General features: G+C 64.0%; 53 protein-coding genes, 1 tRNA gene and 1 pseudogene (2 of these 55 cut by a window edge). 35 read left to right on the top strand and 20 right to left on the bottom strand.

Annotated elements, in window-relative coordinates:
- The 4 genes from CHX26_RS10885 to CHX26_RS10900 form a co-directional block, all read right to left on the bottom strand.
- Nucleotides 1-702: the 5' portion of an AAA family ATPase gene (locus tag CHX26_RS10885; protein ID WP_104942383.1), read on the bottom strand. The gene continues 159 nt to the left of window position 1, outside the view; 702 of the gene's 861 nt are visible here — the first part of the coding sequence; it begins with the start codon at nt 700-702; its stop codon lies off the left edge, out of view.
- Between the two features lie 81 nt (nt 703-783).
- Nucleotides 784-1,836, bottom strand: a complete 1,053-nt coding sequence (locus tag CHX26_RS10890) for a serine hydrolase (protein ID WP_172449796.1) — start codon at nt 1,834-1,836, stop codon at nt 784-786.
- 242 nt (nt 1,837-2,078) lie between these two features.
- Complete coding sequence (gene parE, locus CHX26_RS10895; RefSeq protein WP_104942385.1) at nt 2,079-4,079, bottom strand: DNA topoisomerase IV subunit B; 2,001 nt, start codon at nt 4,077-4,079, stop codon at nt 2,079-2,081.
- Between the two features lie 82 nt (nt 4,080-4,161).
- Nucleotides 4,162-5,364, bottom strand: a complete 1,203-nt coding sequence (locus CHX26_RS10900; RefSeq protein WP_233997127.1) for a penicillin-binding protein activator — start codon at nt 5,362-5,364, stop codon at nt 4,162-4,164.
- Nucleotides 5,365-5,411: 47 nt separating this feature from the next.
- On the opposite strand from CHX26_RS10900, the gene rsmI reads away from it, so the two are divergent.
- The 4 genes from rsmI to CHX26_RS10920 are packed head-to-tail and all read left to right on the top strand — an operon-like array spanning nt 5,412 to nt 8,281.
- Complete coding sequence (gene rsmI, locus CHX26_RS10905) at nt 5,412-6,263, top strand: 16S rRNA (cytidine(1402)-2'-O)-methyltransferase (RefSeq protein ID WP_104942386.1); 852 nt, start codon at nt 5,412-5,414, stop codon at nt 6,261-6,263.
- Nucleotides 6,260-6,634 carry a YraN family protein gene (locus CHX26_RS10910; RefSeq protein ID WP_104942387.1) on the top strand — a complete coding sequence of 125 codons (375 nt, stop codon included), beginning with the start codon at nt 6,260-6,262 and terminating at the stop codon, nt 6,632-6,634. The genes rsmI and CHX26_RS10910 overlap by 4 nt, the downstream gene beginning before the upstream one ends.
- A 31-nt stretch (nt 6,635-6,665) precedes the next feature.
- On the top strand, nt 6,666-7,634 hold the full coding sequence (gene gshB / locus CHX26_RS10915) for a glutathione synthase (protein WP_104942388.1): 969 nt from the start codon (nt 6,666-6,668) through the stop codon (nt 7,632-7,634).
- 29 nt (nt 7,635-7,663) lie between these two features.
- Nucleotides 7,664-8,281, top strand: coding sequence for a DedA family protein (locus CHX26_RS10920; RefSeq protein WP_104942389.1), 618 nt, complete (start codon nt 7,664-7,666; stop codon nt 8,279-8,281).
- On the opposite strand, the gene CHX26_RS10925 is transcribed toward CHX26_RS10920, so the two are convergent.
- Entirely contained in the window at nt 8,278-9,168 is an 891-nt protein-coding gene (locus CHX26_RS10925; RefSeq protein WP_104942390.1) for a tyrosine recombinase XerC, read from the bottom strand. The two genes, CHX26_RS10920 and CHX26_RS10925, sit on opposite strands and share 4 nt — an antisense overlap.
- Complete coding sequence (gene hemW, locus CHX26_RS10930; protein WP_104942391.1) at nt 9,165-10,316, bottom strand: radical SAM family heme chaperone HemW; 1,152 nt, start codon at nt 10,314-10,316, stop codon at nt 9,165-9,167. Before hemW ends, CHX26_RS10925 begins: the two co-directional genes overlap by 4 nt.
- Nucleotides 10,317-10,386: 70 nt before the next feature.
- Between hemW and CHX26_RS10935 the strand changes: the two genes are divergently transcribed.
- Nucleotides 10,387-10,932 carry a CAP domain-containing protein gene (locus tag CHX26_RS10935; protein ID WP_104942392.1) on the top strand — a complete coding sequence of 182 codons (546 nt, stop codon included), beginning with the start codon at nt 10,387-10,389 and terminating at the stop codon, nt 10,930-10,932.
- Between the two features lies 1 nt (nt 10,933).
- Here the strand turns inward: CHX26_RS10935 and rdgB are convergent, their stop codons facing one another.
- Together rdgB and rph are read right to left on the bottom strand one after the other, a co-directional pair.
- Nucleotides 10,934-11,563 carry an RdgB/HAM1 family non-canonical purine NTP pyrophosphatase gene (gene rdgB, locus CHX26_RS10940; protein ID WP_104942393.1) on the bottom strand — a complete coding sequence of 210 codons (630 nt, stop codon included), beginning with the start codon at nt 11,561-11,563 and terminating at the stop codon, nt 10,934-10,936.
- The gene (gene rph / locus CHX26_RS10945; protein WP_104942394.1) at nt 11,560-12,273 is read right to left on the bottom strand and encodes a ribonuclease PH; all 714 of its coding nucleotides are present in this window, start codon (nt 12,271-12,273) and stop codon (nt 11,560-11,562) included. The genes rdgB and rph overlap by 4 nt, the downstream gene beginning before the upstream one ends.
- Nucleotides 12,274-12,351: 78 nt before the next feature.
- On the opposite strand from rph, the gene hrcA reads away from it, so the two are divergent.
- Together hrcA and CHX26_RS10955 are read left to right on the top strand one after the other, a co-directional pair.
- A complete protein-coding gene (gene hrcA / locus CHX26_RS10950) occupies nt 12,352-13,395 on the top strand; it encodes a heat-inducible transcriptional repressor HrcA (RefSeq protein WP_104942395.1) in 1,044 nt (347 codons plus the stop codon).
- A gap of 18 nt (nt 13,396-13,413) precedes the next feature.
- Nucleotides 13,414-13,989: a nucleotide exchange factor GrpE gene (locus tag CHX26_RS10955; protein WP_104943387.1), complete on the top strand. Its 576-nt coding sequence runs from the start codon at nt 13,414-13,416 to the stop codon at nt 13,987-13,989.
- Here the strand turns inward: CHX26_RS10955 and CHX26_RS10960 are convergent.
- Both CHX26_RS10960 and CHX26_RS10965 read right to left on the bottom strand, forming a co-directional pair.
- On the bottom strand, nt 13,986-14,507 hold the full coding sequence (locus CHX26_RS10960) for a vgr related protein (RefSeq protein WP_233997348.1): 522 nt from the start codon (nt 14,505-14,507) through the stop codon (nt 13,986-13,988). The genes CHX26_RS10955 and CHX26_RS10960 overlap by 4 nt on opposite strands.
- 8 nt (nt 14,508-14,515) lie before the next feature.
- Nucleotides 14,516-14,986: a copper chaperone PCu(A)C gene (locus CHX26_RS10965; protein ID WP_104942396.1), complete on the bottom strand. Its 471-nt coding sequence runs from the start codon at nt 14,984-14,986 to the stop codon at nt 14,516-14,518.
- Between the two features lie 201 nt (nt 14,987-15,187).
- Here CHX26_RS10965 and dnaK point away from each other — a divergent pair, with 201 nt between their 5' ends.
- The 3 genes from dnaK to CHX26_RS10980 all read left to right on the top strand — a co-directional run bounded on the left by dnaK (nt 15,188) and on the right by CHX26_RS10980 (nt 18,981).
- A complete protein-coding gene (gene dnaK, locus CHX26_RS10970; RefSeq protein ID WP_104942397.1) occupies nt 15,188-17,107 on the top strand; it encodes a molecular chaperone DnaK in 1,920 nt (639 codons plus the stop codon).
- Nucleotides 17,108-17,198: 91 nt separating this feature from the next.
- Nucleotides 17,199-18,356 carry a molecular chaperone DnaJ gene (gene dnaJ / locus CHX26_RS10975; protein WP_104942398.1) on the top strand — a complete coding sequence of 386 codons (1,158 nt, stop codon included), beginning with the start codon at nt 17,199-17,201 and terminating at the stop codon, nt 18,354-18,356.
- Nucleotides 18,357-18,360: 4 nt separating this feature from the next.
- Nucleotides 18,361-18,981, top strand: a complete 621-nt coding sequence (locus tag CHX26_RS10980; protein WP_104942399.1) for a DUF6445 family protein — start codon at nt 18,361-18,363, stop codon at nt 18,979-18,981.
- On the opposite strand, the gene CHX26_RS10985 is transcribed toward CHX26_RS10980, so the two are convergent.
- On the bottom strand, nt 18,978-21,287 hold the full coding sequence (locus tag CHX26_RS10985) for a patatin-like protein (protein ID WP_104942400.1): 2,310 nt from the start codon (nt 21,285-21,287) through the stop codon (nt 18,978-18,980). The genes CHX26_RS10980 and CHX26_RS10985 overlap by 4 nt on opposite strands.
- A 73-nt stretch (nt 21,288-21,360) precedes the next feature.
- On the opposite strand from CHX26_RS10985, the gene radA reads away from it, so the two are divergent.
- The 9 genes from radA to CHX26_RS11030 all read left to right on the top strand — a co-directional run bounded on the left by radA (nt 21,361) and on the right by CHX26_RS11030 (nt 32,728).
- A complete protein-coding gene (gene radA, locus CHX26_RS10990; protein ID WP_104942401.1) occupies nt 21,361-22,728 on the top strand; it encodes a DNA repair protein RadA in 1,368 nt (455 codons plus the stop codon).
- A gap of 11 nt (nt 22,729-22,739) precedes the next feature.
- Nucleotides 22,740-23,285 carry a CvpA family protein gene (locus CHX26_RS10995; protein ID WP_104942402.1) on the top strand — a complete coding sequence of 182 codons (546 nt, stop codon included), beginning with the start codon at nt 22,740-22,742 and terminating at the stop codon, nt 23,283-23,285.
- Nucleotides 23,282-23,725, top strand: coding sequence for an iron-sulfur cluster assembly scaffold protein (locus tag CHX26_RS11000; RefSeq protein WP_172449797.1), 444 nt, complete (start codon nt 23,282-23,284; stop codon nt 23,723-23,725). Before CHX26_RS10995 ends, CHX26_RS11000 begins: the two co-directional genes overlap by 4 nt.
- Nucleotides 23,726-23,778: 53 nt before the next feature.
- Nucleotides 23,779-25,410 carry an MFS transporter gene (locus CHX26_RS11005; RefSeq protein WP_104942403.1) on the top strand — a complete coding sequence of 544 codons (1,632 nt, stop codon included), beginning with the start codon at nt 23,779-23,781 and terminating at the stop codon, nt 25,408-25,410.
- Nucleotides 25,403-26,452: an alanine racemase gene (alr, locus tag CHX26_RS11010; protein WP_172449798.1), complete on the top strand. Its 1,050-nt coding sequence runs from the start codon at nt 25,403-25,405 to the stop codon at nt 26,450-26,452. The genes CHX26_RS11005 and alr overlap by 8 nt, the downstream gene beginning before the upstream one ends.
- A gap of 84 nt (nt 26,453-26,536) precedes the next feature.
- Complete coding sequence (gene phaR / locus CHX26_RS11015; protein WP_104942404.1) at nt 26,537-27,109, top strand: polyhydroxyalkanoate synthesis repressor PhaR; 573 nt, start codon at nt 26,537-26,539, stop codon at nt 27,107-27,109.
- A 49-nt stretch (nt 27,110-27,158) separates the two neighbouring features.
- Entirely contained in the window at nt 27,159-28,709 is a 1,551-nt protein-coding gene (proS, locus tag CHX26_RS11020) for a proline--tRNA ligase (protein ID WP_104942405.1), read from the top strand.
- A 37-nt stretch (nt 28,710-28,746) separates the two neighbouring features.
- Nucleotides 28,747-30,120, top strand: coding sequence for a M28 family peptidase (locus tag CHX26_RS11025; RefSeq protein WP_172449800.1), 1,374 nt, complete (start codon nt 28,747-28,749; stop codon nt 30,118-30,120).
- 229 nt (nt 30,121-30,349) lie between these two features.
- Nucleotides 30,350-32,728, top strand: coding sequence for a ribonuclease R family protein (locus CHX26_RS11030; protein WP_104943392.1), 2,379 nt, complete (start codon nt 30,350-30,352; stop codon nt 32,726-32,728).
- 7 nt (nt 32,729-32,735) lie between these two features.
- On the opposite strand, the gene CHX26_RS11035 is transcribed toward CHX26_RS11030, so the two are convergent.
- Entirely contained in the window at nt 32,736-33,182 is a 447-nt protein-coding gene (locus CHX26_RS11035; RefSeq protein ID WP_104942406.1) for a universal stress protein, read from the bottom strand.
- A gap of 138 nt (nt 33,183-33,320) precedes the next feature.
- Here CHX26_RS11035 and CHX26_RS11040 point away from each other — a divergent pair, with 138 nt between their 5' ends.
- The 4 genes from CHX26_RS11040 to CHX26_RS11055 are packed head-to-tail and all read left to right on the top strand — an operon-like array spanning nt 33,321 to nt 37,387.
- On the top strand, nt 33,321-34,715 hold the full coding sequence (locus CHX26_RS11040; RefSeq protein ID WP_104942407.1) for a 2-oxo acid dehydrogenase subunit E2: 1,395 nt from the start codon (nt 33,321-33,323) through the stop codon (nt 34,713-34,715).
- A 40-nt stretch (nt 34,716-34,755) separates the two neighbouring features.
- Nucleotides 34,756-35,118, top strand: coding sequence for an acyl-CoA thioesterase (locus CHX26_RS11045; RefSeq protein ID WP_104943393.1), 363 nt, complete (start codon nt 34,756-34,758; stop codon nt 35,116-35,118).
- Nucleotides 35,119-35,120: 2 nt separating this feature from the next.
- The gene (lpdA, locus tag CHX26_RS11050; protein WP_104942408.1) at nt 35,121-36,533 is read left to right on the top strand and encodes a dihydrolipoyl dehydrogenase; all 1,413 of its coding nucleotides are present in this window, start codon (nt 35,121-35,123) and stop codon (nt 36,531-36,533) included.
- Nucleotides 36,533-37,387, top strand: coding sequence for a class I SAM-dependent methyltransferase (locus CHX26_RS11055; protein ID WP_104942409.1), 855 nt, complete (start codon nt 36,533-36,535; stop codon nt 37,385-37,387). Before lpdA ends, CHX26_RS11055 begins: the two co-directional genes overlap by 1 nt.
- A gap of 12 nt (nt 37,388-37,399) precedes the next feature.
- Here the strand turns inward: CHX26_RS11055 and CHX26_RS11060 are convergent.
- A tRNA-Ser gene (locus tag CHX26_RS11060) sits at nt 37,400-37,489 on the bottom strand.
- 87 nt (nt 37,490-37,576) lie between these two features.
- On the opposite strand from CHX26_RS11060, the gene CHX26_RS11065 reads away from it, so the two are divergent.
- Genes CHX26_RS11065 through mazG form a run of 9 tightly spaced genes read left to right on the top strand, consistent with a single transcriptional unit; the run spans nt 37,577 to nt 45,556 of the window.
- The gene (locus tag CHX26_RS11065) at nt 37,577-38,626 is read left to right on the top strand and encodes a lytic murein transglycosylase (protein WP_104942410.1); all 1,050 of its coding nucleotides are present in this window, start codon (nt 37,577-37,579) and stop codon (nt 38,624-38,626) included.
- Between the two features lie 53 nt (nt 38,627-38,679).
- Nucleotides 38,680-39,873: a D-alanyl-D-alanine carboxypeptidase family protein gene (locus CHX26_RS11070; protein WP_104943394.1), complete on the top strand. Its 1,194-nt coding sequence runs from the start codon at nt 38,680-38,682 to the stop codon at nt 39,871-39,873.
- Entirely contained in the window at nt 39,870-40,502 is a 633-nt protein-coding gene (gene tmk, locus CHX26_RS11075) for a dTMP kinase (protein ID WP_104942411.1), read from the top strand. Before CHX26_RS11070 ends, tmk begins: the two co-directional genes overlap by 4 nt.
- Nucleotides 40,499-41,455, top strand: a complete 957-nt coding sequence (locus CHX26_RS11080) for a DNA polymerase III subunit delta' (protein ID WP_104942412.1) — start codon at nt 40,499-40,501, stop codon at nt 41,453-41,455. Before tmk ends, CHX26_RS11080 begins: the two co-directional genes overlap by 4 nt.
- A complete protein-coding gene (metG, locus tag CHX26_RS11085) occupies nt 41,448-43,010 on the top strand; it encodes a methionine--tRNA ligase (RefSeq protein WP_104942413.1) in 1,563 nt (520 codons plus the stop codon). Before CHX26_RS11080 ends, metG begins: the two co-directional genes overlap by 8 nt.
- Nucleotides 43,010-43,786, top strand: coding sequence for a TatD family hydrolase (locus tag CHX26_RS11090; RefSeq protein ID WP_104942414.1), 777 nt, complete (start codon nt 43,010-43,012; stop codon nt 43,784-43,786). The genes metG and CHX26_RS11090 overlap by 1 nt, the downstream gene beginning before the upstream one ends.
- Nucleotides 43,783-44,565: an MBL fold metallo-hydrolase gene (locus CHX26_RS11095; protein WP_104942415.1), complete on the top strand. Its 783-nt coding sequence runs from the start codon at nt 43,783-43,785 to the stop codon at nt 44,563-44,565. Before CHX26_RS11090 ends, CHX26_RS11095 begins: the two co-directional genes overlap by 4 nt.
- Nucleotides 44,562-44,759: a hypothetical protein gene (locus CHX26_RS11100; RefSeq protein ID WP_104942416.1), complete on the top strand. Its 198-nt coding sequence runs from the start codon at nt 44,562-44,564 to the stop codon at nt 44,757-44,759. The genes CHX26_RS11095 and CHX26_RS11100 overlap by 4 nt, the downstream gene beginning before the upstream one ends.
- A 38-nt stretch (nt 44,760-44,797) precedes the next feature.
- Nucleotides 44,798-45,556: a nucleoside triphosphate pyrophosphohydrolase gene (mazG, locus tag CHX26_RS11105; protein WP_199797828.1), complete on the top strand. Its 759-nt coding sequence runs from the start codon at nt 44,798-44,800 to the stop codon at nt 45,554-45,556.
- A gap of 6 nt (nt 45,557-45,562) precedes the next feature.
- Here the strand turns inward: mazG and hflX are convergent, their stop codons facing one another.
- The 7 genes and pseudogenes from hflX to dusB form a co-directional block, all read right to left on the bottom strand.
- Nucleotides 45,563-46,831 carry a GTPase HflX gene (gene hflX / locus CHX26_RS11110; protein ID WP_233997128.1) on the bottom strand — a complete coding sequence of 423 codons (1,269 nt, stop codon included), beginning with the start codon at nt 46,829-46,831 and terminating at the stop codon, nt 45,563-45,565.
- Between the two features lie 50 nt (nt 46,832-46,881).
- The gene (gene hfq, locus CHX26_RS11115; RefSeq protein ID WP_104942419.1) at nt 46,882-47,463 is read right to left on the bottom strand and encodes an RNA chaperone Hfq; all 582 of its coding nucleotides are present in this window, start codon (nt 47,461-47,463) and stop codon (nt 46,882-46,884) included.
- 159 nt (nt 47,464-47,622) lie between these two features.
- Nucleotides 47,623-49,004 (bottom strand): annotated as a pseudogene (gene ntrX / locus CHX26_RS11120) (nitrogen assimilation response regulator NtrX).
- A 46-nt stretch (nt 49,005-49,050) separates the two neighbouring features.
- Nucleotides 49,051-51,288, bottom strand: coding sequence for a sensor histidine kinase (locus CHX26_RS11125; protein ID WP_104942420.1), 2,238 nt, complete (start codon nt 51,286-51,288; stop codon nt 49,051-49,053).
- Nucleotides 51,289-51,370: 82 nt separating this feature from the next.
- Nucleotides 51,371-52,816, bottom strand: a complete 1,446-nt coding sequence (locus tag CHX26_RS11130; protein WP_104942421.1) for a sigma-54-dependent transcriptional regulator — start codon at nt 52,814-52,816, stop codon at nt 51,371-51,373.
- Nucleotides 52,817-52,819: 3 nt separating this feature from the next.
- Complete coding sequence (locus tag CHX26_RS11135) at nt 52,820-53,926, bottom strand: two-component system sensor histidine kinase NtrB (RefSeq protein ID WP_104942422.1); 1,107 nt, start codon at nt 53,924-53,926, stop codon at nt 52,820-52,822.
- A gap of 3 nt (nt 53,927-53,929) precedes the next feature.
- Entirely contained in the window at nt 53,930-54,946 is a 1,017-nt protein-coding gene (gene dusB, locus CHX26_RS11140) for a tRNA dihydrouridine synthase DusB (RefSeq protein ID WP_104942423.1), read from the bottom strand.
- 74 nt (nt 54,947-55,020) lie between these two features.
- Here dusB and CHX26_RS11145 point away from each other — a divergent pair, with 74 nt between their 5' ends.
- The 3 genes in view from CHX26_RS11145 to CHX26_RS11155 are tightly spaced (at most 8 nt apart) and all read left to right on the top strand, a layout consistent with a single transcriptional unit that may run on beyond the window.
- Nucleotides 55,021-56,196, top strand: a complete 1,176-nt coding sequence (locus tag CHX26_RS11145) for a bifunctional 2-C-methyl-D-erythritol 4-phosphate cytidylyltransferase/2-C-methyl-D-erythritol 2,4-cyclodiphosphate synthase (protein WP_104942424.1) — start codon at nt 55,021-55,023, stop codon at nt 56,194-56,196.
- Nucleotides 56,193-56,759: a hypothetical protein gene (locus CHX26_RS11150; protein ID WP_104942425.1), complete on the top strand. Its 567-nt coding sequence runs from the start codon at nt 56,193-56,195 to the stop codon at nt 56,757-56,759. Before CHX26_RS11145 ends, CHX26_RS11150 begins: the two co-directional genes overlap by 4 nt.
- Nucleotides 56,760-56,767: 8 nt before the next feature.
- A protein-coding gene (locus CHX26_RS11155) for a CinA family protein (protein ID WP_104942426.1) crosses the window boundary here: on the top strand, nt 56,768-57,135 show its 5' portion. The gene runs 145 nt beyond the window's last position; 368 of the gene's 513 nt are visible here — the first part of the coding sequence; the start codon lies at nt 56,768-56,770; its stop codon lies off the right edge, out of view.

The following is a 57,135-nucleotide window of genomic DNA, read 5'->3' on the forward strand; positions in this document are numbered from 1 at the left end:
CCAGTCGAGCAACTCGCTGGTCGAGGGCTTCTTCTTCAGGCCCGGCACTTCGCGCAGGTCATAGAAGATATCCATCGCCTTCTTCACCAGCACCTTCTGGATGCCGGGGAAATGGACGTCGATGATGTCCTGCATCGTCTCGCGGTCGGGGAACTTGATGTAGTGGAAGAAGCAGCGGCGCAGGAAGGCGTCGGGGAGCTCTTTCTCATTGTTCGAGGTGATGACGACAATCGGGCGCTGCTTGGCCTCGATCCGTTCCATCGTCTCGTAGACGTCAAAGCTCATCCGGTCGAGTTCCTGAAGAAGGTCGTTGGGGAACTCGATATCGGCCTTGTCGATTTCGTCGATCAGGAGGACGGGGAGCTTCTCGGAGGTGAAGGCCTCCCACAGCTTGCCCTTCTTGATGTAGTTGCGGATGTCGTGGACGCGCTCCTCGCCCAGCTGGCCATCGCGCAGACGGGCGACGGCGTCGTATTCATACAGCCCCTGCTGCGCCTTGGTGGTGGATTTGATGTTCCACTCGATCATCGGCGCATCCAGCGCCTTGGAGATTTCATGCGCCAGCACGGTCTTGCCGGTGCCGGGCTCGCCCTTGACCAGCAGCGGGCGGCGCAGAGTGACGGCGGCATTGACCGCGACCTTGAGATCCTCGGTCGCGATGTAGGATTTGGTGCCTTCGAAACGCTGGGGCTGATCGGTCATCGGGTTTCCTTTGGGGACTGAAATTGGCCGCCAGCGATAAGGGCGTGAGGCCTGCTGCGCAAGGGGCCGGGGGCTGGCAAATCAGTGAGGCAGCAGCAGGATGCGCTGGGCGATGGCGTTGAGCCGGCCTTCATCAACCACGGCAGCCGGGTTGTTCCACCCCAGCGTCAGCACCAAGTCACGCCCAGCCTTGTCGGTCAGCAGCCAGGTGTAGTTGAGCACCCCCGGCTCGCTGCCGCCCTTGAAACCGATATAGTCCCACCGCGACCGCACAGCATCGCCGCTGGTCGAAGGGTTGATGGCCATGATCCTGAAAGCTTCCGGGTCAGCCTTGCGCCGCATATGGGCGAACAGCCCGGCAAGATCGGCGGGCGAGGCGAACCATTCGATGTCGATGGCCTTGGGGCCTTGCGCAAAGGCGGCGTTGACCTCGTCTAGCGAAGGGTTCGCGCTCGCCAGCAAGGCATCGAGCGCGACGTTGTCGGCGGACGAGCCTTTGCGCCATTCATCGAGCGCCTCGCGGTCCCAGGTCTTGAGCACGAAGAGTTCGCGGGTGTTGAGGAAGGGATCGTTCGCCGCCGGATCGCTGTGGCCGCTGTCCTTCATCAGCTTGAGGATGCGCTGGCGGCCCAGCACCGCGATCAGCTGGTCGGTGGCGGTGTTGTCGCTGATCGAGATCATCAGGCTGGCAAGCGTGTGGAGCGTCACCGCCGAACCCTCGGGCCAGTCCTGCATCTGTCCGCTGGGGTAGCTTTTCTCGGTGAGACGGACAACATCGCTCCACTTGCGCCGCCCTGCCTTCACGTCCTCGGCCAGCGCGGCCAGCACATAGAGCTTGAAGGTCGATCCCAGCGCGAGGGGCTTGTCTCCATTGATGCTGATGACCGGCGCGCCGCCATCCAGCGGGCCGAAGCGCGCATTGACCGTGCCGGGAAGGGCGGCAAGATCGGCGACGATTTTCTCAGCCGTGTCACCCTCCACCGCCACGGCGTCGATCGAGGTGAAGCGCAATTCGTTGATGCGGTTGTCCTCGGAAGGCGAAATCGCGATGCCGCCCTTGGCGAGCCCGCGCTCGAACCGGATTTCGAGCGCCGCGCGGGGTGCCTTCGCGTGGGGCCAGCAGCGAAACCTCAACCGCCCGCCCGAACTGTGCGGTAAAGCTGGCGCTGAGGGTCTTGATCTGGGTATCAGCGATCGCTGCCCGGAACGCAGGGGTGAAGATCGCTTCAGGCTCGATCTCGCCGTTTAGCAGGGCCACGACCTGATCGGCGCGGCTCTCCAGCGGGGTTGCCGCTTGCGGGACGGCGGCCATCTGCCCGTGCGCCGCAGCGGCACCCGGCGCCAAAGCCAGCGCCATCACTGCAAGGGCAAGCGCCCTATGCATCAATAAGGTCACGGTCCACTTCACCGGCGCGGTTCTGGATGAAGTTGAAGCGGTGTTCGGGGTTGCGGCCCATCAACTCGTCAACAAGCCGCGCCACGCCCGCGCGCTGTTCGAACTCCTGCGGCAGGGTGATGCGGATCAGGCTGCGGCTTTCGGGCGCCATGGTGGTTTCGCGCAATTGCTGCGGGTTCATTTCGCCAAGGCCCTTGAAGCGCGCGACTTCGACCTTTCTGCCCTTGAACACCGTCGCTTCCAGCTCGGCCCGGTGCGCGTCGTCACGGGCGTAGCGGCTCTCCTTGCCTGCCGTGAGGCGGTATAGCGGAGGTTGGGCGAGGAACAGGTGGCCGCGCCGGACGATGTCGGGCATTTCCTGGAAGAAAAAGGTCATCAGCAGCGTCGCGATATGCGCGCCGTCAACGTCCGCGTCGGTCATGATGATGATGCGATCATAGCGCAGATTGTCGGCGTTGCAGTCCTTGCGGGTGCCGCAACCCATGGCGAGGATCAGGTCGGCGATTTCGCTGTTGGCGCGGATCTTGTCGGCGGTGGCGCTGGCGACGTTGAGGATCTTGCCGCGGATTGGCAGGATCGCCTGCGATTTGCGGTCTCGCGCCTGCTTGGCGCTGCCGCCTGCGCTGTCGCCTTCGACGATGAACAGCTCCGTCTCGCGCCCGCCTTCGCCGGAACAATCGGTGAGCTTGCCCGGCAGACGCAGCTTTCTGGCGTTGGTCGCGGTCTTGCGCTTGATCTCGCGCTCCTGCTTGCGCTTGAGGCGTTCATCCATGCGCTCCATCACCTCGCCGAGCAGCGCCTTCCCGCGCTCCATATTGTCGGTGAGGAAATGGTCGAAGTGATCGCGCACCGCGTTTTCGACAAGGCGCGCAGCCTCGGGCGAGGTGAGGCGGTCCTTGGTCTGCGACTGGAACTGGGGATCGCGGATGAAGACGCTGAGCATCACCTCCGCGCCGGTCATGACATCGTCGGCGGTGATGTCCTTGGCCTTTTTCTGGCCGACCAGCTCGCCGAACGCCCGCAAGGCGCGCGTCAGGGCCGTCCGAAGGCCCTGTTCGTGGGTGCCGCCGTCGGGGGTCGGCACGGTGTTGCAATACCAGCTCGTCGCCCCGTCCGAATAGAGCGGCCAGGCGATCGCCCATTCGACCCGGCCTTGCTGGACGCCGTCCGCCTGCGGAAAGTCCTGCGTTCCGGCAAAGGGCTGGGCGGTAACGCATTCGCGGGTGCCGATCTGTTCGGCCAAATGATCGGCGAGCCCGCCGGGGAACTTGAACACGGCTTCGGCCGGCACCTCCTCACTCGCGAGCGAGGGGGCGCATTTCCAGCGGATTTCCACGCCCGCGAACAGGTAGGCTTTCGACCGCGCGAGCTTGAACAGGCGCTTGGGGTTGAAGTTGCGATCCCCGAAGATTTCCGGATCGGGCGTGAAGCTGACGGTGGTGCCGCGCCGGTTGGGGGTGGGGCCGAGGTTCTGGATCGGACCCTGGGTAACTCCCCTCGAAAATTCCTGCGCGAAAAGCTGCTTGTCGCGCGCCACCTCGACACGGGTGTGAACCGACAGCGCGTTGACCACGCTGATCCCCACGCCGTGCAGACCGCCGCTGGTGGCATAGGCTTTCCCTGAAAACTTGCCGCCCGAATGGAGCGTCGAGAGGATCACCTCCAGCGTCGACTTGCCGGGGAACTTGGGGTGTTCGTCAACCGGAATGCCGCGGCCATTATCGGCGATGGAGAGGCGGTTGCCCTCGTCCAGCCTGACCTCGATCCGGGTCGCGTGGCCTGCCACGGCCTCGTCCATGGCATTGTCGAGCACTTCGGCTGCGAGGTGGTGAAAGGCGCGGTCGTCCGTCCCGCCGATATACATCCCCGGGCGGCGGCGCACCGGCTCCAATCCTTCGAGCACCTCGATGGCGGAGGCATTGTAATCACCGCTGGAGGTGGGGGTGTTGGCGAAGAGATCGTCGGGCGTGGTATCGGACATGGGCGGGGTTATAGGCCCGCCGTGCGCGCCGTCACAAGCCACCCGGCGTGGTTTTACGCAATCACTCCAGGGTGCTGACTGATCACTTGCCGAAACCGGTCGGGGCCGGATCGACCGCAACCACATCGCCGCCCTTGATCTCGCGAACTTCCAATGCCCGTTCGACCACGCCGTTGCGGCCAAATCGGAATGCGCCATCGACGCCAAGGAAGCCGCCGCGATCGTAAAGCTGGTTCTTGGGGAAGGGCGTGCCAACCTTCCAGTCGCGGGCGACCCGCAGCGTCAGCAGCACCGCATCATAGCCCAGCGTTGCGACCCGGAACGGCTGCGCGCCGAAGCGGGCCTCATAGCTGTCAGCAAAGCGCTTGAAGCGTTGATCGGAAACCGCCGCAAACAGCGCACCCTCGATCGAGCCTGCCCGGGTCAGCGCCGCATCGCCGCTCCACAGTTCGGTGCCGAGGATGCGCGCCCGGGTCTGCGCGCCGCGCTGCAATTCATCCGCAGCCTCGATGCTGAGGCGCGCGCTGTCGGCGATCAGAACCGTGTCATATCCGCCCGCTGCCCGCAGCCGCGCCGCTGCACTGACGATCGAGGTATTGCCCCGCGCATAGCTCTCGCGGCGCACCACCGCCCCGCCATAGTCGCGCAGCGCATTGTCGAGCGCACTGCCTGCCCGCTGGCCGTAATCGCCTTCGGGCAGCAGCGCCGCAAAACGCACCGCGCCCTTGCCACGGGCATACTGAACCGTCCGGCGGATCGATTGTTCGGGATTGTGGCCAATCACGAACACATCGGCGCTGGCGACGCTGGTATCGTTCGAGAAGGCGATCACCGGAACACCGGCCGGGCGCGCGGCAGCCTGCACAGCTGGCACGGCATCGGCCATCAGCGGGCCGAGGATCAACTTGTTACCATCGGCAATCGCCTTGCGCGCAGCGGTGGAGATGCCTTCCGAGGTATCATAGGTGGTGATGCGCAGATTATCGGCGCTGGTATCGAGCAGCGCCATCGTCGTGGCATTGGCAATCGCCTGTCCGACCGGGGCGGTATCGCCGCTCATCGGAACCAGCAGTGCGATGCGGTGGCGGGCGGAGTCGGTTGGCAGCGCCGTCGCCGACGGTTCTGGCGCAGGCACAGGAGCAGTGCGGGCCACGTCGGTCTTGGGGATTACCTGGCACCCCGCCGCCAGCATTGCCGCACCTACCAGTGCGAGATTGCGTCCCGTCAACGCCTGCGCAAGACCCGCAAGTGACATGGCCCAATTCGGCCCGATCCGAAGCTTCATTCTTGCCGACCCCTCACTCGTGCGCCATTGGTCGATCCGTGAGACCCATGGAACTGCCATCCATCCCCGTAGGGACACCCGAGCCCGGTCTCTATATCGTGGCGACCCCGATTGGCAATCTCGGCGACATTACCCTGCGCGCGCTCGCGATGCTGCAAGGCGCGGCGCTGATCGCCTGCGAAGATACGCGGGTGACCGGCAAGCTCTTGAATCATTTCGGGATAAAGGCCCGACTTCAGCGACTCGACGATCACGCCTCGCCGCAAACCCGCACCCGGATCATCGACGAGGCGAGGCATAGTGCGGTTGTGCTGGTGTCCGATGCGGGGACACCGTTGATCTCGGATCCGGGTTATCGTCTGGTGCGCGAGGCGCGCGCGGCAGGCGTGATGGTAACGAGCATTCCGGGTGCGTGCGCGGCGATTTCGGCACTGGCGATGGCCGGGTTGCCGTCTGATCGCTTCCTGTTTGCAGGCTTTCTTCCGGTCAAGGACAAGGCGCGCCGCGAAACGCTTGAGGGGCTGGCACAGGTGGCTGCGACGCTGGTGTTCTATGAAACCGCACCGCGGCTGGAACGCTCACTTCGGGCGATTGCCGAGCTGTGGCCGACGCGCGAAGTGGCGGTTGCGCGCGAGCTCACGAAGCTGCACGAGGAGTGCCGCAGCGGAACCGCAGCGAGCCTCGCCGACCATTACGCCGCGCATCCCCCCAAGGGCGAGATCGTTCTGTTGATAGGGCCGCCGGACGAAAGTGAGGCTCCGGCGCTCGATGCTGATGCGATGCTGCGCGCCGCACTGGCCGAGGCGGGGCCGGGCAAGGCGGCGGGGATCGTCGCGAAGGCTACCGGGATTGATCGCGCTGCGCTCTATACCCGCGCGCTGGAGCTGAGAGGCGAATGAGCGCGCGTACGCCAGAACAGCGCCACGAGGCCGACCAGCGCGGACGCGAGGGCGAGGCGGCTGCGGCCATGTTTCTGGCCCAGAACGGCTGGCGGATCGTTGCGGAGCGCGTGAAGACCAAAGCGGGCGAGATCGACCTGATCGCCAAGCGCAGCGGCCTTGTCGCCTTCATCGAGGTCAAGTGGCGCGCCCGTTCCGCGAGCCTTGCCGATGCCGTCGATGAACGCCGACTTGCCCGTGTCGCAGCGGCGGTGGAAATGGTGTGGCATGACTATGCCACTGATGGCGAGGACATCCGCATCGATGTCATCCTGCTTGCACCGGGCCGCAAACCGACCCACATCGAAAACGCCTGGATGCCGTTTGGTTGATCCGCCGGAGTTGAATGCCGGAGTTGAATGAATGTCACTGAGAATCGCCGTCCAGATGGACCCCATCGACCGGATCAATATCGCCGGCGACAGTTCCTTCGCGCTGATGCTGGCGGCACAGGCGCGCGGTTATACGCTCTACGAATATCATGTCGAAAGCCTGACGCTGGACGAGGATGACCGCCTGTTCGCGCACGCTTTTCCGGTGACGGTGCAGCGGGTCGAGGGCGATCACTTCACGCGCGGCGAACAGGTGCGGCTCGATCTGGGCAGGGATGTCGATGTGGTGCTGATGCGGCAGGACCCGCCGTTCCACATGGGCTATATCACCGCCACCCATATGCTGGAGCGGATCAGGCGCGAGACGCTGGTGGTCAATGATCCCGCCAACGTCCGCAACAGCCCCGAAAAGGTGATGGTGCTGAACTATCGCCGCTTCATGCCGCCCACGCTTGTTACCCGCTCGGTCGAGGAAGTGCGGCGCTTTATGGAAAAGCACGGCGCGATTGTGGTCAAGCCGATCCACGGCAATGGCGGCAAGGCGATTTTCCGCATCGGCGAGAACGGTGAAAACCTGACCGCGCTGTTCGAGGTGTTCAACCAGACCTGGCCCGAACCGCACATGGTCCAGCCGTTCCTTCCTGAAGTTGCACAGGGTGACAAGCGGATCGTGCTGGTCGATGGCGAGGTTGCCGGCGCGATCAACCGGGTGCCGGGGGAGGGCGAATTCCGCTCCAACCTCGCGATGGGCGGCAGCGCACAGGCGACCGATCTTACCGAACGCGAGGCGGAAATCTGCGCCGCGCTCGGCCCGGATCTGAAACGGCTCGGCCTGACCTTTGTCGGCATCGACGTGATCGGCGGCAAGTGGCTGACCGAGATCAACGTCACCTCTCCCACCGGCATCGTGGCGATTGACCGGTTCAACAATTCGGATACGGCGGGGCTGATCTGGGATGCGATCGAACGGCGTCTGGCCGAACGCCGCGCTACCGACTGACTTCTTCTCTCGCTTGGGATAGCGACTTCATGACCGAATACCTGATCGATCTGGTCGAGGCCTGGGGATACCTTGGCGTCGCAGTGGCGATGTTCCTCGAAAACGTGTTCCCGCCGATCCCTTCCGAAGTGATCATGGGGCTCACCGGGATGGCGGTTGCCGACGGAAGACTGGGTTTTGCCGGTGCGGTCGGCGCGGGGACGCTGGGCGCGGTGCTGGGCAATTGGGTGTGGTACTGGATCGGCCGGGTGGTAGGCTATGAACGCTTCAAGCCGCTGATCGACCGCTGGGGCCGCTGGTTGACGCTCGACTGGGCCGAGGTCGAGAAGATTGTGGGCGTCTTCAAGCGCTTCGACAGCGCGATCATCTTCTGGGCGCGGTTTCTGCCTCAGGTGCGCACGATGATCTCGCTTCCGGCAGGCATGGCAATCATGAGCCAGCTTCGCTTTCTGGTGTGGACGCTGCTCGGAACCGGGGTGTGGAATGCGGTTCTGATCGGGGCCGGCTATATCCTGCGCAACGAATTCAGTCAGTTCGACGACTATTACGGCTGGGTTGCGGTGGTGATGATTGCGGGCGTGGTGGCGCTCTATCTCTATCGCGTGGTGACCTGGAAGCCCGCCGCGATGAGCGACGAGCAGTCCTAACCGCGGGGGTGGGCCTTGCGGTAATTCTCCAGCAAGGCTGCCGTATCGACACGGGTATAGATCTGGGTCGACCCCAGCGAGGCGTGACCGAGCAGTTCCTGAAGCGAACGCAGGTCAGCGCCCGCGCTCAACAGATGCGTGGCAAAGGAGTGCCTGAGCGCATGGGGCGTTGCGGTATCCGGCAGGCCAAGTGCGCGCCGCGCCTGTGCCATCGCCTTTTGCACCATCCCCGGTGAAAGCGGCCCGCCCTTGGTTCCGCGGAACAGCGGATCGGCAGGGGTCAGGGGAAAGGGGCAGGCCTTGACATAGGCAGCTATCGCGGCGCGGGTGATCGGCAGCACCGGCACTGCGCGCTGCTTGCCGCCCTTGCCGGTTACGGTCAGCACCTCGCCCACCAGCGCATCCCGCCCGGTCAGCGACAGCGCCTCGGCGATACGCAGGCCTGACCCATACATCAGAAGCAGTACGGCCCGGTCGCGCGCGCCGATCCAGTCGTCTGCGGCGAGGCTATCGACAATGTCGGTGATGTTGACGGCCTCATCCGGGGTAACGGGACGCGGCAGCCCTTTCTTCACACGAGGGCCTTTCAGGCGGGGCGCAACAGGATCGGGATCACCCGATTGCGTTCTTGCAAAGGCGATGAAGGCCTTGAGCGCCGACAGCTCGCGCGCGGTGCTGGCATTGCCAAGACCCTCCGCCCGCCGCGCTGCGAGATGGGCGCGCAGATGATGCGCCTCGGTGCGGGCCACGGCAGCCCAGTCTTGAAGCCCGTTCGCCGCAGCCAGCCTCTGCGCGGCAGCAACATAGGCACGCACCGTATGGGGCGAGCGGCGGCGGTTGTCGGCGAGATGCGCGCGCCATTGTGCGATCAGATCGGGCGCGCTCATGCGGCGACAAGCGTATCGGCGACGACTTCGGCCAGCAGGCTATCGAGGACGGAGCGGCCCGGAGGCGCGACCCCGATCCGCGCGCCTGTCCGCCACATCAGCCCGAGCGCGACGAGCCGGGCAAAAGCGGCTTCGTCCACCAGTCCTGCGACGGGCAGGCCAAACCGGGCCGAAAACGCGGCCAGATCGACGCCCTCGGTGAGCCTGAGCCCCATCAACAGTGCCTCGGCGGCCTGATCGCCGATTGGCAAGGTGCGAGCCTCGACGATCCCGTCACCCTGCCGCGCCACGGCAGCGAGAAAGTTCTCCGGTTTCTTGTGCCGCACTGTCGCCACACCCCCGCGCCGCCCATGCGCCCCGGGGCCGATACCCGCGTAGTCGTGGTACCGCCAATAGGAGAGATTGTGGCGGCTTTCCTCACCCGGTTGGGCATGGTTGCTGGTCTCGTAGGCGGGAAGGCCCGCCGCATCGGTCAATGCCTGCGTGATATCGAACAGTTCCGCCGCCTCATCATCGTCAAGGGGTACCAACCGCCCGCGCCGCACATCGCTGGCAAAGCGCGTGCCGGGCTCGATCGTGAGCTGGTAGAGCGACATATGCCCCGTGCCGAAGGACAGGGCGCGGGTGAGGCGCTGCTCCCACAGGTCGGGTGTATGGCCGGGCAGGGCGTAGATCATGTCGAAGCTGACGCGGGCAAAATGCGCCTGCGCCGTCTCCAGCGCGGCCAGCGACTCGCTTGCGCCGTGCAAACGGCCGAGAAAGCGCAGTTCGGCATCGTCCAATGACTGCACGCCGAGCGAGACGCGGTTGATGCCCGCACCTGCCAGCGCGGCGAAGTTCGCCGCTTCGACCGAGGACGGGTTGGCTTCGAGGGTGATTTCGATTGTTTCATCGAAGCCCCACAGGCGCTCGGCCTCAGCCAGCAGTGCGGCGACAAGGGCAGGGGGCATCAGCGAGGGCGTACCGCCGCCGAAGAAGATCGAAGTCAGCGCCTCTCCGCCTGCTACTTCCGCCTCTGCACGCATGTCGGCAATCAGCGCCGCCTGCCACGCCGCCACGTCCACGCCAGCGCGCACGTGCGAGTTGAAATCGCAATAGGGGCATTTCTTCGCGCAGAAGGGCCAGTGAATGTAAAGCGCGCGTGCCACGGTTGGAATTTTCAGCCTCGCTTAATCGTTTGGCGCAAATAGTCCCCGCCCGAAGGAAGGTTCCGCGCCCGTGAGCATCATTGCCCGTCTTGCCTGTCTCGCCCTGCTTATGACAGCCGCGCCCGCGCTGCCGCAAGCCTCCTCGCCTGACCACCACCCCGATCCGCGCGACTGGCTCGATCCGCATAATGACGCGCGGGGCGATGTCGGCCTGCCGCCGCTGGTGTGGAGCGACAGGCTGGCGCGCGATGCGGCGGGCTGGGCGCGGCACCTTGCCCGCAACAACCTTTATGATCACGCCTCGCCCGAGCAGCGCAAGGGGCAGGGCGAAAACCTGTGGCGCGGCCCCAGGGGCTATTGGGATGCCGCCACCAAGATCGGCTTCTTCCTTGCCGAAAAACGCCACTTCCGCCCCGGCAACTTCCCCGATGTCTCGCGCACCGGGCGCTGGAGCGATGTTGCACATTACACCCAGATCATCTGGCCGCAGACCCGCGAAGTCGGCTGCGCGCTCGCCCATACGCCGACCGAGGAGGTGCTGGTGTGCCGCTACTGGCCGGCGGGCAATATCTGGGGCGCGCCGATCGACCCGGCACAGCACGTGGCGCGGCGCTGACCTAGCGCGGGAATTGCTCGGCCACGAGCTTTGCAAAAGCATCGGCGCGGTGGCTGATGGCGTGCTTTTCCTCCGGTGCGATTTCGGCAAAGGTCAGCGCGCTGCCTGTCGGCACGAACACCGGATCATAGCCGAAGCCCATTTGCCCACGCGGCGGCCATGTCAGGCTGCCGTGGCAGGCACCTTCATAAATGGCATATTCCCCGTCCGGCCATGCCAGCGCCAGCACGCAATGGAACGCAGCGGAGCGGTCCACGTCCGCACCTTTCTCGGCCAGCATCCCTTCGACCTTGCCCATCGCCATGTACCAGTCGCGGCCCGGGGCGCCTTCGAACCACTGCCGCTCGGCCCAGTCGGCGGTGTAGACGCCGGGACGGTCATTGAGCACCGCCACGGACAGCCCACTGTCATCCGCCAGCGCCGCCAGCCCCGAAGCCTCCGCCGCCGCCCGCGCCTTGATCAGCGCGTTCTGGGCAAAGGTGGTGCCGGTCTCGGCCGGTTCGGGCAGGCCGAGTGATCCGGCGGAGATGCACTTGACCCCATAGGGATCGAGCAGCGCCGAAATCTCCTTCAGCTTGCCCGCATTATGCGTGGCGATCACGAGGCTGCCGGAGCCGAGCCTTCTGGTCACTTCACCGCGTCCGCTTGCGCCGCGAAGATGCGGTCGGCGCCGATGCGGGCAAGGCGCAGCAGGCGCAGCAGGCCTTCCTCGTCATAGGTCGCGCCCTCGGCGGTGGCCTGCACCTCGGCGATCTTGCCGCCTGAAAGCAGCACGAAATTACCGTCGGCCTCGGCGTTCGAGTCCTCGTCATAGTCAAGGTCGAGCACCGGCGTGCCTTTGTAGATTCCGCAGGAAATGCCTGCGACCTGCGCGGAAATCGGATCGTGCTTGATGTCGCCTGCGGCCATCAACCCGTTCACCGCAAGCCGCAGCGCAATCCACGCGCCGGAAATGGCGGCCGTGCGCGTGCCGCCATCGGCCTGGATCACGTCGCAATCCAAGGTGATCTGCCGCTCGCCGAGCTTCTGGAGATCGACCACGGCGCGCAAAGAGCGACCGATAAGCCGCTGGATTTCCTGTGTGCGGCCCGATTGCTTGCCCTTGGCCGCTTCGCGTGCGCCGCGAGTGTGCGTGGCGCGCGGGAGCATCGAATATTCGCCCGTCACCCAGCCTTCACCCTTGCCGCGCAGCCACGGCGGCACGCCTTTTTCGACACTGGCAGTGCAGAGAACCTTGGTATCGCCGAAGCCAATCAGCACCGATCCTTCGGCGTGGCGGGTGAAACCGGTCTCGATCGTGATGGCGCGCATTTCATCGGGCGCGCGTCCTGAAGGGCGCATGGGGTGTCCTTTTGTGAGTGCGGGGCCATTAGGCGCGGCCCACTTGTCGCGGCAAGCGCAAAGACTAAGATTGCTGCCATGACCTCGCTTCCCGTCACCGAACTGACCCAGCGTGCGCGCGAGATTTTCCGTCGCGTGGTCGAGGAATATATCGAGAGCGGGCAGCCGGTCGGCTCTAAGACGCTGGCGGCGGACGGCACGCTGAACCTCTCGCCCGCCTCGATCCGCTCGGTGCTGGCCGATCTGGAGATGGCTGGGCTTTTGGCGGCGCCGCATACGAGCGCCGGGCGAATGCCGACCGATGCAGGGCTGAGAATTTTCGTCGACGGGATGATGCGCGTTGCCGAACCGACGCGCGAGGAACAGGCCGCGATCGAGGCGCGTCTGGCCGATGCCGGACCGGTCGAGGCGGCATTGAAGCAAGCCTCCGCGATTCTATCCGACCTGTCAGGCGCAGCGGGGATGGTGCTGGTCGCCCCACGCGAACAGCGGCTCGCGCAGTTTTCCCTCGTCGATCTCGGGCAGGGGCGGGCGCTGGCGGTGCTGGTGGGCGAGGATGGCGGGGTCGAGAACCGTGTGCTCACCATTGGCGGCGCATTGAACCCCGGCGCGCTCGACCGGGCATCGAACTACATCACCGCAAGGCTTGCGGGCCGCACGCTGGCCGAGGCTGCGGCGGCGATGCGGGCGGAGATTTCGACCGGCAAGTCGCAGCTCGACGATGCCTCGCGCGATCTGGTCGAGCGCGGCCTTGCCGTCTGGAGCGAGGATGCCACCGCGCGGCCCGTGCTGATCGTGCGGGGGGCTGCGAACCTGCTGGATGAAACAGCGCTCGGCGATATCGAGCGGGTACGAATGCTGCTGGAGGATCTCGAGAACAAGCAGTCGGTCGCCGAATTGCTCGATTCAGCACGCGAGGCCGAGGCGACGCGCATCTTCATCGGCAGCGAGAACCGGCTTTTCGCACTCTCCGGATCGTCTGTCATTGCCTCGCCCTATCGCGATCGTGAAGGGCGGGTGGTGGGCGTGCTGGGTGTGATCGGACCGACCCGGTTGAATTACGCCCGCGTAGTCCCCATGGTGGATTTGACCGCCCGTTCGCTGGGCAAGCTCATCGCTTGAATGGAAAGCCAAACCGAAATGACCGAGAATGAAAAGCCGCTGGATCAGGCGGTTGAAGACGAATTGAAGGGTGTCCCGGAACACTTGCGCGAGGGCGGAAGCTCTGCGGGCGAAGATGCGATGGCCGAAGCGCTCGAATCGCTTCGCCGCGATCTGGAAGCTGCCAGGCAGGACGTGCTCTACGCGCAGGCCGAAACGCAGAATGTGCGCCGTCGCCTTGAGCGCGAGAAGGACGAGGCGCGCGCCTATGCCGCGACCGGCTTTGCCCGTGATATCCTGAGCGTTGCCGACAATCTGTCGCGTGCGATTGATGCCATCCCGCAGTCGCTGCGCGAGGATGACACCATGAAAGGGCTCGTCTTTGGCCTCGAAGCTACCCAGCGCGAACTGGAAAAGGTCTTTGCCGCCAATGGCATCACCCGGATTGCTGCGGTCGGCCTGCCGCTCGATCCCAACCAGCATCAGGCGATGCTCGAAGTGCCAACCACCGATCACGAACCCGGCACGGTGGTGTCGGAGATGCAGTCCGGCTGGATGATCAAGGATCGCCTGCTGCGCGCAGCAATGGTGGCAGTGGCGAAGAAGCCGGACTAAGCCTGAAAGGGCAGGATCGCTTCGTAAGCGGCGAGCAAGGGCGCTCCTGCCACCTGTATGCCGTTGCGCATCAGGAAGGCATGGCGCACGATTTCGGCCTGCTGCTCGATGCCGTATTGCGCAAGGCTCCAGCCCGGCTTCAGGGCATAGTCATAGCGGCAGAACGGATGGCGGCGGGTGATAAGGTACCAGCGGCCCCGGGTCTGCGTCTGCCACACATGCACCATCTCGTGGATGAAATGCGCCTGACGCTCGAGGGGCGAATCTGAAAAATCATCGCAGTAATGCGCGGCGAGCGGGTGAAAGTGGAGGTGGCCCATTGGTGCCATCGTCACACCCCGTGGGTGGAGCGGGAAGAACTTGCGCCGCTTCACTGTGACCTGCGCATAATCAATCGCATCGCCAAACACTGACCGGGCCAGCGCGATTTCGCCGATCGTCAAGGGCCGCTCGCCGCCGACCGGGCAGACCGGAGCGATTGGGCTGCCCGCCCGCACGCTTTCGTCCAGCCCGGCCAGCGGCACGTTCAGCGATCTTCTCCGGCGGCACGCACCGGCGCTTCGACCGTCTGGGTGGTGCCGTCAGACAGGGTCAAGGTAACCTTTGCCATTGCTCCCGGTTTCAAATCGCTGCCGGGATCCATCGCCATCACGTGCAAGCCGCCCGGCGCAAAGGTCACCGGCGTTCCCTCGGCAAGGCTGACCGGCCCGGCCATCGTCATCGCCATCTTCCCGGCGCTTTCGGCGTAATCGTGGATCATGGTCATTCCCGCGCCCTCAACCGCGACGCCGGTAAGGGTTACGGGCGCACTGCCGCTGTAGGAAAGATCGAAATAGACCGCAGCCGGATTGCCTGACACCGGAGCGAGCACCACGCGCGGGTTGCTGACGGTCAACCCCGCGCTCTCCGAGGTGGCTTCCTTCGCCGCATCTGCCTCAATGGGCGCTTCCGCATCAGGCGCGCAGGCCACAAGTGCGGGCAGAGCAAGTGCAGCCATAGCCGCCCATGGGGCAATAGAATTGAATTTCACGCGATTGTCTCCTGCTGGAATGCTCTGCAAATCTAGGCGGCGGCGTCTCTTGTGCCAAGCGAAACCGCTCCTATATCGCGCTCACAAACGAGCCGCCAAGGCGCTTTGCCTGCAATCGGGGAGCGCACAAGGGCGGTGTCCAACAATGTCCTAATGGATGGGGTAACTATGGGTAAAGTAATCGGTATCGACCTCGGCACTACCAATTCCTGCGTCGCCGTGATGGACGGCGGGAAGCCGAAAGTGATCGAGAATTCCGAAGGCGCGCGCACCACGCCTTCGATCGTGGCCTTCACCAAGGATGGCCAGCGCCTTATCGGCCAGCCTGCCAAGCGTCAGGCGGTGACCAATCCCGACAACACCCTGTTTGCGATCAAGCGTCTGATCGGTCGTCGTTTCGATGATCCGCTGACCAAGAAGGACATGGAGCTCGTCCCCTACAAGATCACCAAGGGCAAGAATGGCGATGCCTGGGTCAACGCGGGCGGCGAAGATTACAGCCCCTCGCAGGTCTCGGCTTTCATCCTCCAGAAGATGAAGGAAACTGCCGAGAGCTATCTTGGCGAAACCGTGACGCAGGCCGTCATCACCGTGCCTGCCTATTTCAACGACGCCCAGCGTCAGGCGACCAAGGATGCCGGCCAGATTGCCGGCCTCGAAGTGCTGCGCATCATCAACGAGCCGACCGCGGCGGCGCTCGCCTATGGCATGGACAAGGACGATGGGAAGACCATCGCCGTCTATGACCTTGGCGGCGGCACCTTCGACGTCTCGATCCTCGAAATCGGGGACGGCGTGTTCGAAGTGAAGTCGACCAACGGCGATACGTTCCTTGGCGGCGAAGACTTCGACAACGCGATCGTGGAATTCCTCGCGGACTCCTTCAAGAAGAAGGAGAACATGGATCTCAAGACCGACAAGCTCGCCCTTCAGCGTCTGAAAGAAGCCGCCGAAAAGGCCAAGATCGAACTGTCGAGCGCGGCCACGACCGAGATCAACCTGCCCTTCATCACCGCGCGCATGGAAGGCGGCAGCACCACGCCGCTGCACCTTGTGGAGACGATCACCCGCGCCGACCTTGAAAAGATGGTCGACGCTCTGATCCAGCGCACGCTTGAGCCGTGCAAGAAGGCGTTGAAGGATGCCGGTATCACCAAGGATCAGGTCGACGAGGTGATCCTCGTTGGCGGCATGACCCGCATGCCCAAGGTGCGCGAAGTGGTGGAGCAGTTCTTTGGCGCCAAGCCCCACACCGGCGTGAACCCGGATGAAGTCGTCGCCATGGGCGCGGCGATTCAGGCGGGCGTGCTTCAGGGTGACGTCAAGGACGTGCTGCTGCTCGACGTGACCCCGCTCTCGCTCGGCATCGAGACGCTGGGCGGCGTGTTCACCCGCATGATCGATCGCAACACCACCATCCCGACCAAGAAGACCCAGACCTATTCGACCGCCGAGGACAACCAGAACGCGGTGACGATCAAGGTCTATCAGGGCGAGCGCGAGATGGCGGCGGACAACAAGCTGCTCGGCAATTTCGACCTGATCGGGATTCCCCCCGCCCCGCGCGGCGTGCCGCAGATCGAGGTGACCTTCGATATCGATGCCAACGGCATCGTCTCGGTGGCCGCCAAGGACAAAGGCACCGGCAAGGAGCAGACCATCAAGATCCAGGCCTCGGGCGGTCTTTCCGATGCCGACATCGATCAGATGGTGAAGGACGCCGAGAAATTCGCCGAGGAAGACAAAAAGCGCCGGGCGGCGGCGGAAGCGCGCAATCAGGCCGACAGCCTTGTTCACGCGACCGAAAAGCAGCTTGAGGAGCATGGCGCGAAGATCGACGCGGCCACCAAGACCGAGGTCGAGGAAGCCATCGCAGCGGTCAAGACCGCGCTGGAAGGCGGCGATGCCGATGACATCAACGCCAAGGCGCAGGCGCTGACGCAGTCGGCGATGAAGATGGGTCAGCAGATCTACGAAGCCCAGCAAGCCGCCGGGCCGGAAGGTGATGCTCCGTCTGAGGAACAGGCCCCCGAAGAAGACGTCGTCGACGCTGAGTTCTCCGAGGTTGACGAAGACAAGAAGGGCTGAGGCCCCGATGCCATCCCAAGCGTCGCTGGTGTGTCCGGTTCCCCTTTCCGGCATACCAGCGGCGACTGGCCACGGGGATTAGGTCAGCATCATGTCCAGCACCCAGATTGATTATTACGAAACGCTCGAAGTCACGCGCGATGCCGACGGCGCGACACTCAAGAGCGCCTATCGCAAGCTCGCCATGAAATATCACCCGGACCGCAATCCGGGCGATGCGACGTGCGAGGCCAAGTTCAAGGCGATCAACGAGGCCTATGATTGCCTCAAGGACCCGCAAAAGCGCGCGGCCTATGACCGCTATGGCCACGAAGCCTTCACGCAGGGCATGAACGGGGGCGGGGGAGGCGGGCCGTTCGGCGGCGGCTTTGGCGGCCGGGGCGCGGACGGCTTTGCCGATATCGGCGACATCTTCGAAACGATTTTCGGCGGTGCCTTTGGCGGCGGCGGCGCTCAGCGCCAGCAGACCCGTCGCGGTGCGGATCTGCGCTATGACATGCAGGTGAGCCTCGAAGAGGCCTTCCACGGCAAGTCGACCGAGATCGAGATCGAGGTCAGCCAGGTTTGCGACACCTGCGACGGCACCGGCGCCACGCCCGGCACCTCGGAACGCCAGTGCAATCTGTGCCACGGCATGGGCACGGTGCGCGCCAAGCAGGGCCTGTTCGTGATCGAACGCCCCTGCCCCACCTGTTCGGGGCGCGGCACGGTGATCGAGAACCCCTGCCGTGCGTGCCGGGGCGAGGGCCGGGTGGACAAGGCCCAGACCTTGAAGGTCGACATCCCCGCTGGCGTCGATACCGGCACGCGCATCCGCCTATCCGGCAAGGGCGAGGCAGGGCAACGCGGCGCACCGGCGGGCGATCTTTATATCTTCCTCCACGTCAAACCGCATCCGGTGTTCGAGCGTGAAGGTACGACGCTCGCTACACGCGTACCGGTCAGCTTCACTACGGCAGCACTTGGCGGCTGCGTTGAAATCCCCGATCTCGACGGCTCAACCAACCGGCTTGAGATCCCCGCAGGCATCCAGTCGGGCAAGCAATTGCGCATTCGCGGCGCGGGCATGCCGGTGCTGCAAGGGCGCGGACGGGGCGATCTGGTCGCGGAAATCGTGGTTGAAACCCCGACCAAGCTTAGTCGCCGCCAGAAGGAGCTGCTGGAGGAGTTCAAGGCCACCGAAACGGGCGATGAATGCCCCGAAAGCCGCGGCTTCTTCGACAAGCTCAAGGATGTGTTCGGCGGCTAGAGCGGTGCTTCCCTCGCTTCTCATCATCGACGACTTTCTCGCCGATCCTTACGCGGCGCGGCGCGCTGCGCTGGGGCTGGAATATGATCCAGCACGGCAATACGGCAATTTTCCGGGGCTGAATTCCTCGACCGCGCTCGATACCGCCGCGGTCGATGATGCGGTCTCGCGCCTGCTTGGCATCAGGCTTGGCCCGGCGCCCGGTACGCAGCATGGCCATTGCCGCCTGACGACGAAAGGCGCGAAGGGAAAAAGCGGGGTGCATATCGACCCGGCGGCCTATTCGGGCATCCTTTATCTTTCGCGTCCGGAAGATTGCGCCAAACCGCAGGCTGGCGGCACCGATTTCTTTCGCCACAAGCGCACCGGGCTGGAAGCCGTGCCGCAAGACCCGGCCCGGATCGCTGCCTCCGGTTATTCGGATATCAACGCCCTGGTGGAGGACGTGGTCAACAAGGATACGACCAGCCCGGCCAAGTGGGAGCGCATGCTGCGCATTCCGGCGCGGTTCAACCGGCTGCTGCTGTTCTCGCCCTGGCAGTTCCACGACGCTGCACCAGGCTTCGGCACGACGCCGGAAGATGCACGGCTGGTGATGCTGCTGTTTTTCGGGCCGGTGCGCTAACCCATCCGCGCCCCGACTTCGAGCCGGATCTGGTCGATCAGATCGCGCTGACAACGCCCCGCGATTTCCTCTTCCTCCAGCACCGCGAGAAACAGCGCGCGCTTGGCGGCTCTTACGGTCCCGCCAGCAATGCCGCCCGGCACGGTCGAGGCAATAATGTCGATCATCCGCTCAGCCCCGTGCAGCCTGCCCCACAGGTAATCATTTTCACGATAGTCACGGCTGAAAAAGGCGCCGAAATTGTAAAACTCGATCCCGCGCAAGGTCGCCGCCGTGCCGCCTTCGCGGATCGAACGGGCGTCATCGGGAGAGATGCGGTCGATCTTCACCGGGTTGAATTCATCGAAGCCTGCGCGCCGTGACAGCGTAAGCGTGGCGACATCATAGAACGGAAAGCCAAGATAGGTCAGCAGCATCCGCCGCTTGAGCAGCTTGGGCATATCCTCCAGCGCGTCGATCAGCATTTCCTCGGCGGCAAGATCGGTCGCGGGCAGCAGGCGCTGGGTTGCGAGGAAATCCAGCACCGCACCCGGCGCGCGCAGGCCATCACGCGCCAGCTCGGCAAAGCGGGCGGAACGCAGCACGCCTTCGTCCGCGCGGTTGTAAAGCGCGAGAATGGCGTAAAGCCGATCACGCGCCCGGTCGAGCGCATCCTCGGGGATCTCGGGATCAAGCTCCCAGTCACGTGACAATCTGCGCGCGAGCAGTTGCAGGCGGCGGATGCGGAAGCCAGTGTCATGGGCGCGGAAGAAGGTGATGGCCTCGGCGTGGGCGCCGCCCTGCTTTCCCGTCAGCTGCTCAAGCCCTCGCGCTTCCAGCTCGCACCTCAGCGCGCGTTGCAGCGGCAGCGGATCAGCCTGCGATTGCCCGGCAGCTCTCAAGGTGAGGGTGGCAAGCTGTTCGATGATCCCCTCGAACTTGGTGAGGGCATAGGAACCGAAGGCATAGCCGGCGCGCTCGGCGGCGGCCTGCTGTGCCTTGGCCCGCCACCCCGCAAGGCGCCGCGGGGTAGGGCGATCCAGCAGGAAGGTGTAGCCGAACAGCTTTTCCACCGCGCGGTCGATGTCGCCCTGCAGTTCCATGACGATGCGTTTCTGCCGCGCCGCATCACGCGATTGCTGGGCGATGCGCTCCAGATCGTCACGGATCGGCTGTTCGCGCGGGATCGTGGACAGCGAACCGAAGATCGCGCCGAAGAAACCGACGTCGCGTGTGCGCGTGCCGGGGGCAGGGCCTGATCCATCGGGGCGCGGGTCGAGATAGACAAACCGCCGGTCGACTTCGCGTTGGGCCGGGCGGCCATGCAGCGCATCAAGCGCGGCGCCGAAGGGCGCATTGACGAGCACCGCGCCGTCAATCAGCGCCACCTCGTCCAGGCTGCCGCGCGCAACATGGGTCGGCATTGTGCGTGCAAGGAAGCTCTCCCGGCTTGCCCACTGTTCCCCCTCGGCTGCGGCGAGCTGATCGATCTCGGCCAAGGTCAGCGGCGGGAAGGCTCCCGGAAAGCTCGCTGTTGCGCGAGCGGCGAGCACCAGTTCGAGCCGGTCACCCAGCGCATCCCCATCGCCTACCCGGCTGCGGAACCTGATCGGCAGACGGTGTTCGGTTTCCTCGACCTCAAGCGGGGAATTGAGACGCAAGGTTTCCGGGTGACCGCGAAAATCGGTGGCAGTCACGATCAGATCGACCGGATAGCCGGGCGGCAACAGGGGCTCGCCATCGCCCTCGGCTTCCATTCTGACCAGGGCTTCGTGGAGCATTCCCGAAAAGCGGCTGCCCGAAAACGGCGGGGCAAACCAGCGTCCACGCACAAAGCGCGAGACCTTGCGTCGCACTTCCTTGCGGGTTTCGGGCGAGACCGTCGCGCTCACCACATTGCCCGGTCGCCGCAAGAACCATTCCGCGATTGGCTGCGCCCAGAACTTGGCAAAGCGCCACATCGGCTCGGCCTTGGGATCGGTCAGTGCCGAGACATCGGCATTGGAAAGCCACAGATCGGTGAGCGGTTCAAGGCTATGCCCGGCATGCACGGCCTGAGCCAGGAATACCGCGTTGATCCCCCCGGCACTCGCCCCGGTGAGAATATCGGGCAGCACCCTTAGCCTGAGGCCGCGATCCCGCTCGATCGCTGCCAGAAAGTCGCGATAGGCTTCGGCCGCCCCGTCAAGCCGGACAGCAGCAGGATGGTGCAAGGCCCTGCTGGCGCGGGCAAGGTGCCAGACTTCCTTGGTGATGCCGTGCATGTAGACCGCAAGGCTGACACCGCCGTAGCACACCAGAGCGAGGCGAAGTTCCTTCTGCCGCATCTGCCCTGTCTAGCGGGGAAGAGATGCGCAATGCAATTGCGTTCGTCATCTGTTCTCGATATGGCGCGTGGCCATGGCAAAATCGAAACGCCGTTACGTGTGTCAGGAATGCGGGTCGGTATCCTACCGCTGGCAGGGCCAATGCGCCGATTGCGGGCAGTGGAACACGCTGGTCGAAGACGTACCGGCGACCGTCTTTTCGCAGAAGCATGACCTGTCGAGCGGCGGGCGGGCAGTGGCGTTCGAGCCGCTCAATGCCCCCACGCAGCTGCCGGTGAGGAAGTCCACCGGCCTTGCCGAATTTGACCGCGCTTTGGGCGGTGGCCTTGTGCCGGGGAGCGCGGTGCTCTTGGGCGGCGATCCCGGCATCGGCAAGTCGACCCTGCTGCTTCAAACCGCAGCGACAATCGCACGCGGCGGGAACGATGTGGTTTACGTCAGCGGCGAGGAAGCCGCCGGACAGGTGCGGCTGCGCGCGGCCAGAATGGGCGTGGCCGACGCGCCGATCCGGCTCGCGTCCGAAACCTCGGTGCGTGATATTCTGACAACGCTGGGACAGGGCGCGCCGCCAGCGCTGCTGGTAATCGATTCAATCCAGACGATGCATTCCGACACCATTGAGGGCGCGCCCGGCACCGTCAGCCAGGTGCGCGGCTGCGCGCTGGAGTTGATCCGCTATGCCAAGGAAAGCGGCTGCGCGCTGGTGCTGGTTGGCCACGTCACCAAGGACGGCACCATCGCGGGGCCGCGCGTGCTCGAGCACATGGTCGACGTGGTGATGAGCTTCGAGGGCGAGCGTTCGCACCAGTACCGTATTCTGCGCGCGCTCAAGAACCGCTTTGGCGCGGTGGACGAGATCGGCGTCTTCGCCATGGCGACCGAGGGGCTGGAGGAGGTCGCCAACCCCTCGCTGCTGTTCCTGTCTGGCCGCGAGACGCCGCTGGCGGGGAGCGCGGTGTTTCCCGCGCTGGAAGGCACGCGCCCGGTGCTGGTCGAGATTCAGGCGCTGATCGTGCGCCTGCAATCGGGCGCGACCCCGCGCCGGGCGGTGGTTGGCTGGGATTCCGGGCGTCTGGCGATGCTGCTGGCGGTGCTCGAATCGCGCTGCGGGCTGAACTTTTCCTCCGCCGAGGTCTACCTCAACATCGCCGGCGGCTATCGCCTGACGGATCCGGCCGCCGATCTCGCGGTCGCCGCCGCTCTGGTTTCCGCCCTTGCCGACCGGCCGCTACCCGACAAGACGGCATGGTTTGGCGAGGTCAGTCTGGCCGGCGAGATTCGACCTGTCGCCCATGCGCCCTTGCGCCTGCGTGAAGCGGCCAAGCTGGGCTTTGCCCGATGCTATGGCCCGGCAGGAGCGGCCTCCGGTGACAAGGGTGCCGATTATCGCGGGCTTGCCGCACTTGCGAACGTCGTTGACCAGGTGATGGGCAGCGCATAATCCTGCCGGACATGGCCGGTCTCGATATCATCATCGCCATCATTGTCGGCGTCGCTGCAATCGGCGGCTTCATGCGCGGGCTCGTGCAGGAGGTGCTGAGTCTGGCGTCCTGGGTGATGGCGGCCTTCGCCGTGCATTTCATGCACCCCTGGCTGATCAAGGGACTGCGCATGGTCTACACGGCCGAACCGGCAGTCTCGCTCCTGGCAATCGCCCTGCTGCTGCTGATCCCCTACGCCGCGATGAAGGTCATCATCGGCAACGCCAGCGGCGCATCCGAGGGGGCGATCCTCGGCCCGATCGACCGCGTTCTGGGTTTTGGTTTTGGTGCGGTCAAGGGCGCACTGATTGCGATCTTCGCCTTTGCCCTGCTGGTGACCGGGTTCGATGACAGCTGGGGCTACAAGGGCCGACCGAACTGGATCACCACGGCGCGCACCTATCCGGCGGCCGATGCCTTTTCGCGGCAGCTTCTCCCCGCGATCGGCGCAAGGCGCGACCAGCTTCGCCGAGAGAGCGACCGTCGAGAGGCCGCGGCGGCCAAGTTCGCGAAGTGAACACCACCAACAAAGCGGGTGCAGTGAGGCTTTATTCGCCGCAACTTCTGGCGCTCGCAACGCAACTGGCTGCTTTCCCTTTCGACGAGAGCTTGCCCCTGCAGGCCGAAGCACGTTCGCGCAGCTGCGGTAGCGTTATCACACTCGGCCTCGCGCTGGGTGACGACGGGCGGATTGCGCAGATCGGAATGCAGGTCAGCGCCTGCGCGGTCGGACAGGCTTCGGCGGCGCTGCTTGCGCAGGCAGCCCACGGCGCGGAACCGGCCAGGCTGAGGCAGACTGCAGACGGCCTTGCTGCATGGCTGGCGGGCGAGGGCGACCTGCCCGACTGGCCTGGCCTTGACGCGCTGGCCCCGGCGCTGCTTCACCCCGGCCGTCACGGGGCGCTACTATTGCCGTGGAATGCGGCCGCGCGGGCGCTTTCAAGCGGCACGGCCTGAGGCTAGGAAAACACCGAGAGGTCGCCCTTCGGGGCCAAGGGGATAAAAAGCACATGGCAGAGGCGCAGGCGCTCGCAGACCGCGAGCCGTCAGACAAGGAAATCCAGCTGGTCATCGGCGCATCATCCGCCGGCACCATCTTCGAATGGTATGATTTCTTCATCTACGGCACGCTTGCCTACATCCTCAAGGATGCCTTCTACGCCACGGACAATGAAACGCTCGGCCTGCTGCTGGTGTGGTCGACCTTTGCCGTCGGTTTCGCCTTCCGTCCGCTGGGCGCGGTGCTGTTCGGCTTTCTGGGCGACAAGCTGGGGCGAAAATATACCTTCCTTGTCACCGTTACCCTGATGGGCATAGCGACCGCCGGGGTCGGCCTGATCCCGACTGTCGATACCATCGGCATGGCCGCGCCCATCATCGTCATTCTGCTGCGCGTGATACAGGGACTGGCGCTTGGCGGCGAATATGGCGGGGCGGCGATTTATGTTGCCGAGCACGCACCGCCCGAAAAGCGCGGATTCTACACCAGCTTCATCCAGGCGAGCGTCGCGGGCGGATTTGTGCTTTCGATTATCGTCGTGCTGGCCTGCCGCGCGCTGATCCCCGCCGATGCCTTTGCGGCGTGGGGCTGGCGTGTGCCGTTTCTGCTGTCGATCATTCTGCTGCTGATCTCGCTGTGGATGCGGTTGAAGCTGTCTGAAAGCCCCGTCTTTCAGGCGATGAAGGCAGCAGGCGAGACCTCCGGCAATCCCTTCATCGAAAGCATGACCTATCCCGGCAATCCCAAGCGGCTGTTCGTCGCGCTGTTCGGGATTACCGGCATCCTGACGACGATCTGGTACACCGGGTTCTTCTCGGCGATGAGCTTTCTGCGCGGGCCGATGCACGTGGCCGATCTGACTGTGGAACTGGTTCTGCTGATTTCCGGTCTGATCGCGATGAGTTTCTATGTCCTGATCGGCAAATGGTCTGATCGTGTCGGTCGCAAGAAGCCGATCATTATCGGCGCCGCCTTGACGCTGGCGCTGCTGTTCCCGCTGTTCTGGGCGATGGGCAGCTTTGCCAATCCCGGCCTCGCCGCTGCGGCGGAACGTCATCCAGTGGTGGTGAGCGGCCCAGCCTGCCAGACCGATCCCTTTGCCGAGATGTTCCAGCGCGAACAGACCGATTGCGGCAAACTGCTCGAAACCCTGACCGCCTCGGGTGTGACCTATACCCTCATAGAGGCCGAAGCCCTGAGCCTGACCGTGGGCGGCAACGAGGTGGCCATTGATCCGGTCTGGTTCGCCGACGGAGGCGCGCGCAAGACCGGCATTCATGCGGCTTTGGGAGAATACGGCTTTGATTTCAGCAAGCAGGAGCCGCCGCTCGCCAATGTCATCGGTATCGTCGGCGTGCTGCTGGCGCTGGGGATGCTTTCGGCGCTGACTTACGGTTCGGTCGCGGCGCTGCTGTCAGAGATGTTTCCGCCGCGCATCCGCTATTCCTCCATGTCGATCCCCTATCATATCGGCGCGGGCTATCTCGGCGGGTTCCTGCCGCTGATTGCAGGCGTGATCGTGGCCAGCACGGGGGATATCTATTCGGGCCTGTGGTATACTTGGGCGGTGGTCGCCTTCGGGCTTGTAGTGGCCTGGTGGGGTTTGCCGTCAGGGCCACCGAAAGACTTCGCCGATGATTGACCCTGAACTGCCGCCGCCAACCTTGCGGCTGGCGGTCGACACAGCCGCGCTTGCCGCAAACTGGCGCGCACTCGATGCGCTGTCAGGGCGCGGGCGCGCCGGTGCCGCGGTCAAGGCGGACTGTTACGGTCTGGGCGTTGAGACCTGTGTACCGGCATTGCGCGACGCCGGGTGCGAGACCTTCTTCGTTGCGCACTGGGGCGAGGTTGCGCCGGTCATGCCGTATGTGCGGGGTGGTGAAATTGCCGTGCTGCATGGTGTATCGACCGAGGCCGACTGCGCCTATGCCAGAGCGACCGGCGCGGTGCCGGTGATCTGCTCGCTCGAACAGGCGGAACGCTGGCGAGCGAACGGCGGGGGGCGCTGCCATCTGATGATCGACACCGGAATCAACCGCCTCGGGCTTGCTCCGGACGAGGTGGGGGACAGCCGGATCAGCGCCCTCGATGTCGACATTCTGCTGAGCCACCTTGCATCGGCGGATGAAGACAGCCCGATGAACCTGCGCCAGCTTGATGCATTTCGCGCTGTCGCTGCGCGCATTGCGCACCGCCGCGCCAGTCTGGCCAACAGTGCCGGGATTGGCCTAGGCGAGACCTTTACCTTCGATCTCACCCGCCCCGGCCTTGCGCTTTACGGCGGCATTCCCCGGCCTGAACTGGCTGGTGTTATCCGTTCGGTGGCACAGGTTGAGGCCATGATTCTGCAGACGCGCAAGCTTTCGGCAGGCGAAAGCGTCGGCTATAACGCGACGTTCACCGCAACCAGCGCGATGCCGGTTGCCACAGTGTCGATCGGCTATGCTGATGGTTTCCTGCGCAGCCGTGGCCCCGGCAATGCGTTTTACCATGACGGAAGGCGCCTGCCGCTGCTCGGGAAGGTGTCGATGGACATGGTGGTGGTTGACCTGTCCAACGCCCCTGACCTTGCCGCTGGCGACTGGCTGCAGGTGCCATGGGACATCAATGACACTGCGCAGCAAAGCACGCTTTCCGCTTATGAAATGCTGACGGTGATCGGCAGAAGGTTACGGGGGTGTTAACTAATCCGGGAGTTCTTGTTGCACCGCAATGTGTGCAGGTGCTAAGTGGAACGACGGGGGCCAAACACAAAGGTCGAGAGAGAAATGGTCGGAAGGGCAAAAGCGGCATCGGGCCAAGCGGGCGATGCGATCATAATCAAGAAATACGCCAACCGGCGCCTCTACAACACCGCGTCCTCCAGCTATATCACGCTGGAAGACCTCGCGAAAATGGTGCGCGAAAATATCGAATTTCAAGTGCTCGACGCCAAGACCGGCGATGACATCACGCATTCAATCCTGACCCAGATCATCATGGATGAAGAGGCCAATGGCGGGCAGCAGATGCTCCCGGTCAGCTTCCTGCGCCAGCTGATCGGGATGTACGGCAATTCGATGCAGGCGCTGATGCCGTCCTATCTTGAAGCCAGCATGGCCAACTTCCGCGACAATCAGTCGAAGATCCGCGAGGCCTTCGAAAAGGGCATCAGCGCGACGCCGTTCGCCGCGATCCATGAAACCAACATGGCAATGATGCGGGCAGCGGCCGACGTGTTCATGCCGGGCATGGGCAAGGCAAAGCCCTCTGCTCCGGCTACCGATAGCAAGGACGAACTTGCCGCGCTGCGCGAACAGATGGCCGCGATGCAAAAGAAGCTGGACGAACTGGGCAAATAGCGCGAAGCGGCGCGCGTTTTCGCACCCGATTCAGTCAGGAAGTCCCGCAGTGTCTCAGATCCGCCACGCGCTCACCATCAAGCGCGAAGACGACTTCGCCAAGTGGTATCAGGAAGTCATCAGCGCCGCCGACCTCGCCGAGGAATCGGGGGTGCGCGGCTGCATGGTGATCAAGCCGTGGGGCTATGGCATCTGGGAGCGCATCCAGCGCCTGATGGACGACCGGATCAAGGCGGCGGGTGTGCAGAACTGCTACTTCCCGCTGTTCATCCCGCTCGCCAATTTCACCCGCGAGGCGGAACACGTCGAAGGCTTTGCCAAGGAAATGGCGGTCGTCACCCATCACCGCCTGATTGCGGACGGGAAGGGCGGGCTGATCCCCGATCCCGAAGCGAAGCTGGAAGAACCGCTGGTCGTCCGCCCGACCTCGGAAACGATCATCGGCGATGCCATGGCGCGCTGGGTGCAATCGTGGCGCGATCTGCCGCTGCTCACCAACCAGTGGGCCAATGTGGTGCGCTGGGAGATGCGCACCCGGATGTTCCTGCGCACCAGCGAATTCCTCTGGCAGGAGGGCCACACCGCGCACGAAAACCGCGAGGATGCGCTCGCCGAAACCCACCGCGCGCTCGAAATGTACCGCGCCTGCGCCGAGGAAGACCTCGCGCTGCCGGTGATCGCTGGCGAGAAGCCGGAGAACGAACGCTTCCCCGGCGCGGTCGAGACCTGGTCGATCGAGGCGATGATGCAGGACGGCAAGGCGCTGCAGGCCGGCACCAGCCACTACCTCGGCACCAATTTCGCCCATGCCGCCGGCATCCAGTATCAGGACCGCGAGGGCAGCCAGCAATATTGCCACACCACCAGCTGGGGCGTTTCGACGCGCCTGATCGGCGGGGTGATCATGACCCACGGCGACGACGACGGCTTGCGCGTGCCGCCCGCCATCGCGCCGCACCAGATCGTCATCATCCCGATGCTGCGCGAGGCACCGGAAGATGCCGAACTGATCGAATATTGTCAGGAAATCGTCGACATGTTCGCCAAGCTGCCGCTGACTGCCTTTGGCGAGCGGATCCGCATGCTGCTTGATGTGAAGCCCGGCAAGGCCGCCGCCAAGCGCTGGGACTGGGTGCGCAAGGGCGCGCCGATCATCGTCGAAGTCGGCCCGCGCGACATGGCAGAGGGCAAGGTTGCGATGCTGCGCCGCGACAAGCTGTGGAATGCCGAGAATGGCAAGCCCGCCTTCCAGTTCCTCAGCCGCGAAGGCTTTTCTTCGCAGGCACCTTCGTTGCTCGAGGCGATCCAGTCGGCGCTTTACGAGGAAGCCAAGGCCCGCCGCGATGCCAACATCACCCGCGGTGTCACCGACTGGCAGGCGGTCGTCGATCACTTCGAGAACGGCGGCAAATATCCGGGCTGGGTCGAAGTCGAATGGGCCAAGCCGACCGGAGCCGCACTCGAAGCCGTGGTCGAGAAGCTGAAGGCGGTGAAGCTCACCATCCGCAACGTGCCGCGCGGCGCTGCGCCGGCGGAAGGTTCCTGCATCTTCACCGGCGAACCGGCAGTCGAGCGCATTCTGGTAGCGCGCGCGTACTAGGCTTGCCTCACGAGAGGCGGACGGGCAGACAGAGCGCATGATCAAACGCGCTCTTTTGCTCGCCGCCCTTGCCGCAGCTCCGCTCACCGCCCAGACCCACCCTGCCCAACAGGTCTCCGAGGAACGCCTTAAGGGCGATGTCGAAAAGCTCGTCAGCTTCGGCACGCGCCACACCCTGTCCTCGCAGACCGACCCCAAGCGCGGCATCGGCGCGGCGGTCGATTGGGGGCTGGCCGAGTTCAAGCGCATCGGCGCCAAGTGCGGCGATTGCCTCGAAGTCCTGCCCGTGGGCGAGGTCATCCAGCCTGACGGTCGCCGTATCCCGACGGCAACGCTGGTGCGCAACGCGGTCGCGATCCAGCGCGGCAGCGAGCGACCCAACGAAGTCGTGATCGTGCAGGGCCATATCGACAGCCGCGTGTCCGACGCGCTCGACTTCACCTCTGACGCACCCGGCGCGAATGACGATGGCTCCGGCACCGCACTGGTGATCGAGGCGGCGCGGGTGCTGAGCGGCGAAAAGTACCCATCCACCATCATCTACGCCCTGCTTTCGGGCGAGGAGCAGGGCCTGTTCGGCGGACGCATCCTTGCCGACTGGGCCGAGCGCCAAGGCTTCACCGTCAAGGCGGTGCTCAACAACGACATTGTCGGCAATTCATGCGGCAAGGATGGCTATTGCGAGCCCAAGATCGTGCGCGTCTTCTCCGAAGGCCCGCGCGCCGACCTGACCGACCGGCTTCGGGCCGCGCAAACCCGCTTTGGCGGCGAGAACGACACGCCCTCGCGCAACCTCTCGCGCTGGGTCGCGGGATTGGCAGGGAAGCACCCTGATGAAATGCAGGTCCGCCAGATCTGGCGCACCGACCGCATGGGCCGGGGCGGGGATCAGGTGCCGTTCCTCCAGAAGGGCTATCCCGCGATCCGCTTCTCGGTCGGGGTCGAGGATTACGATCACCAGCATCAGGACCTGCGCACCGAAGACGGAGTGTTCTACGGCGACACCATCGAGGAGATGGACTTCGCCTATCTCGCCGGGGTGACGAAGCTGAACGTGCGCGCGCTCGACGCACTCGCCCGCGCGCCGATGCCGCCCAGGGTGACGGTGGACGCAGCAGTGCGGACCGACACGGAAATCAAGTGGAACGCGGTCGCCGGGGCGGGGGTCTATTCGGTCGTTACACGCGCCACCGACGAACCGGCGTGGGGCGGTGATGTGACGCTGGTCTATCTCGACGGGGCGGCCTCGGCCAATGATGCGGCGGCAGCGCAGGAACGGGTTCTGACCCATGTGAAGAAGCTGCGCGGCGATGACTGGATGTTCGGCGTCGCGGCCTGCGCGGGCAAGTATTGCTCCCCCGTGTCGAGCGCCGTCCCCGGCGGAGCATTCGAGCCGGTGGCGAAGGACTGACCCCGGAAAATTTCCTACGCCCCTGATTCGTGCGATAGGGAGGCAATGACCGCGCCCGAAACCCCTAAACAAGGCCCGTCTTCCCTGTCCGTCAAGCACAGGAAGTCTGGCCTAAACCCATGGTAATGATGCAGAAATTCGCAATCGCCTCGCTTGACAGGGTGTCAAGTTTGTCAAGCTGTGCCACGGCAGGTGCAGCATGAAGGGCAAGCCCAAGCTCCCACAAGGCATGCCGAGCCCTCAACAGGTGCTCGACTTCATCCAGTCCTCCGACATTCCCGCCGGCAAGCGCGAGATTGCCAAGGCCTTCGGGCTGAAGGGGCAGGAGAAGATCAAACTGAAGGCCCTGCTCAAGGACATGGCTGAGGACGGCCTGATCGACGGCAAGAAGAGCGCCTTCCACCGCATGGGCGGGGTGCCAAAGGTTACGACGCTGAAGATCGTTGACGTGGATGATGGCGAGCTGATCGCCGAGCCGGACAACTGGGACCCCGAAGCGCCCGGAAAGCCGCCCCGCCTGACGATCCGCGAACCCCGACCAAAGCCCGGTGTCAAACGCCCGCCCGCTCTGAAGCGCGGCGACCGCGTGCTGGCGCGCACCGAGGAAACGCCGGATGGCTGGCGTGCGCACGTGATGAAGAAGCTGCCCTCGCGCACCGAAGGGCTGATGGGCATTGTCGCAATCGACAAGACCGGCAAGGCATGGCTCGCGCCGGTCGACAAGCGCGTGCGCCAGTCCGCGCCGATTGCCGATGTCGGTTCTGCCGAGGAAGGCCAGCTCGTGATCGCCGAGCGCGTCGGGCGCTCCGAACGGGCAGGGGTCAAGGTCGTGGAGGTGGTGGGCGATCCGCTCGCCCCGCGCTCGTTCAGCATGATCGCGATTGCCAAGCACGGCATCCCGCACATCTTCCCGGAGGAGGTGCTGGAGGAAGCCCCGCGCGCGGCCAAGCTCAAGCTCTCGGACAAGGCCCGCGAAGACCTGCGCCATCTGCCCATCCTTGCCATCGACCCGGCTGACGCGCGCGATCACGATGACGCGATCTGGGCCGAACCCGACGGGCAGGGCGGGTTCAACGCGCTGGTCGCCATTGCTGACGTCAGCTTCTACGTCCGCCCCGGCTCCGCGCTCGACCGCGAGGCGAGGAAGCGCGGCAATTCGGTCTATTTCCCCGACCGCGTGGTGCCGATGCTGCCCGAGGTGCTCAGCGCCGACGTGTGCTCGCTGAAGGAAGGCGAGGACCGCGCGGCGATGGCCTGCCACCTGCACATCAATGCCGACGGGAAGGTCAGCTCTTTCCGCTTCACCCGTGCGCTGGTGCGGATCGCGCATAACATCGCTTACGAGGACGCGCAGGCGATCATCGACGGGGAAGCCCGTTCGCCTCGAGCGAAGTCGAGAGGCCCTGAGGAAGATGCCGCCGAAGGTGTCTCGACTGACGACAGAATGTCGGCAGCCTGCCCTGAGCCTGCCGAAGGGCTCGACACGAACGGTGATGTGGGGAAGATTCTCGCCAATCTCTGGGCCGCATGGAAGGCGCTCGCGGCTGCGCGTCACGCCCGCGATCCGCTCGAACTCGAACTGCCCGAACGCCGCGTGGTGCTGGACGCCGAGGGCCGCATCGCCGAGATCGCCATTCGCGAGCGGCTCGATGCGCACCGGGTGGTCGAGGATTTCATGATCGCCGCCAATGTTGCCGCGGCCAAGGCGCTGGAAGCCAAGACCGCGCCGGTCGTCTACCGCATCCACGAACCGCCGAGCCGCGAGAAACTGATCGCGCTGCGCGATTACCTCGCCACGATGGGCAAGAAGCTCGCATTAGGCCAGGTGGTAACGCCGGGCCTCTTCAACCGTATGCTCAAGGACATTTCGGACGAGGCGGAAAAGGCGCTGGTGATGGAAGCCGTGCTGCGCAGCCAGACGCAGGCCTATTATGGCCCCGCCAATGCCGGGCATTTCGGCCTGTCGCTGGGCAGCTATGCGCACTTCACCTCGCCGATCCGCCGCTATTCCGATCTGTTGGTGCACCGCGCGCTGGTGGATGCCTACAAGCTGGAGCAGCCCGCCCCGCCAGGATCGATCCCGCCCACCAGCGGCCTGTCGGATCGCGACCGCGCCAGCTTGCAGCAGGTCAGCGACGCGATCAGCCAGACCGAGCGGCGCGCGATGGAAGCAGAACGTGATACGATTGATCGCTATGTCGCGGCCTGGCTCTCGGGCCGCGTGGGCGAGGTGTTCGACACGCGCATCACCGGGGTGCAGGCCTTCGGCTTCTTTGCCACCATCGTCGGCCTTGGCGGGGACGGGCTGGTGCCGATCTCGACGCTGGGGGGCGAATATTTCCGCCATGACGAGGCGGCGCAGGCACTGGTCGGTTCGGACAGCGGGACGACCTATGCCAGCGGTGACCGGCTTAAGCTTAAGCTCGCCGAGGCCAACCCGCTCACCGGTGCTTTGAAGTTCGTGCTGCCCGATGCCGACGCGCGCGCCATCGAGCCACGCGGCAATCGCCCCGATGATCGCCAGCGCGGGCCGAAAAAAGCGGGCAAGTTCATGGTCGGCAAGCGCGGGCGGCCGGGCAATATCCGCCATCAGGGACGCAGGAAATAGCGCCCGGTCAGTGCGCGCTGGCGGCCTCGTCGTAGTTGGCAGGCACAATGTAGAGGGGGCAGGGCAGGCTTCCGGCAGCGGCGGAGAAATGTGTCACAAGCGGGCCGGGCGCAGAACCCTTGGCGGCGCCCAGCACAAGCGCTGCAACCTCGGGATGATCGGCGAGGAACTCGCTGACGATTTTCTGGCCCTGACCGATCTTGACCGAAATCGTCGGCATGATGCCGCTTTCGGCCAGCAGATTGCCGGCCACCCCATGCGCCAGCATCTCGGCCCGGTCGCGCGCTTCGGCCTCGATGGTAGCCTGCACCGCCCCGAAGGCGCTGAAGTTCTGCTGCGGGACCAGCGCCAAAAGATGGACGGCACCGCCCACCGCAGCTGCCCGGCGGGCCGCATAGCGCAAGGCAGCCGTCGCCTCCTCGCTCTCGTCGATGATGACCAGAAATGTGCGCATAAGTGTCGGCCCCGTTGAGAGCGAGGGTATCAATGCATTCGTATGGATTGGCAAGTCCCTGCGCTCTGGCCTCTTGCCCGACGCTAGGGAATTGGCCAGAGACGGGCCAAGGATCGAACTTGGGAGTTACAACGGATCATGGCCATCGACATCAAGATGCCGGCACTGTCGCCCACCATGGAAGAGGGCTCGCTGGCGCGCTGGCTGGTCAAGGTCGGCGACACGGTTTCCTCGGGCGACGTGATGGCCGAGATCGAGACCGACAAGGCGACGATGGAGTTCGAGGCGGTTGATGAAGGCGTGATCGCGGAAATCCTGATCGAAGAAGGCTCCGAGGGCGTAAAGGTCGGCGCGGTGATCGCGCGGCTTGCGGTGGAGGGCGAGGAAGCGGCTCCTGCGCCAGCACCTGCCGCCGAAGCAGCTGCGGTGGAAGGCCCCGCCGCCACGCCGACCGCGCGCAAGCTTGCCGAAGTTAACGGCATCGACCTTTCAAGCCTCACCGGCACCGGCCCCAAGGGCAAGATCACCAAGGAAGATGTCGAGGGCGCAATTGCGAAGAGCGGCGGCGCGCCGGTCGCTGCGCCTGCGACGCCCGCACCGGCTCCCGCAGCTGCTCCCGCCGCATCGGGCGAGCGCATCATCGCCTCGCCGCTGGCCAAGCGGATCGCGGCTGACAGGGGGATCGACCTGGCGCTGGTGAAAGGCACCGGCCCCAATGGGCGGATCGTCAAGGACGACGTGGAGAATTTCACCCCCGCAGCCGCCGCGTCCCAAGCTCCCGCGGCGACACCTGCCGCCCCGCCAGCACCGGTCGCAGTGCCAACCCTCGGCGGCGATCTCGATGCACCTTACGAAGTCCAGAAGCTCAACAATGTCCGCAAGGTCATCGCCCGCCGGTTGACCGAGGCCAAGCAGACCATCCCGCACATCTACCTCACGGTCGATATCCGCCTCGATGCCCTGCTCAAGCTGCGCGGCGAATTGAACAAGTCGCTTGAGGCGGACGGCGTGAAGCTGTCGGTCAATGATCTGCTGATCAAGGCGCTCGCCCGCGCGCTCCAGCGCGTGCCCAAGTGCAATGTCAGCTTCCAGGGTGACACGCTGCTGCAATTCACCCGGCAGGATATCTCGGTCGCGGTGGCCGCGCCCTCGGGCCTCATCACCCCGATAATCCGCGATGCCGGGCGCAAGGGCCTCGCGGAAATCAGCACCGAGATGAAGGCGCTCGCGAACAAGGCCAAGGACGGCAAGCTGCAACCGCACGAATTCCAGGGCGGCACGGCGAGCCTTTCGAACCTCGGCATGTTCGGCACCAAGCAGTTCGACGCGGTGATCAACCCGCCGCAGGCGATGATCCTCGCCGTGGGCGCGGGCGAGCAGCGCCCGTGGGTCGAGGACGGCCAGATCGTCCCCGCCACCGTCATGAGCGCCACCGGCAGCTTCGATCACCGCGCGATCGATGGCGCTGACGGGGCGCAGCTGATGGAGGCGCTGAAGAACCTCGTGGAGAACCCGATGGGGCTGGTGGTCTAGCCCCATGCCCGCGGGCGAACTGACAATTCGGGCGACCGCCATGCCCGCCGACACCAACCCCTATGGCGGAGTGTTCGGCGGGTGGTTGATGGCGCAGATGGCGCTGGGCGCGGGCTCCCTTGCGAGCCGCGCGGGGCAGGGCAAGGCGGTGGTCGTCTCCGCCACCGACTTCGCCTTTCCGGGCGCGATGGCGGTGGGGGATGAACTCAGCGCCTATTGCGACGTCCTCGCCACCGGCACCACCTCATTGACCATCGGCGCAGAAGCCATCGCACGCGAGCGCAATGGCGAGGCCACGCAAACCGTGGCGCGCGGCACCTTCAAATTCGTTCTGATCGGCGAGTATGGCCGCCCGCGCCCACTCGCCAGCAGTTCCACACTTCTCCTCCCCAAGGATGACTGACAATGGCTACTGAATATGACGTGATCGTGCTTGGCTCCGGCCCCGGCGGATATGTCGCGGCAATCCGCTGCGCGCAGCTGGGCCTCAAGACCGCGATTGTGGAACGCGAGAACCTCGGCGGCATCTGCCTCAACTGGGGATGCATTCCGACCAAGGCGATGCTGCGCTCGGCGGAGATCTTCCACTACATGCAGCACGCGGGCGATTACGGCTTGAAGGTCGCAGGCCAGATCGAGGCGGACCTCGGCGCTATCGTCAAACGCAGCCGCGGGGTGGCCAAGCAGCTCAATCAGGGCATCGGCCACCTGATGAAGAAGAACAAGATCACCGTCCACATGGGCGAGGGGCGTCTGACCGGCGCGAACAGCCTCACCGTAAAGGGCGACAAGGGCGAGGAAGCCCTCACCGCCAAGCACATCATCGTCGCCACCGGCGCGCGCGCCCGCGACCTGCCGTTTGCGCCCGCCGACGGCAAGCGCGTGTGGACCTATCGCCACGCCATGACCCCCGCCGAACTGCCCACCAAGCTGCTGGTGATCGGATCGGGCGCGATCGGGATCGAATTCGCCAGCTTCTACAACGATCTCGGCACCGAGGTGACAGTGGTCGAAATGCTCGACCGGATCGTGCCGGTGGAGGATGCGGATGTTTCGAGCTTCCTCGAAAAGAGCCTCAAGAAGCAGGGCATCACGATCATGACCGGCGCGGGCGTCGAGGCGATCAAGGTTACAGGCAGCGGCATCACCGCAACCATCAAGGACAAGGCAGGCAAGTCGACGACCAGCGACTTCAGCCATGTGATCGTCGCCATCGGCATCGTCCCCAATACCGAGAATATCGGACTTGAGGGCCTTGCCGAGATGGACCGCGGGTTCATCCAGATCGATCCCTATGGCCGCACCAAGTCGAAGGGCCTGTGGGCGATCGGCGACTGCACGCCGGGGCCGTGGCTGGCGCACAAGGCAAGTCACGAGGGCGTCACCTGCGCCGAGGCCATAGCCAAGGAAATGGGCAACACCGAAGTCCACCCGCACCCGCTCAACCGCAACAACATTCCGGGCTGCACCTATTGCCACCCGCAGGTCGCCAGCGTCGGCCTCACCGAGGCCAAAGCCAAGGAAGCAGGCTACGAAGTGCGCGTCGGCAATTTTCCCTTCATCGGCAACGGCAAGGCGATTGCGCTGGGCGAGGCCGAAGGCTTCATCAAGACCGTGTTCGACGCGAAGACCGGCGAGTTGCTCGGCGCGCACATGGTCGGCGCGGAAGTCACGGAGCTCATTCAGGGCTACACCGTCGGCAAGACGCTCGAGACCACCGAGGCGGAGCTGATGCAGACCGTCTTCCCGCACCCGACGCTGTCGGAGATGATGCATGAAAGCGTCCTCGACGCCTATGGCCGGGCGCTGCATTTCTGATGGGCGAGAACGCACCCGAAGCCCTGAAGGGCGAGGATTGGGCCGGCGAGATGGGCGCGCGCTGGCTCGCCAGCCTCGACCGGTTCGAGGGCATGATCGCGCCCATCGGTACGGCGCTGCTGGCACAGGCGGATTATCAGCCGGGCGAGCGCGTGCTCGATCTGGGCTGCGGGGGCGGGGCGACAACCCTTGCTATCGCTGAGGCTGCAGGGGCAACCGGTGCGGCCCTCGGCCTCGATGTCGCACCGATGCTGATCGCCAGGGCCGAGGAACGCGCCGCCGCCTCAGGTAGCCCGGCGCGCTTCGTCTGTGCCGATGCCGCCACCGCGACGCTCGATGAACCGCCCTTTGACCGCCTGTTTTCGCGCTTTGGCTCGATGTTCTTCCCCGATCCCGTCGCGGCTTTTGCGAATCTCAAGACGATGCTCACCCCCAGCGCCCGGATCGATCTTGCGGTCTGGGCGCACCCGCGCGACAATGCGTGGATGATGGAGGTGATGAGTGTGGTGCGTGCTCATGTCGAAGTGCCTCCAGCCGTGCCGCGTGCACCGGGACCCTTCGCCTTCGAGGATCTCGGCTACCTTGAGGACATTCTGACCAAAGCTGGCTTTTCCGGCATGGAAGCGGCTGGCTATACCGGCGAGCAAGCCGTCGGTGGCCCCGGTGCGACGCCTGCCGAGGCGACTGACTTCGTCCTCGCCTCGATGGCCGCAGGCCGCATCCTCTTGCAGCAGGGTGAAGATGTGTTGGCCACCGCGCGCGCCGATCTCGGCAAGGTATTCACCCGCCACTACCGCGAGGGTGAAGGGGTGATGCTGAGTTGCAAGGCATGGTTGGTAAAAGCTGTTGCTTGAGCACGACAGACTTGGCGGACAGGGTGGGATTCGAACCCACGGTAGGCTTGCACCTACGGCGGTTTTCAAGACCGCTGCCTTAAACCACTCGGCCACCTGTCCGTGAATCGCCCCTAGCCAGTGTTGGCGCCGAAGTCATCCCCAGTTCGGTTGTTGGGAATTCAGGCAATGTGTGACATCCCTTGTCGCATGATTCCCCGACTGCTTCCTTTCGCTGCCCTCGGCCTTGCCATCGCCTCGGTCATCGGAGCATCGCCCACTGCGGCGCCCGCCACTGCTCAAGCGAGCACGGATGACATCCCCTTCGACGCCTATCTCGAGCTCCTCAAGGCAAGAGCGCAAGGTGAAGGCGTATCGCAAAACACCATTGCGCGCATGACCGCGGGCCTCACCCCCAATCCAGCGGTAATACGGCTCGATCAGAACCAGCCTGGCACCGCCACCACAAGTGGTTACCCCCCGATGGCGGATTATGTCGCCAGCCATGTCAATCCTGCCAGGATCGGTGGCGGGCGTTCGGTATATGCCCAGCACCGCGATCTGCTCGCCCGGATCGAGAATGAGTATGGTGTACCGGGGCCGATCATCGTCGCGATCTTCGGCCATGAAACCAGTTATGGCCGGGTCAAGGGCAACTTCGACCTTGCCCGCAGTCTGGCCACACTGGCCTGGGAAGGACGTCGGCGCGAGCTGTTCGCAGGCGAATTCGTCGCGCTGATGAAGATCGCGGACAAGGGCTTTCAACGCGATCAGCTGGTCGGATCCTATGCTGGGGCTTTCGGCAATCCCCAGTTCCTCCCCAGCGTCTACCTGCGTCTGGCGACCGATGGTGACGGCGACGGGAAGGCAGATATCTTCAGCAACCGCGCCGATACCTTCGCTTCAATCGCGAATTATTTCCGCGATGCAGGATGGCGCTCTGGGCAGCCGTGGGGCGTGCGCGCCACTGTGCCTGCCGGCTTCGATCCATCGGCCTACCGAACCCGTCTGGTAGCGCCGCAATGCCCGCGCGTGCACGAACGCCTCAGCCGCTGGATGACCGTGGCCGAATGGCGCGCGCTCGGCGTGGTTGCTCAGCGCGGCCTGGCCGACGACGTGATGGTGTCATTTTTCCAGCCCGATGGCCCGGGAACCCCTGCATGGTTGCTGACCGGCAATTACCGCGCGATTCTCGAATATAACTGCTCGAGCTATTATGCGATGAGTGTCGGCCTGCTGGCAGACGAAATCGTGAACTGAGGGCCTCGCCGCCTTTCCAAAGCGCATGGGTGGCAGGTATAGCCAGCCCCGTGATGTCTTCCATTTCCAATCGCCTTGCGCCTGCCTTCCTGGCCATCTTTGCCCTTCTGACCGCGTTGAACTCGGCTGCTGTACACGCGCTGGTGCGGGACAAAGCGGAGGTGATCCCGGCAGTACCGGCCGCGGCAGAGGCACCTGTGGCTTTGCTGGTTAATCTGGGGAGCGGGCAGGTCTTGCACGCGCGCGCGCCCGATCGACGCTTCATGCCAGCCTCGGTGACCAAGGTAATGACCCTTTATCTGGCCTTCGAACTGATCGAGTCAGGGCGGCTCGACCCGGCACAGGTTTATGCCATGAGCCCGGTGGTCGCGCGCGAGTGGCGGCGCAAGGGTTCGACAATGTTTCTTGATGTGGGCGAACAGGTCCGGGTCGATGACCTGCTGCTGGGTATCGCCAATGTGTCTGCCAATGACGGGGCGGCGGTGCTGGCCGAAGGGCAGGCTGGGTCGGTCGCGGCATGGGTTGACGAAATGAACGCGACCGCAATGGCGCTGGGCATGACCGGCAGCCATTTCGGCACACCCAACGGCTGGCCCGACGAAGGCCGCACCTTCACCACCGCCAATGATCTGGTGCGCCTCGCCCGGGCGATGCTTACGCGGCATCCCGACAAGTTCGGTTATTACATCGGTCGTTCCGGGTTCGACTACAAGGGCATAGCACAGGTCAATCATGATCCACTGATCGGCCGCGTAGCAGGAGCCGACGGTATCAAGACCGGTTTCACCAACGAGGCAGGCTTCTCCTATCTCGGCACAGCGCAGCGTAACGGACAGCGGCTGGTGCTGGTGCTCGCCGGGGTAGAGAACGGCAGGCTGCGGGCACGGCTCGCACGGGCCTATATGGAATGGGGCTTTTCCGCCTTCGAGCGAAGGACGCTGTTCGCCAATGACGCGGTTGTGGCAAGAGCGCGGGTGCAGGATGGGGCTGCCCGCCGTGTGGGGCTAAAGGCAGCCGGGCCGCTTGCGATCAGCCTGCCACGCGGGAACAAGGGCGATCTCACCGCAACGCTGCGCTATGACGGCCCACTACGCGCTCCGATCAGGGCCGGACAGGAGGTCGCCAAGCTCGAAGTTACGGCGACGGGCGTTGCCCCTGCACGCATACCGCTTTACGCCGCCGAGGATGTGGCAATTGCAGGGCCAATCGACCGGATCGTGAACGCTATCGCCGCGGTGTTCTCATGAGCGGGATGTGCGGACGCTTCATCGCCTTCGAGGGCGGGGAAGGGGCAGGCAAGTCCACCCAGGCCCGGCTGCTGGCAGAGACCTTGCGGGCGCGCGGGCTTACGGTTGTCGTCACGCGCGAACCGGGCGGCACGCCGGGGGCCGAGGCGATCCGCAATCTATTGCTTAATCCACCGGGTGAAGGTTGGCCGCCACAAGCCGAAGCGCTGCTGTTCGCCGCGGCACGAGCCGATCATGTCGCACACCTGATCCGCCCGGCACTTGCGCGCGGCGATTGGGTGATCTGTGACCGCTTCGTCGATTCGAGCCGCGCCTATCAGGGTGGGGCAGGCAATCTTGGCGATCATGCCATTGCCGCGTTGCACGCCTTTGGCAGCGACGGTCTACGCCCCGACCGGGTGATCCTGCTCGAAGCAGACGAAGCTGCACTGGCCGAACGTCTTGTTGTGCGCGGCGCCGAAGCGGACGCAATCGAAGGCCGCCCTGCGGCCTACCACCGTGCTGTCGCGGCAGCCTTTCGTGCCATGGCCGAGGCCGATGCGGCAGGCTTCGCACGGATCGACGCTGTCGGTTCGCCTGAGGAAATACAGGCCCGGATCCTCACTGCCATTGCAGACCTTCTGCCATGACCGATTGGCCCAACCACGCGGAAGCCTGGCGCGCATGGCGTGATGCACTGGCGGGCGAGCGGATGCATCACGCATGGCTGCTGGCGGGCAAGAGCGGCCTCGGCAAGCGCGACTTCGCTCTCGCTGCCGCGCGCGAATTGGTGGCCGAACCCGGCGTGCAGCAACCGCTGGGCGAGCATCCCGATATCATCACCATGACCTATGGCCCCAAGGACGAAAAGGCAGAGAAAGCGCAGGCCGAGGGCAAACCCTTCGAACGCGCGCGCTCGATCCGCATCAGGCAGATCCGCGCGATGCAACGACGCCTCGTCACCCGTCCGACGTTGGGGAGCAGGCGCGCGATTATCATTGACCCCGCCGATGACATGGAAAAACCCGCTGCCAACGCGCTGCTCAAGAGTCTGGAAGAGCCGCCCGCAGGCACATTCTTCCTGCTTGTCACGCACCGCCCCGCACGACTTCTGCCCACAATCCGGTCGCGCTGTCGCACCCTGCGCTTTCCGGTGCTGACCGACAGCCAGCTTTCCGCAATGCTGGCAGATGAGGGCGCGGTTCCCGACCCTGAGGCCATTGCTGCCGCCGATGGCTCCTTTGGCGCAGCGATGCGCTTTGCCGAGCAGGATCTCGCCCCCATCGCCAAGCTAATCGCGGCGCTGATCGAAAGCGGTGACAACGGCATGACCGAGCGCGGTGAACTCACCCGTCTGATCGGGCAGCGCGCCGATCGCGAGCGCATTCAAGCAGTGCTTGATCTTGCGCAGGCGCTCGTCGCGCGCGCGGCACGTGCATCCGATGATCCGGCGCGTCGGATACGTTTGATCGACACCCATGCCGCTCTCGTCAGTCTTGCCGCCGAGGCGCCCACCGCCAATTTCGATGCCGGAATGTTCCCATTCGAGATCGGCACCTTGCTTGTCGGCGCAGCGACCGCTAGCGACAGCCCCCATGTCTGACCCCGACACCTCCCCCTTCTACATCACCACGGCGATCAGCTACCCTAACGGCAAGCCCCATATCGGCCATGCCTATGAAGCCATCGCGGCTGACGTGATCGCCCGTTTCCAGCGACTTCAGGGCCGCCGCGTACGGTTTCAGACCGGCACCGACGAGCACGGCCTCAAGATGGCGCGGAAAGCCGAGGAACAGGGCCGCACCGCGCGCGAATTGGCAGACGAAATGTCCGGCTATTTCCGTGCGATGTGCGACACATTGAATGTGTCCTATGACCGTTTTATCCGCACCTCCGAGCCTGATCACCACCGCGCCAGTCAGGCCATCTGGCGGGCGATGGAGGCTGCTGGCGACCTTTATCTCGATCGCTACGAAGGCTGGTACTCGGTCCGTGACGAGGCCTATTACGACGAGAGCGAACTCGTGGAAGGCGAGGGCGGGGCAAAGCTGTCCCCGCAAGGCACTCCAGTCGAATGGACGGTAGAGGAAAGCTGGTTCTTCCGGCTATCGAAGTATGAAGGCCAACTGCTTGAATTGCTGAAGTCTCCGGGCTTCCTCGAACCGGCAAGCCGCCGCAACGAGATGATCGCCTTTGTCGAACAGGGCCTGCGCGATCTCTCGGTCAGCCGCACCTCTTTCGACTGGGGGGTGAAGGTTCCGGGGAGCGAGAACCACGTCATGTATGTGTGGGTCGACGCGCTCACCAACTATCTGACGGGGCTGGGTTATCCGGACGACATGGGCGATTTCTGGCCCGCCAGCCTGCACCTCATCGGCAAGGACATCGTGCGCTTCCACACGATCTACTGGCCGGCCTTCCTGATGAGCGCCAAGCTGCCCCTGCCCAAAAAGGTGTTCGGCCACGGCTTCCTGCTCAATCGCGGGCAGAAGGAATCGAAGTCGCTCGGCAATGTCACCGATCCTCTCGCGCTGGCAGAGCAATTCGGGGTGGATGCGCTTCGCTACTTCCTGATGCGCGAGGTCGCCTTCGGACAGGATGGTAGCTATTCGCCCGAAGCCATTGTTTTGCGTGCCAATGCTGAGCTGGCCAACAGCTTCGGCAATCTCGCGCAGCGCACCCTGTCGATGATCGCAAAGAATATGGACGGGAAACTGGAGGCGTTTGAAAAGGCCGAGGCCGACACCGCCTTGCTGGCGACGGTCAGGACTGCCTGCGCGGCGGAACTGCCGCGCGAATTCGAGGCACTTTCCTTCTCGAGCGGCATCGAAGCGTGGATGCGCGCGGTCTATGCCTGCAACCAGTATGTCGATGAGCAGGCGCCCTGGGGGCTCAAGAAGTCCGATCCGCAGCGGATGAAGGCGGTGCTTCAGACGCTGTTCACGGCGCTGCGCGATCTTGCTATCGCAATCCAGCCCGTGGTGCCGGAGAAGGCCGCAGCCCTGCTCGACCAGCTCGGCATTCCAGCGGAAGGGCGCGGGTTCGCGGCGCTGGGCGACATGGACTGGTTTCAGCGCCTCGTCGCCAGCGGCTTCACCATCGCCCCGCCGACCCCGCTATTCCCCCGGCTTGAACTGCCCGCTGACGAGGCCGCGTGATGCTGGTCGATAGCCATTGTCATCTGGAATACAAGGGCTTGGTCGAAGACCGTGAGGGCGTTCTGGAACGCGCGCGGGCGGCAGGGGTGGGGGCCTTCCTCAATATCTCGACCCGTCAGAGCGAATGGGATCAGGTTGTCGGCACTGCCGCGCGCGAACCCGATGTCTTCGCCAGTGTCGGCATCCATCCACACGAAGCCGACGGGCATCAGGACTTGGGCCGCGCCGCTTTGCTCGAAGCCACGCACCACCCCAAGGTGATCGCGATCGGCGAAACCGGGCTCGACTACTATTACGACAAGTCGGACAGAGAGGCCCAGAAGTCCCTGTTTCGCATGCATATCGACGTGGCGCGCGAAACGCAGCTGCCGCTGATCATCCACACCCGCGATGCCGAGGAAGACACCCACGCAATCCTCGCCGAGGAAATGGAGGCAGGCGCCTTTCCCGCCTTGATCCACTGCTTTACCGCTTCGGCCGATTTCGCCGAAAAGGTGCTGGCGCTGGGGCTGACGATCTCGCTTTCGGGAATCGTGACATTCAAGAATGCCAAAGACTTGCAGGAGGTTGCAAGAGTGATCCCTGATGACAAGCTGCTGGTCGAGACAGACAGTCCCTTCCTTGCACCCGTGCCGCATCGGGGCAGGGTGTGCGAGCCGGCCTATGTCGCCGACACAGCTGCTTTCGTAGCAGGTCTTCGCGGATCGGATGTGGAGCATTTGCGGCAGATCACCACCGAAAATTTCTTCAATCTTTTCAAGAAGGCAAGCCTGTGAAGCTGGTAATGCTCGGATCGGGCACCTCGACCGGGGTGCCGCGACTGGGCGGGCCGGATGGCACGGGGGACTGGGGCGATTGTGACCCTTCGGAGCCGCGGAACCGGCGTACGCGGGTGTCGATCCTGATCGAGAGTGATGAAGGACGACGGTTGCTGGTCGATACCTCGTCCGATTGCCGCGCGCAGCTGCTCGCGAACCGGATCGACAGCATCGACGCCGTTTTCTGGACGCATGATCACGCCGATCACTGTCACGGTATCGATGATTTGCGCGTATTGCGCTATGGCCGAGCCGGCCCGATACCCGGGTTTGCCGCTAGCGAGACGGTGCGGAGACTGCGCCAGCGGTTCGGCTATGTTTTTGCCGGACAGGATGGTTATCCAACGATCTGCACGATCGACACGCTTGATCGGTTGCGCATGATTGCAGGCTTCGGTGTGGACTGGTGCCAGATGGAGCATGGGCCGGGGGAGACCACTGCCTTCCGCTTCGAAGCGGATGGAAAGAGCATCGGGTATGCTACCGATTTCAGTGCGATTTCCGATGAGATGGTCGATCTCTTTTACCGGGTCGACATTCTCGTGAGCGATTGTTTGCGTCGCGAACCACATCCGACGCATGCACACCTTGGCATGGCGATCGAGCTCGGCAAAAGGTGCAAGGCCGACCGCGTCGTGTTGAGCCATCTGGACAAGAGCATGGATTACCAGTCGCTGTGCAACGAGGTGCCGGATTTCGTGACCGTCGGTTATGATGGGCTGGAGATCATCGCATGAGCTCGGATCTGCTTTTGCCGCTTGTTACAAGCGCTGCCTGGCTTGTCCTGGTCGGTAGCGCGCTGGCGTCGCACCGGCTTGGGTGGGGTCAGATGTTGAAGATGGCGCTCGTTTGGGTCGCCATTTTCCTCGGCCTCTATGTGATTGTGGAATGGTTCATGGTTGTGCAGGGAACAACCTCCAATCTGATCTAAATTTAACATAATATATATTATCAATCTCAAGGATGGTCATGAGCGATACTCCCCCCATTGACCGGCTGATCGCCATCATGGCCCGTTTGCGAGATCCATCAGCAGGATGCGAATGGGATCTCGCGCAGGATTTCACAACAATCGCGCCGTACACCATTGAAGAAGCCTACGAAGTCGCCGACGCCATTGCACGCGGAGACATGGAAGACCTTAAGGAGGAACTCGGCGATCTGCTGCTTCAGGTCGTTTTCCATGGCCGGATGGCCGAGGAAGCTGGACAGTTCTGTTTCGCAGATGTCGCCGATGCCATCAGCGCCAAGATGGAAGCTCGCCATCCCCACATTTTCGGAGCTGCTGGCGGCACCATGGACGAAAAGCGATGGGAAGAGCTCAAGGAATGCGAACGGGCAGCGAAGGGCGTCACCAGTGCGCTTGACGGTGTAGCGCTTGCTTTACCGGCGCTGATGCGTGCCGAGAAGCTCCAGAAGCGCGCCGCGCGTACAGGTTTCGACTGGCCAGATCCTTCCGGCTCGCAAGCTAAGATCACCGAGGAAATCGAGGAACTTAAGACCGCATCTTCAGACGAAGAACGGCTCGAGGAAGCAGGCGATCTGCTATTCGCTGCGGTCAATTTCGTCCGCGCCCACGGGATCAGCGCCGAAGAGGCCCTGCGCGCCGCCAATGCCAAGTTTGAACGTCGGTTCCGCGCGATGGAGGGATTGGCCGGGCAAGAACGCTTCGCCACCCTGTCGCTCGATCAGCAGGAAGAGCTTTGGCAACAGGTCAAGAAGGCCTGACAACCATCAGACAAGACTGGCAAACTGTCCCAACTCCTTGGGATTGAGCCGCACCGTCAATCGGCGCAGTGGCCCTTCAGCATTCTCTCCTGCCTCCTCTTCGGCAAGCACTTCGCCATGCGCGTGAAGCCACGCGATCCGGCGACCGTCACTCACCGGCAACAGGAAGCTGACTTCACGGGCTGTCCCCGTAAGCAGGCGGGCGAGCTCGTCTTCGAGCAGTTCCACCCCCTCACCCGTCGCCGCAGACAGCACCACCGCCCCTTGCCCTTCCGCTGCATCCCGCAATTCGGCAAGACCTTCGGAGTCCATAAGGTCACACTTGTTCCAGACTTCCAGGATCGGAATGGCGCTGGCTCCCGTTTCGGGATCGACCACGCCAAGATCGGCCAGCACGTCGAGAACCTGCTTCTTCTGCGCCGCGTGGCTGGCATTGGCCATGTCACGCACGTGGCAAATCACATCAGCAGCGGTCACTTCTTCAAGTGTCGCACGAAAGGCCGCGACAAGCTGCGTCGGAAGATCGGAGATAAAACCCACAGTGTCAGACAAGATCGCCTTTTCAACCCCCGGCAGGCTTATTGCGCGCATGGTCGGGTCAAGCGTGGCGAACAGCAAGTCCTCGGCCATCACTTCAGCACCGGTCAGCCGATTAAATAGAGTGGACTTCCCGGCATTGGTATAGCCGACGAGCGCCACAACCGGCCAGGGCGCCCTGCCCCGCCTCTCCCGGTGCAGAGCACGGGTTTTCCTGACCTGCTCCAACTCCTTGCGCAGTCGTCCCATGCGCTGCCGGATCATTCGCCGGTCGGCCTCGATCTGGGTTTCGCCCGGACCACCGAGAAAACCGAAGCCGCCACGCTGGCGTTCAAGGTGCGTCCAGCTGCGCACAAGGCGGCTTTGCTGGTAATCGAGATGGGCGAGTTCGACCTGTAGCCTCCCTTCCGCCGTAGCAGCGCGCTCGCCGAAGATTTCGAGGATGAGGCCGGTGCGGTCAATGACCTTGCGCTTCAGCCGGTCTTCGAGATTGCGCTGCTGAATCGGGGTCAGCGCGCCATCAACGATGACCAGTTCCGCCTCGTGCTGCGCGCACCAGACCGCGATATTCTCAACCTGGCCCGAACCGAACAGCGTGTTTGGCTGCATCTGGCGGACAGGCAGAACGGCCGAGTGGGCGATGACAACGCCGATCGCCAATGCCAGCCCTTCTGCCTCCGCCAGCCTTTCAGCCGAATCGAGATCGTAGCGCAGCGCACGGACATCCGGACACAGCACCAGGGCCCGCGCACCGCGGGTGACTTCGTCCTGAAGATCGCTGTCGAAGCTCAGTCGTTTGCCCCGTCGTCTTCGCCATCACCATCATCGACACTCAAGTCGACCGGCGATGCTGGCTGAATTGTGGAGACAGCGTGCTTGTAGGCAAGCTGCACCGCGCCATCGCGCTCAAGCAGCATGCAGAACAAATCATAAGCAGCAATGCGCCCCTGCAGCATTACGCCGTTCACGAGGAACATGGTCACCTGGACATTGGCTTCAGCAACGCGGCTCAGGAAAACGTCCTGCAACTGCTTTTGCTTGCGGCCTCCGGGCTGGCTACCGAATTGCCCGGGGTCAAGCGACTGCCCCGGCATGATCGTGCTGATAGCGTGCTTGTAGACCAGTTGCGATTGTCCATCACGGCGCAACAGGATCGAGAAATTGTCGAACCAGGTCACAATTCCCTGCAACTTCACACCCTTGACCAGAAACATGGTCACGGGAATCTTGTTCTTGCGCAGGAGATTGAGAAAGGCGTCCTGAAGGCTGCCTTGACGGGCGGAACCGCCCGCATTGTCGTTTCCGCGCGGTTCGCTGGACGCGGCAGGTTTGGCAACAGGCCGGGGAGAGAGCGTTCGCCCGCTGGACATGGTCTTGGCTCCTGTTCTTGGCGGCCGGTTTTGCGGTCCGCGATTGTCGGGCCACCGCACGATCCACCGATCGGCAGCCCTTCGCCTCACATCATGGCGATTGGACCCGCTTCCGACAAGGCTTGATTTGCCGAAATTGTCCGACAAGGCAGGCCCTTGTCAGCTATCGTCATCCCGGCGATCTGCCATGCCCAGCAGCTTGAGTTTGCGGTGCAGGGCTGATCGCTCCATTCCGATGAAGCTCGCTGTCTTCGAGATATTGCCCGAAAATCGGCGAATCTGGATAGAGAGGTATTCCCGTTCAAAGCTTTCCCGCGCCTCACGCAGAGGCACCCCCATGATCGAGGAGAGACTGTCGCTCGCAAGCCCGATCTGTCCACCGACAATTTCGGGCGGCAGCATGTCAGGTTCAACCGTGCCGAGCTTTTCGCGCGGGGTCATGATGATCGTACGCTCAACCACGTTTCTCAGCTGGCGGACATTGCCGGGCCAATCATAGGCCTGCAACGCGGCCATCGCTTCGGCTGAAATCTCGGGCGGGGACAAGCCCTGATCATTCGAATAGCGGGTGAAGAAGTGCTCCGCCAAGGTGGGGATATCCTCGCGCCGCTGGGCAAGCGAGGGTATCGCAACAGGCACCACATTGAGGCGGTAGAACAGGTCTTCGCGGAACCGCTTTTCCGCCATTTCGACATTGAGATCGCGGGTGGTGGAGGAAACAACGCGCACATCCACGCCAATCTGGCGCGTACCTCCGACCCGCACGAAACTCTGATCGGTCAGTACTCGCAGAATGCGCGCCTGGGTAGAAAGGGGCATATCCGCGATCTCGTCGAGATACAGCGTGCCACCATCCGCCAGTTCGAGCAGGCCCGGGCGCACCTGCTTGCCATTGGCTTCCTCGCCGAACAGTTCCTGTTCGAACCGTTCGGGGGTAATCCGCGCGGAGTTGACCAGAACAAAGGCACCGTCGGCCCGTGCGCTCCAGGCATGGAGCAGGCGTGCGGCGACCTCTTGCCCGCCCCCGGAGGCCCGGAAATCAGGACGCGGCTGCCGGTGCTTGCGACGCGCTTCAAGGTCGCGCGCACGGCGTTGATGGCGGGCGAATTGCCGGTGAATTCGGCGCTACCCCAGCTGCCTTCGCGCAGACGCGAATTCTCTCGGCGTAGCCGCTCGGTCTCGGTCGCGCGTTCAACCAGCAGCAGCAGGCGTTCGGCTTCGAACGGCTTTTCGATGAAATCCATCGCGCCGCGCCCGACCGCCGCCACGGCAGTGTCGATATTGCCGTGACCGGAAAAGATGATCACCGGCAGATTGGGTTCGCGCAGCTTGATAGCATCGAGCAGTTCAAGCCCGTCCATCTGGCTTCCGTGCAGCCACACATCGAGCAGCACCAGACTGGGGCGACGCTCGTCGATAGCGGCCAGCGCTTCGGTGCTGTCGGCTGCTGTACGGCAGGCATAGCCTTCATCGCCCAGCACGCCGGCCACCAGTTCGCGGATGTCGCGTTCGTCATCGACGATCAGGATTTCAAGAGCCATCGGCACAGTCCTTCGGCGGTTGGATCACAGGTCAGCAAAAGCGCGGTCACAGGCCAGCGCCTTCAACGGGCAAGGGGTTGCGTGCAAAGCGCAAGGTCACGCGGGTGCCGCCACTGACGGTGCTGGCAAAGCTCATGTCGCCGCCATGTTCGTCGACAATCTTGTTGACGATGGCGAGGCCAAGCCCGGTGCCTTTCTCGCGGGTGGTGACATAGGGTTCAGTGATACGCTCGCGGTCTGCCGGAAGGCCGATGCCGTTGTCCTCGATCGTGACGATGATCGCTTCTCCCGCGTCGCGCATCGTGACCGCGATCTCGCCAGCATAAGCGCCCTTGGCCTCGGCAGCGCGAGCCTCGACGGCCTCCACCGCGTTCTTGAGCACATTGGTCATCGCCTGACCGAACTGATGGCGGTCGCAGCGCACTTCACGATCAATCAACTGGGCAGAGGTGACGCTGAATGCGATGCCCGAATGGGCAACCTCTTGCAGGAACACCGACTGCCGAACGAGATCGAGCGCATCCTCGTCACGGAATACCGGCTTGGGCAGGCGGGCAAAGGATGAGAATTCGTCGACCATCTTCCTGAGATCGCCGACCTGCCGGACAATGGTGTTGGTGAGATCGTCGAACAGATCACGGTCTTCATCGCCCACCTGCGTACGATAGCGGCGCTTCAACCGTTCGGTCGCCAGTTGGATCGGAGTGAGCGGGTTCTTGATCTCGTGCGCAATCCTGCGCGCAACGTCAGACCAGGCAGCCTGCCGCTGATCGAGCAGTTGGCGCGTGATGTCCTCAAAGGTGATCACGTGGCCAGAAGTACCCGGCGCGACCTTCACCGCGAGGGTCAGGAGGTCGGCACCCTCGGCATGGGTCACGATCGCGCGCTCCTTGCCCTCGTTGACCATTCGGGCAATCTCGGGAGAGAGCGCTTCGAGCGACTGGCCGATAGGACTGCTTTCGCCTTCGGCATGGTGCTGCGGCGCGAGCAAAGCCTGTGCCGAGGAGTTCATCAGCGTTACCCGTCCGGCGTCATCAACCGAGACAACGCCCGCCGTAACCGATTCCAGCACGGCTTCGGTAAAGGCGCGGCGATCATCAATCTGTCGATTGGCGCTGACAAGGGCCTGGGTCTGCTTTTCCAGCTGCGCTGTCATGCGGTTGAACGCGCGGTTCAGCAGGCCGATCTCGTCAGCCCCGGTGCGCCCTTCGAGCCGCAGGGCGAAATTGCCCTGCCCAACCTTGCGGGCCGCGCCGACAAGATCGGTCAGCGGCTCCACTTGCCTGTCGGCAAAGCGCAGAGCGAACCAGATCGCGAGGCCTACCAGCAGCAAGCTTACGGCCACCAGCGCGATGTTGAACTGCAGCTGCAGCGTGCGGGCGCTGCCGGTCAGGCGATCATAGGCGGTGACGATGGATTGCGCACGCGACCACGAGTTGAACATCGTCTCTTCAGTCGTGCGCGCGTTGTAGAGATAGATCCCGGATTGGGAGTCGATCGGTGCCAGGGCCTCGATCCGCTCCGGGCTGCCGACCACCACTGCGAATTCGCCGCGATCAAGCTTGGGCAAGGCGTCGCGGCTGAATTCGAGCGGGCTGTTGTCCTGTGTCAGGTTGAGAGCGGCGGCAGTCCGGAACGAGCCATCCACCATACGCTGAAGGATGGCGCTTTCGGAAATCTCGCGCCCTTGCGCCTGATAGGCATAGAAATCGGGGAAATCGGGATCGGTAATCGGCACGCGTGCAAGCGTTTCCCGCATGTCGGTCGCCATGGCGATGGTGTTCTGTTCAACGTTGCGCTGATTGGCATCGTAGTAGCTCTGCGCCAACGCGTTGGCGTTCTCCATCAGCCCGCGCGATTCGTCGGAGAACCAGAAATCGACCCCGCTCTGGAACAGAAATGCGGCGAAGCCTGCAACCAGCAGCGTCGGCAGAGCAGCAATCATCGAGAAGAAGAATACAAGGCGCACGTGCAACCGCGCGGTGCTTCCGGCGGCCCGGCGCAGCGCAAGGCGCCGACCGATCAGCACCAGCAAAGCCATGGCCGGCACCAAGGTCGCCATCAGCAACACCGAAACCTGCATCGTCGGCAGCAGGTCGTCAGTTTTCCCGGTGCGGCTGTAAGATGACCATGTCAGCGCGACCGCGGCCACCAGTGCAAGAATGGAGGCAAGCTCGAGCCAGAGAAAGATATTGGCCCGGCGCGCAGCAACCATGAAGCGCCGCCACCAGCGCGGCGGCTGCCAGCCAGCGGAATGCACCGCGCGAGGTGAGGACTGCTCCATCGTTGCCGCTTTACAACAATGGTGTGGCAAATTTGCAAGGCCAATCTGATGGAACGCCCTTTGGGAGCGCCATCATGCAAGCTCAGGACGCGGAGAAGCGATCCGGCTCCAGTCCAAGCTCTCCAATCCGCTTGCGGAGAGTGTTGCGGTTGATCCCGAGCAGCTGTGCCGCGCGGAGCTGATTGCCGCCGGTTCGTCCCAGCGCATATTCGATCAACGGCTTTTCAAACGCAGCAAGGGCGCGGTGATACAGGGCTCCGGGTGGTGGATTTTCCGCGGCCAGCCAGCCTGCCAACGCCGCAGCAAAGCCGCCTCGTGAATCGCCCTGCTGGACTGCGGAGAGCGTGACTTCAGAACCGATTATGTCGGTCACGCTCGCCGCATCGATCCGCTCCTCGCGCGCCATCAACGCGAGGCGGTAGACCACATTGCGCAATTCACGGACATTGCCGCGCCAGTTGCGTGCCTCAAGCTGCTCGATTGCATCGGGAGCCAGTTGACGGCGGGGCAAGCCCTCTTCAGCCGCCTTGATCAGAAAGTGCTGCGCCAGAGCCGCGATATCCTCCCGGCGCTCCCGCAGCGGCGGCAATTCGATAGGCACCACATTGAGGCGATAATAAAGATCCTCACGAAAAGTGCCGGCCGCGATCATCGGAGAGAGATCGCGGTTGGTGGCGGCGATGATACGGACATTGACCGCGATCTCCTGTCGCCCACCAACGCGCCGGATACGTCCCGATTGCAGCGCGCGCAGCAACCGGGTCTGCGCCTCGGCCGGCATATCGCCGATCTCGTCGAGGAACAGCGTCCCGCCATTCGCCTGTTCAAACTTGCCGATCGCTTGCGCGATAGCCCCCGTGAAGGCGCCCTTTTCGTGTCCGAACAGCTCGCTTTCGACGAGGTCGGCAGGGATTGCTGCGGTGTTGACCGCGACAAACGGCCCGGTGCGACGATTGCCCAATTCGTGAATGGCTTCTGCCACCAGTTCCTTGCCGGTGCCGCTTTCCCCGGTGATCAGCACCGTAAGATCATTGCGCAGCACCCGCGTGATCATGCGGTAGACGCCCTGCATCGCGGGACTGCGCCCAACGAGCGGCATCGATTCACCTTCAGTCCCGGGCATCGCGCCGTGAATGTCCTCGGCAGCGGTGGGACGCGTGCCTGCAGCCTGCCGGACAGCATGAAGAAGCTCATCAAGATCGAAAGGCTTGGGAAAGTATTCGAAAGCCTCGCTCTCGCTCGCGCGCACGGCGGTATCGAGCGTGTTCTGCGCCGAAAGCACAATCACCGGCATGTCCGGCGCACGTTCGCGCACCGCCGAAAGACTGGCAAGACCATCACCGTCTTCAAGGATGACATCGGTCAGCATCACCGCAAAGCGGCGGCTGGCAAGCTGACGGTCGCGTGCGGCGATGCTTGTGCAATGCGCAATGGCATAGCCTTCGTCCTCCAGCGCGGCGATGATCACCGTGGCGATGGCGGCATCATCCTCAACCAGCAGGATGGGATCTGAAGCGTTGCTGGCCACAGGCTATGCCTCGCTGTGAGCCTGCGGCAGGTGCAGGCGGAAGTGGGTAAGGCCGGCGCGAGCATCACGTTCGTGGCTGATATTGCCGTTCATGTCGCGCACCAGCTTGCGCACCAGCGGCAACCCCAGCCCCTGCCCTGCAGGCTTTGACGAGACAAAGGGTTCAAACACATGATCGCGCAGCGCCGGATCAATGCCCGGTCCATTGTCGGAAACAGAAATTTCGATCGACAAGGGAACCGCGCGCCCATTGCGTATGGCACTGAAGGCTAGTCCGCTGACGAAGCGGGTCTGGACAATGATCAGCCCCTCCCCGCCCTCACCCAAGGCAGCATCGCGCGCATTCGATATGAGGTTGATCAGCACCTGCTCCAACGCATCGCGGTTGGCCAGCACCGGCGGCAGGGACGGATCGAATTCCTCACGGATTTCAACCGCGATTTGGTCGGTTCCGGCCGCTCGCATGGTGGCAACGGCCGCACGAATGGCTTCATGCGGATTGCAGGGCTCGACCGGCCCGGGGCGCGTGCTGCCGAGCTGCTGCATCCGGTCGATGAGGCGAGCAATGCGATCAACCTCATCGGTGATCATCCGCGCGAGTTTCTTGTCGGCATCGGGCAGCTTTCGCAGAGCCAACTGCCCAGCCCCGCGGATCGCTGCGAGCGGGTTCTTGATCTCGTGTGCGAGCACCGCCGGCGCGCTCAGCATTGCCTCGCCGCCCTGCTGGTGGACCGGATCGTCATGGCCGATTTCCGAAAGGGTAACGACGCGCCAACCGGGGAAATTGCCGAGCGGGGAGACTGTCATGTTGACGCGCATTTCGGTCTCGCCTGCGGTGATCGCGAGGTCGCGCGCCACCAGGGCCTCGTCCGCTGCTTCGAGCCGCGCCTCGACGCGCGTGTCGATCGGGCCGATCCTGTCGGCCAGAGGCATCCCGATCAACCGGTTGGCACTGGTGCCAAGCAGGCTTTCAGCGGCGTGGTTTACCTCTGCAATCCGACCATCGGCATCCACCAGCAAGACAGCAAAGATCATCCCTCCGATTTGCGCTCGCGCATCAGGCAGGAGGTCTGCGCCGCCTTCTCCCTTCGCATCAAGGGCGCTGGCCACGCCTCAGGCCGCCTTCTGCAACAGGAACGGCTCGTAAAAGCGCGCAATCTCGCCCAGCACCTGATCGGGATCGTCAATAAAGTTGGCCATGTTGCGGAATTCGGCCGATCCGTGGAGACCCTTGGTGTACCAGCCCAGATGCTTGCGGGCCATCTTCACGCCGGTCTCGCGGCCATAGTGATCGAGCATCCGGTTATAATGCTCGACCAATACGGCGTATTGCTCGTCCATGGCCGGCGTCGGCAGCGCCTCGCCGGTGCGCCACCAGTGCATCACCTGCCCCAGCAGCCACGGCTTGCCGTAGGCACCGCGCCCGATCATCACCCCGTCCGCGCCCGATTGTTCGAGCGCCTTCGCGGCATCTTCGACCCCGCAGATATCGCCGTTGACGATGACCGGGATATTCACCGCATCCTTGACCTTGCGGACGAACGCCCAGTCGGCATTCCCCTTGTACATCTGGTTGCGGGTGCGGCCGTGGACGGTGACCATCTGCACCCCGAGATCCTCGGCGATCCGGGCCATTTCGGGGGCGTTGAGGCTGTCATGGCACCAGCCCATGCGCATCTTGACGGTGACCGGCACCTTCACCGCCTTGACGGTCGCTTCCATCAGCCGCACCGCCAGCGGCACCTCGCGCATCAGCGCGGAGCCGGCGAACTGGCCAACGACCTTGCGCACGGGACAGCCGAAATTGATGTCGATGATTGCCGCGCCGTTGCCTTCCTGAATCTTCGCTGCCTCGGCCATGCTGGCGGGATCACAGCCGACCAGCTGCATCGAGACGGGTTCCTCGATCCGGTCCCACGCGGTCTTCTGGGTGCTGACGCGGGTTTCGCGGATAGCCGCTTCGCTCGCCACCATCTCGGTGACGTTGAGGCCCGAGCCGTAGCGTCGCACCAGCGTGCGAAACGGCATGTCGGTGACGCCCGTCATGGGTGCGAGCACGACCGGCTCGGCAACCGTAACCGGGCCGATGGCAATCGGCTTCAGCGCCGGAGGAGTTGGAAGCTTTGTCATGGAAGTTGCCTAATAATTGGGCAGGCGCATAGTGGATTGCCGAAAGCCCGTCCAGACCTTAAGCGAACGCCCCGATGGACAGTTCTGCCGCCCTTCCCCCGTTTGCCGCGATAGTAGTCGCTGCTGGCAAGGGCCTGCGTGCTGGCGGCGAGACGCCAAAGCAGTTCCGCCAATGGAACGGCGCTCCGCTGGTCCGTCACTCTGTCGAGGCATTGCTGGAGCATGGCGCAAGCGAGGTCGTGGTGGCGATACCCGCCGGAGCGGATGCGGTCGCCACCGCCGCGCTTAGCGGACTGGATCGCTACCGCCTCGTGACCGGCGGTGAAACGCGGCAGGAATCGGTCCACAATGCACTCGAGGCGATGGTTGGCAGGTCTCACACCCGCGTGCTGATCCACGATGCAGCCCGCCCGGATGTGCCACCGTATGTAACAACGCGCCTGATCGAGATGCTGGATGTCCATCCCGGCGCGATTCCCGTCCTCCCGGTGGTCGACAGCCTTGCGGTTGCGGGTGCCGACGGCACGATGACGGGCAAGGCGGATCGCGAGGCACTGCGCCACGTCCAGACCCCACAGGCCTTCCGGTTCGATGCCATTCTCGCCGCGCATCGCGCATGGACCGGGGCGCCAGATGCGGGCGACGACGCACAAGTGCTGATGGCAAGCAATGGTTCAGTCGCGCTGGTTCAGGGCGATGAACGCCTGAAGAAGATCACCTTTGCCGAGGATTTCGCCCCAGCCATGACAACACCGTCCTTCCGCATCGGACAGGGTTTCGATGTCCATCGACTGGAGCCGGGTGAAGAACTTTGGCTTGGCGGCGTACATATCCCGCATGACATGGGGCTCGCGGGCCACTCTGATGCCGATGTCGCGCTGCACGCAATCACCGATGCGGTGCTGGGCGCGGTCGGCGAAGGCGATATTGGCACGCACTTCCCGCCCAGCGACCCGCAATGGCGCGGGGCGCGTTCGGGGCAGTTTCTGGAGCATGCGGTGGGACTGGCCCGCAAGGCCGGTTACACCATCGCCAATGTCGACCTTACCTTGATTTGCGAGGCACCCAAAATCGGCCCCCACCGCCCCGCGATGCGCGCTGAGGTCGCAAGGCTGATGAGCCTTGATCAAGGCGCGGTCAGCATCAAGGCGACCACCACCGAAAAGCTCGGCTTTACCGGCCGCGGCGAGGGCATCGCTGCGCAGGCCATCGTTCTTGTCACCCTTGCCCCCGAAGGAACCTCAGCATGACAAAGCCCCTTTTGGCATCCTCTCTTGCTTTTGCCGCCCTCGCCAGTGCGCAGGCGGGGCAGGCACAACAACAGGCCTGTGTCGACGCCGCCGATCTGGCCGATACCATCGTCTACGCGATGCCGATCGCCTATGATGCGAGCCGCACGGCCTGTGCGAACCGCTTCTCGCGGGACGGCTTCATGGCGACACGCGGCGACGATTTCGCCGCAAAGTTCCGGGCCCGGCAGGACGCCGCTTGGCCGGGCGCGTTTCGCATGCTGAAAACCTTCGTGGCCAAGGATGGTGAGGCTTCGTCGGCGTCGGGCATGGACATGAGCGCGATGCTCTCGACCATGCCGCCCGAAGCATTGAGGCCGTTTGTCGACGCGCTCGTGGGTCAGATGATCGCGCAGGAGATCAAGGGCGATACCTGCAACAAGATCGAGCGCGGTGCGGAGCTGCTGAGCCCGCTTCCGGCGGACAATATCGGCGGGCTGGTCGCCTTCATCGCTGAAATGGCCGATCTGAAGAATCCGCCGCTCTGTCCCGCTGCGGCCGCTGGCACGGCAAAGAAGAAGTAACCCCTTTCATGACCAACTCTCTGCTTCCTGACGACATTGCCGCACTGGCCGAAAGGGTTGTGGCCGAGAACATTGCCGCTGGCCGCAAGGTCACGGTCGCAGAAAGCTGCACCGGCGGCCTTGTTGCGGGGGCGCTGACGGAAATCGCAGGCTCCTCCGCCGTTCTCGATCGCGGCTTCGTGACCTATTCGAATGAAGCGAAGATGGAGATGCTGGGCGTCGCCAGCGACATCATTGAGACCTTTGGTGCGGTCTCGATCGCCTGTGCCTGGGCGATGGCAAAGGGCGCGCTGGATCGCTCGAAGGCCGATGTCGCCGTGGCGATCAGCGGCGTGGCAGGGCCAGGTGGCGGCACAACCCTGAAACCCGTCGGGAC

Source organism: Porphyrobacter sp. HT-58-2 (assembly GCF_002952215.1).
Lineage (GTDB): Bacteria > Pseudomonadota > Alphaproteobacteria > Sphingomonadales > Sphingomonadaceae > Erythrobacter.

Coding starts and splice junctions, on each gene's coding strand:
- dusB (WP_104942423.1), bottom strand. CDS start 54,946: ATGACAAAGCTTCCAACTCCTCCGGCGCTGAAGCCGATTGCCATCGGC.
- rph (WP_104942394.1), bottom strand. CDS start 12,273: ATGCGCCCTTCAGGACGCGCGCCCGATGAAATGCGCGCCATCACGATC.
- CHX26_RS11080 (WP_104942412.1), top strand. CDS start 40,499: ATGACCGATTGGCCCAACCACGCGGAAGCCTGGCGCGCATGGCGTGAT.
- phaR (WP_104942404.1), top strand. CDS start 26,537: ATGGTCGGAAGGGCAAAAGCGGCATCGGGCCAAGCGGGCGATGCGATC.
- CHX26_RS10910 (WP_104942387.1), top strand. CDS start 6,260: ATGAGCGCGCGTACGCCAGAACAGCGCCACGAGGCCGACCAGCGCGGA.
- alr (WP_172449798.1), top strand. CDS start 25,403: ATGATTGACCCTGAACTGCCGCCGCCAACCTTGCGGCTGGCGGTCGAC.
- CHX26_RS10955 (WP_104943387.1), top strand. CDS start 13,414: ATGACCGAGAATGAAAAGCCGCTGGATCAGGCGGTTGAAGACGAATTG.
- CHX26_RS11035 (WP_104942406.1), bottom strand. CDS start 33,182: ATGCGCACATTTCTGGTCATCATCGACGAGAGCGAGGAGGCGACGGCT.
- metG (WP_104942413.1), top strand. CDS start 41,448: ATGTCTGACCCCGACACCTCCCCCTTCTACATCACCACGGCGATCAGC.
- CHX26_RS11065 (WP_104942410.1), top strand. CDS start 37,577: ATGATTCCCCGACTGCTTCCTTTCGCTGCCCTCGGCCTTGCCATCGCC.
- CHX26_RS10920 (WP_104942389.1), top strand. CDS start 7,664: ATGACCGAATACCTGATCGATCTGGTCGAGGCCTGGGGATACCTTGGC.
- dnaJ (WP_104942398.1), top strand. CDS start 17,199: ATGTCCAGCACCCAGATTGATTATTACGAAACGCTCGAAGTCACGCGC.
- CHX26_RS11145 (WP_104942424.1), top strand. CDS start 55,021: ATGGACAGTTCTGCCGCCCTTCCCCCGTTTGCCGCGATAGTAGTCGCT.
- CHX26_RS10900 (WP_233997127.1), bottom strand. CDS start 5,364: ATGAAGCTTCGGATCGGGCCGAATTGGGCCATGTCACTTGCGGGTCTT.
- CHX26_RS11055 (WP_104942409.1), top strand. CDS start 36,533: ATGGGCGAGAACGCACCCGAAGCCCTGAAGGGCGAGGATTGGGCCGGC.
- CHX26_RS11150 (WP_104942425.1), top strand. CDS start 56,193: ATGACAAAGCCCCTTTTGGCATCCTCTCTTGCTTTTGCCGCCCTCGCC.
- dnaK (WP_104942397.1), top strand. CDS start 15,188: ATGGGTAAAGTAATCGGTATCGACCTCGGCACTACCAATTCCTGCGTC.
- CHX26_RS11045 (WP_104943393.1), top strand. CDS start 34,756: ATGCCCGCCGACACCAACCCCTATGGCGGAGTGTTCGGCGGGTGGTTG.
- parE (WP_104942385.1), bottom strand. CDS start 4,079: ATGTCCGATACCACGCCCGACGATCTCTTCGCCAACACCCCCACCTCC.
- CHX26_RS10965 (WP_104942396.1), bottom strand. CDS start 14,986: ATGGCTGCACTTGCTCTGCCCGCACTTGTGGCCTGCGCGCCTGATGCG.
- CHX26_RS10995 (WP_104942402.1), top strand. CDS start 22,740: ATGGCCGGTCTCGATATCATCATCGCCATCATTGTCGGCGTCGCTGCA.
- CHX26_RS10925 (WP_104942390.1), bottom strand. CDS start 9,168: ATGAGCGCGCCCGATCTGATCGCACAATGGCGCGCGCATCTCGCCGAC.
- mazG (WP_199797828.1), top strand. CDS start 44,798: ATGAGCGATACTCCCCCCATTGACCGGCTGATCGCCATCATGGCCCGT.
- tmk (WP_104942411.1), top strand. CDS start 39,870: ATGAGCGGGATGTGCGGACGCTTCATCGCCTTCGAGGGCGGGGAAGGG.
- CHX26_RS11040 (WP_104942407.1), top strand. CDS start 33,321: ATGGCCATCGACATCAAGATGCCGGCACTGTCGCCCACCATGGAAGAG.
- CHX26_RS11070 (WP_104943394.1), top strand. CDS start 38,680: ATGTCTTCCATTTCCAATCGCCTTGCGCCTGCCTTCCTGGCCATCTTT.
- CHX26_RS11125 (WP_104942420.1), bottom strand. CDS start 51,288: ATGGAGCAGTCCTCACCTCGCGCGGTGCATTCCGCTGGCTGGCAGCCG.
- radA (WP_104942401.1), top strand. CDS start 21,361: ATGGCAAAATCGAAACGCCGTTACGTGTGTCAGGAATGCGGGTCGGTA.
- hrcA (WP_104942395.1), top strand. CDS start 12,352: ATGACCTCGCTTCCCGTCACCGAACTGACCCAGCGTGCGCGCGAGATT.
- CHX26_RS11030 (WP_104943392.1), top strand. CDS start 30,350: ATGCCGAGCCCTCAACAGGTGCTCGACTTCATCCAGTCCTCCGACATT.
- lpdA (WP_104942408.1), top strand. CDS start 35,121: ATGGCTACTGAATATGACGTGATCGTGCTTGGCTCCGGCCCCGGCGGA.
- CHX26_RS10985 (WP_104942400.1), bottom strand. CDS start 21,287: ATGCGGCAGAAGGAACTTCGCCTCGCTCTGGTGTGCTACGGCGGTGTC.
- CHX26_RS11025 (WP_172449800.1), top strand. CDS start 28,747: ATGATCAAACGCGCTCTTTTGCTCGCCGCCCTTGCCGCAGCTCCGCTC.
- hfq (WP_104942419.1), bottom strand. CDS start 47,463: ATGTCCAGCGGGCGAACGCTCTCTCCCCGGCCTGTTGCCAAACCTGCC.
- CHX26_RS11100 (WP_104942416.1), top strand. CDS start 44,562: ATGAGCTCGGATCTGCTTTTGCCGCTTGTTACAAGCGCTGCCTGGCTT.
- CHX26_RS11005 (WP_104942403.1), top strand. CDS start 23,779: ATGGCAGAGGCGCAGGCGCTCGCAGACCGCGAGCCGTCAGACAAGGAA.
- CHX26_RS11090 (WP_104942414.1), top strand. CDS start 43,010: ATGCTGGTCGATAGCCATTGTCATCTGGAATACAAGGGCTTGGTCGAA.
- rsmI (WP_104942386.1), top strand. CDS start 5,412: ATGGAACTGCCATCCATCCCCGTAGGGACACCCGAGCCCGGTCTCTAT.
- gshB (WP_104942388.1), top strand. CDS start 6,666: ATGTCACTGAGAATCGCCGTCCAGATGGACCCCATCGACCGGATCAAT.